This window comes from Campylobacter gracilis, assembly GCF_018374135.1.
Classification (GTDB): Bacteria; Campylobacterota; Campylobacteria; order Campylobacterales; family Campylobacteraceae; genus Campylobacter_B; species Campylobacter_B gracilis_A.
Window position 1 is genome coordinate 1 of record NZ_JAHAFS010000009.1, and the last position, 54,295, is coordinate 54,295.

At 47.0% G+C, this 54,295-nt stretch carries 69 protein-coding genes, 2 tRNA genes and 1 pseudogene (1 of these 72 cut by a window edge); 45 read left to right on the plus strand and 27 right to left on the minus strand.

Going from position 1 to position 54,295, the window contains the following annotated elements:
* The first annotated feature begins 307 nt into the window (after positions 1-307).
* The 3 genes from KH703_RS05240 to ybaK are packed head-to-tail and all read left to right on the plus strand — an operon-like array spanning position 308 to position 2,533.
* Complete coding sequence (locus KH703_RS05240) at positions 308-1,270, plus strand: SIS domain-containing protein (RefSeq protein ID WP_304294731.1); 963 nt, start codon at positions 308-310, stop codon at positions 1,268-1,270.
* 8 nt (positions 1,271-1,278) lie between these two features.
* Positions 1,279-2,040 (plus strand): pseudouridine synthase, encoded by a 762-nt coding sequence (locus KH703_RS05245; RefSeq protein WP_304294874.1) that lies wholly within the window; start codon positions 1,279-1,281, stop codon positions 2,038-2,040.
* A gap of 19 nt (positions 2,041-2,059) precedes the next feature.
* Positions 2,060-2,533: a Cys-tRNA(Pro) deacylase gene (gene ybaK, locus KH703_RS05250; RefSeq protein WP_304294732.1), complete on the plus strand. Its 474-nt coding sequence runs from the start codon at positions 2,060-2,062 to the stop codon at positions 2,531-2,533.
* A 365-nt stretch (positions 2,534-2,898) separates the two neighbouring features.
* On the opposite strand, the gene KH703_RS05255 is transcribed toward ybaK, so the two are convergent.
* The gene (locus KH703_RS05255; protein WP_304294733.1) at positions 2,899-3,462 is read right to left on the minus strand and encodes a LemA family protein; all 564 of its coding nucleotides are present in this window, start codon (positions 3,460-3,462) and stop codon (positions 2,899-2,901) included.
* A 70-nt stretch (positions 3,463-3,532) separates the two neighbouring features.
* On the opposite strand from KH703_RS05255, the gene KH703_RS05260 reads away from it, so the two are divergent.
* The 3 genes from KH703_RS05260 to KH703_RS05270 all read left to right on the plus strand — a co-directional run bounded on the left by KH703_RS05260 (position 3,533) and on the right by KH703_RS05270 (position 5,695).
* A tRNA-Met gene (locus tag KH703_RS05260) sits at positions 3,533-3,609 on the plus strand.
* A gap of 351 nt (positions 3,610-3,960) precedes the next feature.
* Complete coding sequence (locus KH703_RS05265; RefSeq protein WP_304294735.1) at positions 3,961-4,674, plus strand: rhodanese-like domain-containing protein; 714 nt, start codon at positions 3,961-3,963, stop codon at positions 4,672-4,674.
* 427 nt (positions 4,675-5,101) lie between these two features.
* Positions 5,102-5,695, plus strand: a complete 594-nt coding sequence (locus KH703_RS05270; protein WP_304294737.1) for an effector protein — start codon at positions 5,102-5,104, stop codon at positions 5,693-5,695.
* Positions 5,696-5,783: 88 nt separating this feature from the next.
* Here KH703_RS05270 and KH703_RS05275 read toward each other — a convergent pair whose 3' ends face one another.
* Positions 5,784-6,935, minus strand: coding sequence for a hypothetical protein (locus tag KH703_RS05275; RefSeq protein WP_304294739.1), 1,152 nt, complete (start codon positions 6,933-6,935; stop codon positions 5,784-5,786).
* Positions 6,936-7,249: 314 nt separating this feature from the next.
* On the opposite strand from KH703_RS05275, the gene KH703_RS05280 reads away from it, so the two are divergent.
* From KH703_RS05280 to KH703_RS05320, 9 genes are all read left to right on the plus strand, one after another.
* Positions 7,250-7,417, plus strand: a complete 168-nt coding sequence (locus tag KH703_RS05280) for a hypothetical protein (RefSeq protein WP_304294741.1) — start codon at positions 7,250-7,252, stop codon at positions 7,415-7,417.
* Positions 7,418-7,426: 9 nt separating this feature from the next.
* The gene (locus tag KH703_RS05285) at positions 7,427-8,140 is read left to right on the plus strand and encodes a disulfide bond formation protein B (RefSeq protein WP_304294743.1); all 714 of its coding nucleotides are present in this window, start codon (positions 7,427-7,429) and stop codon (positions 8,138-8,140) included.
* A gap of 11 nt (positions 8,141-8,151) precedes the next feature.
* Positions 8,152-9,048: a hypothetical protein gene (locus KH703_RS05290; protein ID WP_304294745.1), complete on the plus strand. Its 897-nt coding sequence runs from the start codon at positions 8,152-8,154 to the stop codon at positions 9,046-9,048.
* A gap of 22 nt (positions 9,049-9,070) precedes the next feature.
* A complete protein-coding gene (locus tag KH703_RS05295) occupies positions 9,071-11,362 on the plus strand; it encodes a molybdopterin-dependent oxidoreductase (protein WP_304294747.1) in 2,292 nt (763 codons plus the stop codon).
* A 1-nt stretch (position 11,363) separates the two neighbouring features.
* Complete coding sequence (locus KH703_RS05300) at positions 11,364-11,915, plus strand: 4Fe-4S dicluster domain-containing protein (RefSeq protein ID WP_297882056.1); 552 nt, start codon at positions 11,364-11,366, stop codon at positions 11,913-11,915.
* A 10-nt stretch (positions 11,916-11,925) separates the two neighbouring features.
* The gene (locus KH703_RS05305; RefSeq protein WP_304294750.1) at positions 11,926-12,573 is read left to right on the plus strand and encodes a molecular chaperone; all 648 of its coding nucleotides are present in this window, start codon (positions 11,926-11,928) and stop codon (positions 12,571-12,573) included.
* 2 nt (positions 12,574-12,575) lie between these two features.
* Positions 12,576-13,463: an NrfD/PsrC family molybdoenzyme membrane anchor subunit gene (gene nrfD / locus KH703_RS05310; protein ID WP_304294752.1), complete on the plus strand. Its 888-nt coding sequence runs from the start codon at positions 12,576-12,578 to the stop codon at positions 13,461-13,463.
* A gap of 411 nt (positions 13,464-13,874) precedes the next feature.
* Entirely contained in the window at positions 13,875-15,020 is a 1,146-nt protein-coding gene (locus KH703_RS05315) for an iron-containing alcohol dehydrogenase (RefSeq protein ID WP_304294754.1), read from the plus strand.
* A 416-nt stretch (positions 15,021-15,436) separates the two neighbouring features.
* The gene (locus tag KH703_RS05320; protein ID WP_304294756.1) at positions 15,437-15,616 is read left to right on the plus strand and encodes a hypothetical protein; all 180 of its coding nucleotides are present in this window, start codon (positions 15,437-15,439) and stop codon (positions 15,614-15,616) included.
* Positions 15,617-15,885: 269 nt separating this feature from the next.
* On the opposite strand, the gene purM is transcribed toward KH703_RS05320, so the two are convergent.
* Positions 15,886-16,869 carry a phosphoribosylformylglycinamidine cyclo-ligase gene (gene purM / locus KH703_RS05325; protein ID WP_304294758.1) on the minus strand — a complete coding sequence of 328 codons (984 nt, stop codon included), beginning with the start codon at positions 16,867-16,869 and terminating at the stop codon, positions 15,886-15,888.
* Positions 16,870-16,942: 73 nt separating this feature from the next.
* Between purM and coaE the strand changes: the two genes are divergently transcribed.
* From coaE to dapF, 3 genes are all read left to right on the plus strand, one after another.
* A complete protein-coding gene (gene coaE, locus KH703_RS05330) occupies positions 16,943-17,617 on the plus strand; it encodes a dephospho-CoA kinase (protein ID WP_304294761.1) in 675 nt (224 codons plus the stop codon).
* A 67-nt stretch (positions 17,618-17,684) separates the two neighbouring features.
* Positions 17,685-18,605, plus strand: a complete 921-nt coding sequence (locus KH703_RS05335; RefSeq protein ID WP_304294763.1) for a tetratricopeptide repeat protein — start codon at positions 17,685-17,687, stop codon at positions 18,603-18,605.
* Between the two features lie 177 nt (positions 18,606-18,782).
* Positions 18,783-19,661: a diaminopimelate epimerase gene (dapF, locus tag KH703_RS05340; RefSeq protein ID WP_297897678.1), complete on the plus strand. Its 879-nt coding sequence runs from the start codon at positions 18,783-18,785 to the stop codon at positions 19,659-19,661.
* Between the two features lie 1,119 nt (positions 19,662-20,780).
* Here dapF and KH703_RS05345 read toward each other — a convergent pair.
* Complete coding sequence (locus tag KH703_RS05345; RefSeq protein WP_304294767.1) at positions 20,781-21,116, minus strand: hypothetical protein; 336 nt, start codon at positions 21,114-21,116, stop codon at positions 20,781-20,783.
* Between the two features lie 83 nt (positions 21,117-21,199).
* A complete protein-coding gene (locus KH703_RS05350; RefSeq protein WP_304294768.1) occupies positions 21,200-22,531 on the minus strand; it encodes a hypothetical protein in 1,332 nt (443 codons plus the stop codon).
* Positions 22,532-22,809: 278 nt separating this feature from the next.
* On the opposite strand from KH703_RS05350, the gene rpsJ reads away from it, so the two are divergent.
* From rpsJ to KH703_RS05465, 23 genes and pseudogenes are all read left to right on the plus strand, one after another.
* Positions 22,810-23,121: a 30S ribosomal protein S10 gene (gene rpsJ / locus KH703_RS05355; RefSeq protein ID WP_304294769.1), complete on the plus strand. Its 312-nt coding sequence runs from the start codon at positions 22,810-22,812 to the stop codon at positions 23,119-23,121.
* An 11-nt stretch (positions 23,122-23,132) separates the two neighbouring features.
* On the plus strand, positions 23,133-23,711 hold the full coding sequence (gene rplC / locus KH703_RS05360) for a 50S ribosomal protein L3 (RefSeq protein ID WP_304294770.1): 579 nt from the start codon (positions 23,133-23,135) through the stop codon (positions 23,709-23,711).
* Positions 23,708-24,322 (plus strand): 50S ribosomal protein L4, encoded by a 615-nt coding sequence (rplD, locus tag KH703_RS05365; RefSeq protein ID WP_304294771.1) that lies wholly within the window; start codon positions 23,708-23,710, stop codon positions 24,320-24,322. Before rplC ends, rplD begins: the two co-directional genes overlap by 4 nt.
* A gap of 1 nt (position 24,323) precedes the next feature.
* Positions 24,324-24,605 carry a 50S ribosomal protein L23 gene (locus tag KH703_RS05370; RefSeq protein WP_297960294.1) on the plus strand — a complete coding sequence of 94 codons (282 nt, stop codon included), beginning with the start codon at positions 24,324-24,326 and terminating at the stop codon, positions 24,603-24,605.
* A gap of 1 nt (position 24,606) precedes the next feature.
* Positions 24,607-25,437, plus strand: coding sequence for a 50S ribosomal protein L2 (gene rplB / locus KH703_RS05375; RefSeq protein ID WP_304294772.1), 831 nt, complete (start codon positions 24,607-24,609; stop codon positions 25,435-25,437).
* Positions 25,438-25,439: 2 nt separating this feature from the next.
* Positions 25,440-25,721, plus strand: a complete 282-nt coding sequence (gene rpsS / locus KH703_RS05380; RefSeq protein ID WP_005869002.1) for a 30S ribosomal protein S19 — start codon at positions 25,440-25,442, stop codon at positions 25,719-25,721.
* A 9-nt stretch (positions 25,722-25,730) separates the two neighbouring features.
* Positions 25,731-26,042: pseudogene (gene rplV / locus KH703_RS05385) on the plus strand (50S ribosomal protein L22); the annotation flags it as partial.
* A 21-nt stretch (positions 26,043-26,063) separates the two neighbouring features.
* The gene (gene rpsC / locus KH703_RS05390) at positions 26,064-26,759 is read left to right on the plus strand and encodes a 30S ribosomal protein S3 (protein WP_005868997.1); all 696 of its coding nucleotides are present in this window, start codon (positions 26,064-26,066) and stop codon (positions 26,757-26,759) included.
* 2 nt (positions 26,760-26,761) lie between these two features.
* Positions 26,762-27,187, plus strand: a complete 426-nt coding sequence (gene rplP, locus KH703_RS05395; RefSeq protein ID WP_005868996.1) for a 50S ribosomal protein L16 — start codon at positions 26,762-26,764, stop codon at positions 27,185-27,187.
* Positions 27,174-27,356, plus strand: coding sequence for a 50S ribosomal protein L29 (gene rpmC / locus KH703_RS05400; protein ID WP_304294773.1), 183 nt, complete (start codon positions 27,174-27,176; stop codon positions 27,354-27,356). Before rplP ends, rpmC begins: the two co-directional genes overlap by 14 nt.
* 9 nt (positions 27,357-27,365) lie before the next feature.
* Positions 27,366-27,617: a 30S ribosomal protein S17 gene (gene rpsQ / locus KH703_RS05405; RefSeq protein WP_295150651.1), complete on the plus strand. Its 252-nt coding sequence runs from the start codon at positions 27,366-27,368 to the stop codon at positions 27,615-27,617.
* Positions 27,617-27,985: a 50S ribosomal protein L14 gene (rplN, locus tag KH703_RS05410; RefSeq protein ID WP_005868993.1), complete on the plus strand. Its 369-nt coding sequence runs from the start codon at positions 27,617-27,619 to the stop codon at positions 27,983-27,985. The genes rpsQ and rplN overlap by 1 nt, the downstream gene beginning before the upstream one ends.
* Complete coding sequence (rplX, locus tag KH703_RS05415; RefSeq protein ID WP_005868992.1) at positions 27,985-28,218, plus strand: 50S ribosomal protein L24; 234 nt, start codon at positions 27,985-27,987, stop codon at positions 28,216-28,218. The genes rplN and rplX overlap by 1 nt, the downstream gene beginning before the upstream one ends.
* 2 nt (positions 28,219-28,220) lie before the next feature.
* On the plus strand, positions 28,221-28,766 hold the full coding sequence (gene rplE / locus KH703_RS05420; RefSeq protein ID WP_291938590.1) for a 50S ribosomal protein L5: 546 nt from the start codon (positions 28,221-28,223) through the stop codon (positions 28,764-28,766).
* A 1-nt stretch (position 28,767) separates the two neighbouring features.
* Entirely contained in the window at positions 28,768-28,953 is a 186-nt protein-coding gene (locus KH703_RS05425) for a type Z 30S ribosomal protein S14 (RefSeq protein WP_005868990.1), read from the plus strand.
* Between the two features lie 9 nt (positions 28,954-28,962).
* Entirely contained in the window at positions 28,963-29,358 is a 396-nt protein-coding gene (gene rpsH / locus KH703_RS05430) for a 30S ribosomal protein S8 (RefSeq protein ID WP_005868989.1), read from the plus strand.
* Between the two features lie 77 nt (positions 29,359-29,435).
* Entirely contained in the window at positions 29,436-29,972 is a 537-nt protein-coding gene (gene rplF / locus KH703_RS05435; protein WP_304294774.1) for a 50S ribosomal protein L6, read from the plus strand.
* A gap of 10 nt (positions 29,973-29,982) precedes the next feature.
* A complete protein-coding gene (gene rplR, locus KH703_RS05440; RefSeq protein WP_005868987.1) occupies positions 29,983-30,339 on the plus strand; it encodes a 50S ribosomal protein L18 in 357 nt (118 codons plus the stop codon).
* A 15-nt stretch (positions 30,340-30,354) separates the two neighbouring features.
* Positions 30,355-30,798, plus strand: coding sequence for a 30S ribosomal protein S5 (rpsE, locus tag KH703_RS05445; RefSeq protein WP_005868986.1), 444 nt, complete (start codon positions 30,355-30,357; stop codon positions 30,796-30,798).
* A gap of 12 nt (positions 30,799-30,810) precedes the next feature.
* Positions 30,811-31,212: a 50S ribosomal protein L15 gene (gene rplO / locus KH703_RS05450; RefSeq protein WP_297923263.1), complete on the plus strand. Its 402-nt coding sequence runs from the start codon at positions 30,811-30,813 to the stop codon at positions 31,210-31,212.
* Positions 31,212-32,477 carry a preprotein translocase subunit SecY gene (gene secY / locus KH703_RS05455; protein WP_297944103.1) on the plus strand — a complete coding sequence of 422 codons (1,266 nt, stop codon included), beginning with the start codon at positions 31,212-31,214 and terminating at the stop codon, positions 32,475-32,477. The genes rplO and secY overlap by 1 nt, the downstream gene beginning before the upstream one ends.
* Positions 32,478-33,236: a type I methionyl aminopeptidase gene (gene map, locus KH703_RS05460; protein WP_005868981.1), complete on the plus strand. Its 759-nt coding sequence runs from the start codon at positions 32,478-32,480 to the stop codon at positions 33,234-33,236.
* A 505-nt stretch (positions 33,237-33,741) separates the two neighbouring features.
* Positions 33,742-35,781, plus strand: a complete 2,040-nt coding sequence (locus KH703_RS05465; protein WP_304294775.1) for a sulfatase-like hydrolase/transferase — start codon at positions 33,742-33,744, stop codon at positions 35,779-35,781.
* A gap of 174 nt (positions 35,782-35,955) precedes the next feature.
* Here the strand turns inward: KH703_RS05465 and KH703_RS05470 are convergent, their stop codons facing one another.
* The gene (locus KH703_RS05470) at positions 35,956-36,672 is read right to left on the minus strand and encodes a transcriptional regulator (RefSeq protein WP_304294776.1); all 717 of its coding nucleotides are present in this window, start codon (positions 36,670-36,672) and stop codon (positions 35,956-35,958) included.
* 142 nt (positions 36,673-36,814) lie between these two features.
* Here KH703_RS05470 and KH703_RS05475 point away from each other — a divergent pair, with 142 nt between their 5' ends.
* On the plus strand, positions 36,815-37,201 hold the full coding sequence (locus tag KH703_RS05475; RefSeq protein WP_304294778.1) for a RidA family protein: 387 nt from the start codon (positions 36,815-36,817) through the stop codon (positions 37,199-37,201).
* Between the two features lie 8 nt (positions 37,202-37,209).
* A complete protein-coding gene (locus tag KH703_RS05480) occupies positions 37,210-38,295 on the plus strand; it encodes a threonine synthase (protein ID WP_304294780.1) in 1,086 nt (361 codons plus the stop codon).
* 411 nt (positions 38,296-38,706) lie between these two features.
* On the opposite strand, the gene KH703_RS05485 is transcribed toward KH703_RS05480, so the two are convergent.
* The 18 genes from KH703_RS05485 to infA all read right to left on the minus strand — a co-directional run bounded on the left by KH703_RS05485 (position 38,707) and on the right by infA (position 50,685).
* Complete coding sequence (locus KH703_RS05485) at positions 38,707-39,255, minus strand: GrpB family protein (RefSeq protein ID WP_304294782.1); 549 nt, start codon at positions 39,253-39,255, stop codon at positions 38,707-38,709.
* 35 nt (positions 39,256-39,290) lie between these two features.
* A tRNA-Ser gene (locus tag KH703_RS05490) sits at positions 39,291-39,378 on the minus strand.
* A gap of 286 nt (positions 39,379-39,664) precedes the next feature.
* Positions 39,665-40,075 (minus strand): GyrI-like domain-containing protein, encoded by a 411-nt coding sequence (locus KH703_RS05495; protein ID WP_304294875.1) that lies wholly within the window; start codon positions 40,073-40,075, stop codon positions 39,665-39,667.
* A gap of 28 nt (positions 40,076-40,103) precedes the next feature.
* Positions 40,104-42,032, minus strand: a complete 1,929-nt coding sequence (gene tkt / locus KH703_RS05500; protein ID WP_304294783.1) for a transketolase — start codon at positions 42,030-42,032, stop codon at positions 40,104-40,106.
* 3 nt (positions 42,033-42,035) lie between these two features.
* Entirely contained in the window at positions 42,036-42,887 is an 852-nt protein-coding gene (locus KH703_RS05505; RefSeq protein WP_304294784.1) for a polyprenyl synthetase family protein, read from the minus strand.
* A gap of 587 nt (positions 42,888-43,474) precedes the next feature.
* Positions 43,475-43,804 (minus strand): YbaB/EbfC family nucleoid-associated protein, encoded by a 330-nt coding sequence (locus tag KH703_RS05510; RefSeq protein ID WP_304294785.1) that lies wholly within the window; start codon positions 43,802-43,804, stop codon positions 43,475-43,477.
* A 2-nt stretch (positions 43,805-43,806) separates the two neighbouring features.
* Positions 43,807-44,154: an aspartate 1-decarboxylase gene (gene panD / locus KH703_RS05515; RefSeq protein ID WP_304294787.1), complete on the minus strand. Its 348-nt coding sequence runs from the start codon at positions 44,152-44,154 to the stop codon at positions 43,807-43,809.
* 17 nt (positions 44,155-44,171) lie between these two features.
* On the minus strand, positions 44,172-45,482 hold the full coding sequence (locus KH703_RS05520) for a UDP-N-acetylmuramoyl-L-alanyl-D-glutamate--2,6-diaminopimelate ligase (RefSeq protein WP_304294788.1): 1,311 nt from the start codon (positions 45,480-45,482) through the stop codon (positions 44,172-44,174).
* On the minus strand, positions 45,460-46,008 hold the full coding sequence (locus tag KH703_RS05525) for a histidine kinase (RefSeq protein WP_298026507.1): 549 nt from the start codon (positions 46,006-46,008) through the stop codon (positions 45,460-45,462). The genes KH703_RS05520 and KH703_RS05525 overlap by 23 nt, the downstream gene beginning before the upstream one ends.
* Positions 45,998-46,264 carry a NifU family protein gene (locus KH703_RS05530; protein ID WP_304294791.1) on the minus strand — a complete coding sequence of 89 codons (267 nt, stop codon included), beginning with the start codon at positions 46,262-46,264 and terminating at the stop codon, positions 45,998-46,000. Before KH703_RS05530 ends, KH703_RS05525 begins: the two co-directional genes overlap by 11 nt.
* A gap of 511 nt (positions 46,265-46,775) precedes the next feature.
* Positions 46,776-47,336 (minus strand): murein L,D-transpeptidase family protein, encoded by a 561-nt coding sequence (locus KH703_RS05535; protein WP_304294792.1) that lies wholly within the window; start codon positions 47,334-47,336, stop codon positions 46,776-46,778.
* A 30-nt stretch (positions 47,337-47,366) separates the two neighbouring features.
* Positions 47,367-47,723: a 50S ribosomal protein L17 gene (gene rplQ / locus KH703_RS05540; RefSeq protein WP_005869862.1), complete on the minus strand. Its 357-nt coding sequence runs from the start codon at positions 47,721-47,723 to the stop codon at positions 47,367-47,369.
* Positions 47,724-48,749, minus strand: coding sequence for a DNA-directed RNA polymerase subunit alpha (locus KH703_RS05545; protein WP_304294794.1), 1,026 nt, complete (start codon positions 48,747-48,749; stop codon positions 47,724-47,726). It abuts the gene before it with no gap.
* Positions 48,750-48,760: 11 nt separating this feature from the next.
* Positions 48,761-49,387 (minus strand): 30S ribosomal protein S4, encoded by a 627-nt coding sequence (rpsD, locus tag KH703_RS05550; protein WP_005869858.1) that lies wholly within the window; start codon positions 49,385-49,387, stop codon positions 48,761-48,763.
* 18 nt (positions 49,388-49,405) lie between these two features.
* Positions 49,406-49,798 (minus strand): 30S ribosomal protein S11, encoded by a 393-nt coding sequence (gene rpsK / locus KH703_RS05555; RefSeq protein WP_177387174.1) that lies wholly within the window; start codon positions 49,796-49,798, stop codon positions 49,406-49,408.
* Positions 49,799-49,808: 10 nt separating this feature from the next.
* Positions 49,809-50,177, minus strand: a complete 369-nt coding sequence (rpsM, locus tag KH703_RS05560; RefSeq protein ID WP_005869856.1) for a 30S ribosomal protein S13 — start codon at positions 50,175-50,177, stop codon at positions 49,809-49,811.
* Between the two features lie 3 nt (positions 50,178-50,180).
* Positions 50,181-50,294, minus strand: coding sequence for a 50S ribosomal protein L36 (rpmJ, locus tag KH703_RS05565; protein WP_005869855.1), 114 nt, complete (start codon positions 50,292-50,294; stop codon positions 50,181-50,183).
* A 172-nt stretch (positions 50,295-50,466) separates the two neighbouring features.
* Positions 50,467-50,685, minus strand: coding sequence for a translation initiation factor IF-1 (gene infA, locus KH703_RS05570; protein WP_005869854.1), 219 nt, complete (start codon positions 50,683-50,685; stop codon positions 50,467-50,469).
* 190 nt (positions 50,686-50,875) lie between these two features.
* Here infA and KH703_RS05575 point away from each other — a divergent pair, with 190 nt between their 5' ends.
* Positions 50,876-51,748 carry a neutral zinc metallopeptidase gene (locus KH703_RS05575; RefSeq protein ID WP_304294806.1) on the plus strand — a complete coding sequence of 291 codons (873 nt, stop codon included), beginning with the start codon at positions 50,876-50,878 and terminating at the stop codon, positions 51,746-51,748.
* 216 nt (positions 51,749-51,964) lie between these two features.
* The gene (locus KH703_RS05580) at positions 51,965-52,393 is read left to right on the plus strand and encodes a VOC family protein (RefSeq protein ID WP_304294808.1); all 429 of its coding nucleotides are present in this window, start codon (positions 51,965-51,967) and stop codon (positions 52,391-52,393) included.
* 279 nt (positions 52,394-52,672) lie between these two features.
* Here KH703_RS05580 and KH703_RS05585 read toward each other — a convergent pair whose 3' ends face one another.
* From KH703_RS05585 to KH703_RS05595, 3 genes are all read right to left on the minus strand, one after another.
* Positions 52,673-53,200, minus strand: coding sequence for a hypothetical protein (locus tag KH703_RS05585; RefSeq protein WP_304294810.1), 528 nt, complete (start codon positions 53,198-53,200; stop codon positions 52,673-52,675).
* Between the two features lie 133 nt (positions 53,201-53,333).
* The gene (locus KH703_RS05590; RefSeq protein WP_304294812.1) at positions 53,334-53,777 is read right to left on the minus strand and encodes a hypothetical protein; all 444 of its coding nucleotides are present in this window, start codon (positions 53,775-53,777) and stop codon (positions 53,334-53,336) included.
* A gap of 283 nt (positions 53,778-54,060) precedes the next feature.
* Positions 54,061-54,295, minus strand: partial view of an NTF2 fold immunity protein gene (locus tag KH703_RS05595; protein WP_304294814.1) — the final stretch only. The gene runs 662 nt beyond the window's last position; the window shows 235 of its 897 coding nt (coding positions 663-897); its start codon lies off the right edge, out of view — the gene reads right to left on this strand; it ends in the stop codon at positions 54,061-54,063.

The window sequence follows — 54,295 nt, forward strand, 5'->3', positions numbered from 1 at the left end:
CAATGAGGCTTTGATCCGTGACGGACAAGTGAAATTTTATGCCGCGAGTGAGCTTTCGGGCGTGAAATTTTGCAGTGTGCGCTGGTTTTGCGGCGTGAAATTTTAAAGTGAAGAGTAAAATTTCGACATAAAGTAAAATTTAAAAAAGCGTCTAACAAGCCCGCAGCGAGCAGGTAGGGCGGCGCGTGATTTTGTAGGTTAGAATTTTTTATGGCGCAAATTTTAAGGTGCGAAATTTCGGCTAGCGCAAATTTAGGCACGGCGCAAAGAGGCGCAAAATGAAAGTAAATTTTAAAAAGAAGGTTTAATGAGTGAAATTTTAGATACGGCACGAGAGGTGCTGAGGCTCGAAGGAGCGGAGCTTTTGCGGCATGCGGATCTTATCGGCGGCGAAATTGAGCGAGCCGTAAACTTGATCCTTGCTTGCAAAGGTAAAGTAATCGTCACAGGCGTGGGCAAGAGCGGTCACATAGGCGTTAAGATCGCTGCGACGCTTGCCAGTACCGGCACGCCGTCGTTTTTCGTCCATCCTACCGAGGCACTGCACGGCGATTTGGGCATGATCGGCAAGGACGATATGGTGCTTGCAATCAGCTTTAGCGGCGATAGCGAGGAGCTGGTTAGAATTCTGCCTCACCTCAAACGCTTCGGCGTGAAGATCATCGCGATGGCGCGCGATAAAAACAGCTCGCTCGGCAAGGTTTGCGATGAGTTCATAAGCCTAAATATCGTCAAAGAGGCCTGCCCGCTAGGTGCCGCGCCTACGGTTTCTACGACGCTAACACTTGCGTTAGGAGACGCGTTAGCGATCTGTTTGATGAGACAGCGCAGATTCGGCAAAGAGGATTTTGCAAATTTTCATCCTGGCGGCAGCTTGGGCAAGCGACTTTTCGTCAAAGTAAAAGATGTGATGCAAAGTAAAAATTTGCCCGTAGCAAGCCGTAACGCCAGCCTAAAACAAGCTATCGATGTTATGACGCACGGAAAGCTCGGCACCGTTTTGCTAGTGAACGAAAAAGGCGCGCTCGAGGCGATCTTAAGCGACGGTGATCTGCGCCGCGCGCTGATGCGAGAGGATTTTGACATCAATGACGGCGCGCTAAAATATGCCACCAAAAATCCTAAAATGATGGACGATAAAAATATGCTCGCAATAGACGCGTTAAATTTGATCGAGCAATTTAAAATTCAAGTCCTGCCCGTAGTCGAAAATGGCGTACCCGCGGGGATCTTACACATTCACGACCTAACGAGCTTGGGGCTAAAATAATGCAAAAGATGCGTCTGAATAAATTTATCTCCCACAACACCGGCTACTCACGCCGTGAGGCGGACGAACTGATCAAGCAGGGCAAGGTTAGTATTAACGGCCGCGTCGTTAGCGATTTTATAGAGGTTAGCGGCGAGGAGAAGATCCGCATAGGCTCGCGCCTTATCAAGCCTAAGACGGAATTTACGATGATCGTTTATAACAAACGTAAAGGCGAGTTAGTTACTAAAAAGGACGATCGCGGCAGGCGGACGATTTACGATAGCCTACCGGAGGGATTTAGTAGATTTGTTAGCGTAGGGCGTTTGGATTTTGCAAGCGAGGGGCTTTTGCTGCTAACCGATGCGCCGGCGATCGCTACGGCGCTGATGAACAGCGACATCGAGCGAGAGTACTATCTAAAGGTAAAAGGCGAGGTGGGGGATGAGGTGGTAACGGCGATCCGCGAGGGTTTTTTTGCCGCAGACGCAAGCAAGGGCGCGCACGCCAAAAGCAAGATCAAATCGATGGAATTTAAACCCTTTTTAGGCTACCGCATAATGCCTAGCAGCGGCGGCTATACGAAGATAAAAACGATCATTAACGAGGGGCAAAACCGCGAGCTGCGTAGATTTTTTGGCTATTTCGATCTGGACGTCGTGGAGCTTAAGCGCACGGCATTCGGCAGAATGACCCTCGGGATGCTAAAGCCCGGCAAATGGCGCTATTTCGATCAGAGCGAATACGAAGATCTGCGCGATTTTTTGAAAGAAAACAAAATCCGCTATTAAATTTAAGAAAAGAGGCGAAATGAGCTCAAAAACAAACGCCGCGCGTGTACTGGACGGTCTGAAAATCCCTTACGAGATCAAAGAATATACGGTTGATCCTTTAAATTTAGACGCGGTGCACGTGGCAAACAGCGTGAACGAGCCGATCGAACGGGTCTATAAAACGATAGTTTGCACGGCGGATCACGAATATGTCGTAGCCTGCCTGCAAGGCGATCTAAATCTCGATCTAAAGGCGCTCGCGCACATCTGCGGCGCGAAGCGTTGCGAACTGATGGATTTGAAGGATTTACAAAAGGTCACGGGCTACGTCAGGGGCGGCTGCTCGCCGCTTGGGATGAAAAAGCACTTCCGCACCTTCATCGACGAGCGAGCGCTAACGCAGGAGAAAATTTACGTTAGCGCAGGCGTGCGCGGAAAACAGATCGCTCTTGCGCCGAAGGACCTCGCAGTCGCAACCGAAGCGCAAATTTGCAAAATTACTCACGACTAACGCGGCGTTGCTTTTGCTGCCGCTTCCGTAAGTAACTCTGGCGGCAAACTAGTCAAAATTTGCACTGCGAAATTTTGACTTTTAAAATTTGGCGTTGCGCCGTTTGTTAAAAAAAGCTCCTGCGCGGTAAGAAAATACAAATCAAATTAATTCCATAAAATTTTATTATTGAAATTCTAAGTACCGCGCGTCGCAAAATATCTCAAACGAGATGACGAGTACGTGGGGAACTAAGCAAGCCTATTTTAAAAGTGCATGCTTTATGTGCGATCTGTTTTATTTACTATAAATTTAGACTCACGGGCGTTTGGAGTCATTTACGATGAAATTTTAAAATTTCATCGTAAATTTTCTACGTCTCGCGCCTATTTTTTGAAAAGCTCAGAGACGTTCGGGGCTTGCTTTTCTTGCTCGTTGGCGGCGAAAAATTCCGCTTTAGCGAAGTTGAAAACGCTGGCGATGATGTTAGTGGGAAACATTTCGCAAGCGTTATTATAAACCGTAACGGCGCCGTTATAAGCGCGGCGTGCGGCACTGATCTGCTCCTCGCACTCGCCTAACGCGTTTTGTAGCTTGGCAAACGATTCGTTAGCCTTGAGGTTTGGATACGCCTCTACCGCAACGCGGATCTGTCCTAAAAGAGCCGAAATTTCGCTATTTAGTCTAAATTTATCGGCGTTAGAGCTTGCGCTGATCGCTTGTGAGCGAAGCTCGCTAACGCGCGTTAGCACGGAGTTTTCGTGGCTCATATATTCTCGCGTGGCGCTAACTAAATTTGGGATGAGGTCATAACGCTTTTTAAGCTGTGTATCGACGGTGGAAGCGATGTTTCGCACCTGGTTGCGCTTGGCGATGAACGAGTTATAAGCGCCTACTAACGCCAAAACTAACAAAACTATGACGACTAATAAAATCAAAGCCGCATTCATTTTCTCTCCTTTTAAAGTGTTTCAATTAAAAATAAGAATATTTAGCTATACTTGCCATTTCTTTTCGCGTGTCAAGGTAGCTCAGCTGGTTAGAGCGCTGGTCTCATAAGCCGGAGGTCGAGAGTTCAAGTCTCTCTCTTGACACCATCTTCAAATTACCTTTAAGAGTGCAACGGTGCCTCAAAAAAGTTCGAGATTATATCTTACTTATACTTGAAAAATAATGAAAATTGGCAAAAGTATAAAATTTACTTTCGGGCAAATGTGAGTTTTTTTTGAATTTGTTGCTCCGTCTCTAAAAGATAAATTTACGCAAAGTATCTTTACCTACGAGCCTTTAAGATATTTTGGCAAAAGTTTTTTATTCGAGTCTCTTTCGCGTTTTCACATCGGTAATCCGTATCAGCATAACCTATCACATTCCGCACAAATTCACACTATTTAGCTAAAATTTTGATATAATCTCCCGCTTTAAAAGCTAAAATTCAAAGGAAACATATGAAATTTATTTCTCACAAAATTTTAAAAAGCGCGGTTTTGCTGGCGGCATTGGGATCTTTTGCGACTTGCGGCGCCGAGATGCAACAGCCTAACGGCTACGCCATAAGCGGCGCGGCACTATCAGCGATAGAGGAGGACAATAGAGCAAAAGAAAATTATCTAGTCATTGACGTTAGAAGTGCAGATGAGTACACCGCGGGCCACGTGAAGCACGCGATCAACATCCCGCTTGGAGAGCTTGAAAGCAGGCTGGACGAGATAAGCGCCTACAAGGATAAAAACGTCGTGCTTTATTGCAATACGGGCAACCGCAGCGGCAAGGCGCTTGATCTGCTTAAACAAAAGGGCTTTAGTGTACTTATGAATGCGCCCGGCGTGAAGCAATACGACTACAAGTTGTATAAGGTCGGCAGCATAAACGCGGAGGGGTTTTTGAAAATAGCAAATGATCCAAACGTGCTGATCATCGACGCTAGGCAGAAGCAGGACTACGACGCGGGGCATATGAAAGGCGCGATAAATATCCCATACGGCGAGCCTTTAGAAAACTACAAGGACGTGCTTGAGGCCAATAAAGACAAAAAGATGATCACGCACTGCTACAGCGGCAACCGCAGCGCCAAGCTTGCCAAAGCCCTCAACGAGCGAGGCTACAACGTCACGAATTTACTCGACGGCACGAAAGAGTATAATTACGAGTTGGTGAAATAGAATTTTATGATTTATTTCGCAGCATGAAATGCAAAATTTAACTTCGTGTGCGGCGCGTAAATTTAGGCGCCGCAAATCCGCAAGATTTCGGTTTCAACGGAGCTTTTGTGCCATATTTGGTGAGGCTTTATCGCGAGCAAAGTTCTGCACCAAAATCCTATGCGCAGAATTTTACTTTGGAATGCCAATCTTGGAATTTTGCGGTGCGAAATTCCAAGCGGCGGAATTTCTTCAAGATATTTCAAATGTCATTAAATTTTACTATCTAGCATGCGCAAACACTGCCCAAAATATGGCAATAAGCTTTAGTCGGAATTTGGGCTGCGAATTCTTGATTAAATTTATTCGGATTAATAAAAATAAATCCCGCAAAATGATAAAATACCATTTTGAGTAAATTTGAAACGGTATTTTACGGGAGAAAGATATGAAATTTAAAGATTTTAAAGCTGCAAACTGTTCTAACTACGACTTTTTCACCGCCGAAGAGCTAAGCTATAAAGAATTTATCAGACTTAGTTTCGGCGAGTTTGCCTGCAAAAATCCAAACTCGAGCTGGGCGCTTAGCATTGACGATAGGAGCTTCGATTCATTTCCGAATTTTACTCAAAAACATCCAATTTGCTTATCCGATCTAAATTTTAAAGATAGCGTCTTTCAGTTTAGGATCTGCTCCGAAAACAGCGTCCAAAGCCTAGGACACCGCATTTTCACCTGCCTAGACGGCATCCACAAAGACTTCGTCGCAAGCGAGATCAAGCAAACCGACGAAGTGATGATGAAGCTAAAGATGGGCGTTTTGAAGGACTTTACCTGCGTCTCGAAGTGCGGCTGGTGGATAACCGACATCTGGCGCGATATGTATCCGGTGATGGATGAGAGCGAGAGCGAAAATTTCGTCGCGGATATGCTTGATAGCGAGTTTTCGGCGCAAATGCGGCTCATAAACGAGCGACTTTTGAGCGCGCAAAATAGCGGCGAGCTTGACGGGCTCATCGCCGAGCTAAGGACGCAGGAGTAAATTTTAAAATTTGCCCGCGCTTTGTCCTTGATACAGCGGGTGTACTCCCGTATTTTACGGATAAATTTTAAAATTTACCGCCTTAAATTTATCCTAGCTTGCCGTTTGTCGCACAGCTATTTACGGGATACGGCGTGAGTCCATAGTCTGCGGATTCGACATTCCAAAAGTCCAAATTCGCGCTGCGCGAGACGATATACTCAAAGCCCTTTTGATTCAGCTCGATCAAAATTTCAAATTCATTGCCGTTTTTGCAGACGATACTTTCGAAAAAGTGCGAAAAGCAGGCGATTTTCGCGTTTTCTTTCTGCATCGATTGATTTAGCATGAGCTCCATATTGCTTAGAATTTTAAATACCGTCTGGCTCGTCTCAAACCTGCCGAAGCGCGCGTAATACTTCGCTAAATTTTGCTCATTTAGCGTAACGGCTTTGGTGCAGTTTTGCGTTATCTGCTCGTATATCGCGCGGAAAAGCTCAATCGACGCGTTTTGATTATCTATCGCTTTGTTTTCATGGTTTTCGATGACGACAAAGCCGTCTTTTATGCAAAATTTTTCGTTTTTGTAGTAAAATCTCACCCTCGCGATCTCTTGTTCGAAGCGCTTTTTATAAGTGAAGGGCAGATACGTCGTAACACCCATTTTATCGATGATCGCAGAGCTTTTGACGCCGCCGTCCAGCTCGTGCTGCATAAAGTAACGGATGAAGCTGCCCTGCTCAATATCAAAGCTATTTAAATACTCGATCTTATCCAGATACGCGCAGCGGTAGAGCCGCACGAACTCGGAATTTAGCGAGATATTTATCTCATCGGGGATATCGCCGTATTTTTCGCTCTGCGGCGCGTCGATGCGCTCTATGATATTCATCTGTTTTTCGACTTTGTCTTTTACGAAAATAGTGATTTTGACCTGCTGCATCTCATAAAAGCGTTTTATCGTCTCGGTCGCGCTTTTGGTGATGTCAGTCTTAAATTTTTTCGCGAGCTCCGATTTTTTGAGCGTCAGCGAAAAATCGCCGTTTTTTAGCTTGTTCTGCGAATACAGAAGATAAAGCAGCTCCTCATAAATCATCAAATGCGAGTAGGTCAAAAATGTATTATCCACGACTATGACATAATAACAGCGCGTTACGGAGTATCTTTTGTTGTCTCTTAAAAAGTCGTTGTAAATTTTTAGCTTGCTCGCATTTTTCGATACCTTAAATACGTCGTAAGATTCTAAAAATATATTTTCCATATTTCGCCTTAGGTCAAGATACTTTTGAAATATTACACCATATTTGTTTTAAGTTGTTTTAAATTTTATCTTAAGGATAAAAAATATCAGCGAGTAAAATAATTTATAAAATTTCAATCATATTTTTAACGTCAGCTTAAATATAATAAAATAATTTATAAAAATAGATTTTTATAGTAAAATTTTATATAAAAAATTTTAATATGAATAGAAAAATCTATTTTTTAAACTAAAATTAATAAATAAAGTTATATTATTTATTTAAGAATTAGGCATGCTTAGGATTAAATTTTATTAGGAAAGGACGGTTTGAAATGGAATTTCTTATTTTGACGCTATTTTTGATCAGCGGGCTTATATTATATTTTAAGCCGCAGAGGAAAAATTTAGCTACGGGCTGTGCGGCAGTCGGTTGCGTAATATTGATCGCGCTGGAGCTTTACGTAAATTTATGGGTCGTCGTGCCGATAGGCAACTTTTAGGAGGACGATATGCAAAATTTAGAACAAAATCAAATTCCCGCCGTCGAGCGAGGATTTTTTAACCTAATGTCGCTAGCCATCATCGCCCTCGTGGCGCTTCCGGTCGGTATAGCCTGTTTGGTACTGGGCTTTGGTATGGGAGATAGTCCGTGCGTGATGTGCTGGGCGGAGAGGATCACGATGATCGCTATCAGCCTTATCGCGCTTTTTATCCTTAGGTACGGCCTAAGACCCAGCTACGTCGCAGCGCTTTTACTGATGGCTTGTTGGGGGATGTTCAACGGCTTTATCCATTATAGCCTTGACGGTACGTTCGGCGGCTACCTCGACATAAAACAGGGCTTCGGACTTGAAATTTTAGGTGCACACACGCAGCTCTGGGTCATCGTCGTAGATTTTTGCGTGATCGCATTTTTAGCGGTCATATTTTTATGTAGCAAAAATTTGGGCGAGATAATGAAAAAGAGCGCGAGCGGCGAATACGGCGAGTTTTTGCGCTATCTGCCTCTGGGCAAGATTGCAAATTTAATCTTCATCGTCATCATCGCCGCAAACTGCGCGCAGGCTTTCATCGTCTCGGGCCCGCCGCCGTATCTGGGCTCTAGTACGCCGGCTAGACTAAGTCTTGATCCCGCCAAATGGTTCTGGGAGAAAGATCACTGGCAAAGCGCGCTTGATTTTAGATTCGATTGGAATCCGGAGCTACCGGATCTGCCAAACTAAGGAGCAAAAAGATGAAAAAGCTGATGATTTTTACGGCGCTAGCGGCTCTGGCGTTTGGGTTTGAGTTTAATCTTGATAGCAAAGCGGGCGCGCTTGAGGGCGTGAAAGAGCTCGGTACGCCGAGTGCAGAAGTGAGCTTAAGCTTACAAAACGATGCGCCCATTACGGGAGCGGACTACGACGCAGATAAAAAGCAGTTTGCGCTAGTTTCGAAAAATAACGAATTTTACGTTGCGGATGAAAATTTAAAGCCGCTTAGATACGGTAAGCACGATCGCCACTTTATAATGGAGATGGAGGCGACCGTGGGCGCGACGTGGTATAAAAACGAGCTTGGCATGATAAGCTTTAATAAAACCTTTGTATTTTATGAACCTGCGGACGGGCTGGGCGCAGAAGAGCAAAACAGCCAGTGGAGGCACTTGACCGAGGGCTGGGACAAATGGAAGCTAAACGATCTTGGCAACAAAGGGCGCTTCTCGACGCTTCGGGCGAAGCAGCAATATACCCTCGGCTGGGATTACGACGCGGCTGCGAATAAATTTATCGTTGCGTCCGTGCCTAACGACGTGAGGGATTATTGGAGCGTAGCGGTGTTTGACGGCGACGATAAGATGATTTTGGAGGAGTTTATTCCGCAAATCGGCTCAAATTTAAAGCTAAAAGATAACAGAAGCCTAGGTGAATACTACGTCACGGGCATCGACGCTCAGCCCGACGCCGTTTATCTTTTGAGTAAAAATTTCTCAACCATTTTAAAGCTAAATTTGCAAACTCATAAGATTGAGGATGCATATAGCTTTAGCGGAGCGGCAAACGCAAGGGCGCTTGCTGTGAAGGACGGCAAATTTTATGTTTTTTCGCGCGAAGGTAAAGAAAATAAAGTTTTCATATATGATATGAAATAAAGCCCACATTTAAGGAGAAGAGATGCAAAGACGTTCTTTCTTAAAAGGCGCGGGAGCGGCTCTGGCTACGGCGGGAGCCTCTCCAAGCCTATTTGGTATGGAGCAGTTTGAGGTGGATTTTAAACCGAAATCCTATAAAAACGAGCAGGGCGTAGAGTATCACTATCTCACCTGTCCTAGAAACTGCCGCGATGCCTGTTCGATGATCGCAGAGATCAAAGACGGCAAGATGGTTAGCATCAAGGGCGATCCGAAGCACCCTCTAACGCAAGGTACGGTCTGCGTCAAGGGGCATACCTACGCGATGCATCTATACAACGCCGATCGCATAATGTATCCGATGAAGCGCGTCGGTAAAAAATGCGAGGGCAAATGGGAGCGCATCAGCTGGGATCAAGCGCTAAAAGAGATAGCTGCAAAGCTAACCGAAATCAAGGCAAAATACGGCGGCGAGGCGCTGACGGAATTTGTCTATTCGGGCAACGAAGGGCATATCTCAAAGACGATCGCGCCGGGAAATTTCTTTGAAAAATACGGCGCTACGAGGCTTGTGCGCAATCCATGCGACTGGCCGCGCTATGCGGGCACGCCGAGCGTCATCGGCACGGACTTTTCAAAAGACGCGCTGGAAGTAGATGAGAGCGATATGTATATCAGCTGGGGCTCAAACGAAGCCTATACGGCGGTGCACTGGATTAGATTTGCCCATCGCGTCAAAAAGCGAGGCGGCAAGATCATCGTCATAAATACGATCAGAATTCCGCTCGCAAACCAAGCCGATATGTTTATCCAGCTAAAGCCTTCAAGCGATCCAGCATTTTGTCTAGCGGTGTGTAAGGTGCTGATCGAAGAAGATCTATATAATCACGAGTTCGTAGAAAAATATACGATGGGCTTTGACGAGCTCGTTCATGAGTGCTCGCTCTATACCTACGGCGAGCTAAGCGATATGTGCGGCGCAAGCGTCGATCAGATCAAGGTTTTCGCGCGAGAATACGCCCATGCCAAAGCGCCTGCCATTATGCACGGCGACGGCGGACAAAGGCACTTTAACGGCGCAAGGCTGGTGCGCGCGGTTACTTTCTTGCCGGTACTTACGGGCTGTCTTACAAAACTTGGCGGCGGATTATTCTGGGCTTATGTGCACGTAAAGGGCTGCTTTAACTTCGATAACTGCATGCCTGATCTTTCGCCGAAAGACGCGGAAGGCAAAAAGATAGAGCGCCAGCAAATAAGCTATATAGAATTTGGTAAAGGTATCCAAAAGGAAAATCCGACCTATCTAGGTAAGCCGATAAATACGGTAATTCGAGCCTGTATCAACTATAACTCAAATTTGATGGTAACGGCGCCGAATACGAATTTAATCAAAAAACGCGTGATAGATGACGACTTTTTCCTAGTAGTCATAGATCCTTATGATACCGACACCTGCGATTACGCTGACTACGTATTGCCGGGCGTTACTTTTATGGAGAGTGAGGACATTCAAAACGATCAAATTTCGGGCTACGTCTGCTACAACGCCCAAAGCGTCAAGCCACTGGGCGAAGCCAAGACGAATTTGGAATTTTTTAACGCTCTAGCCAAGGCGATGGGATATACCGAGGAGTGCTTCGACTGGGATAGCGAGACGGTTTGCAGGCGGTTTTTGGATACGGAATTTGCCAAAAAGCAAAATATCACCTACGAAAAGCTAAAGAGCGTAGGCTGGATTAAGCCGTTTAGAACGCCTGAGACGATGAAAGATCAGTTCCCTTACTACCCTTATGCGCCGAAGGACAAGCTAGTATTCGGCACTAAAAGCGGCAAGTGCGAGCTCTACTCCGAAGCTTTCAAGGACGCAGGCTATCACCCGGTGATCGATCTTGACGACGATTGGGATTACTACGAAAGGCATAAAAATTTCGGCAAAAATTACTTGAAAAAGTATCCGCTTTATTTCATGACGCCGGGTACGCAGCTTCAGGATAACTCAAACTGGGGCAATATGCCTTACATCCTAAAACGCGTCATCGTAAAGGGCAACGCCGAGCTATTTATGACGCGCGAGGATATGCTGGCGCGCGGTATCAAAGAGGGCGATACGGTCGAAGCTACGAATGAAAAGGGCACGGCGATATTTACGGCGGTCGAGACCAATCAGATGCAGCCTGGCATCGTCTATGCATGGAATAATATCTGGGTCAAAGTCACTAAATCTCGCACGGGAGCAAATATCCTTTGCTCGGACGGAGTGAGCGATTTGGGCAACGGATCGACCTATACCGCAAGCTTTTGTGAAGTAAAAAAAGCTGCAAAACAGGAGGCATAAAATGAAACGAAAACAAGGATTTTTATTTGATTACAACTTTTGCATAGGTTGTAAGGCGTGTGAAATTTCATGTCAGGTCTATCATAACCAAGACCCCGACATCAACTGGCGCCACGTCGATATGATGCTCATCCATGAAGATGAGATTGAAAAAGAAATTTTCATCTCGCATTCGTGCCACCATTGCGAAGAGCCTGCATGTATGGACGTTTGTCCCGTAGGAGCTTACATTAAGCTCGAAAACGGCGTCGTTCAGCCGCTGCACGATAAATGCATCGGTTGCGGATACTGCATCGTAGCCTGTCCTTACGGATCGATAACCAAAGGCAAAGACGGCAAAGCGCAAAAGTGCAACCTCTGCGCTGAGAAGCTCGAGCGCGGCGAGGAGCCTGCGTGCGTAGCGGGCTGTCCTTGCGATGTGCTAAAACTAGTCGATAGCGACGTGAGCGATAGCGCAGGGATGGAGAAGGAGATGCCAGGCTTTAAACGCTTTTTTACGAAGCCGAACATTCGCTTCTATCCTCGCATGAAGCGCAACGAGTTTATCCACTAAGGATAAAAAGATGCGTAATTTAAAGCAGAGTCTTTGCGTCGAGGACTTTTTGAGGCAGGTATTTTTGGTGCCTCTTACCAGTGAAAATTTGGACGAGCTTTTAAATTTGACGCAGGATTTTACGCCCAAGCTTAAAGAGCATAAATTTATTCTCGAATTTGCCGAATGCAAAAGCGAGCCAAGCTTAATCGATGAAATTCGCTACGAATTCAATAGGCTCTTCGTAGGTCCTAAGCGCCCTAAAGCCGAGCCTTACGAGTCGGTGTATTTCGACTATCAAACGATGTTTGGGGCAAAGACGATGCAGGTGCGAAGCTTTTATGAAAGCTCAGGGCTAAAGCTCGAGGATGCGCAGCTTGATAAATTTCCCGACGATTTCATCGGGTACGAGTTGCAATATCTTTATTTTCTAAGTTTTAGCGCGCTAAAGGCGGAGGATGAAGCTAAATTTAACGAATTTTTGCGTAAAAAGGCGGAATTTATCGCCGCTCATCCGTCGCAGTGGTTTTGCAAATTTGCCGCTCGTTGCGATGAGCACGCAAATTTAGACGTTTGGAAGAACTTCGGGAGCTTTTTAAATCTCTATCTAAATAGTGAGATGGATGCGCTGAAAAGGGCACTAAAAGATCCTGAAATTTTTAAAAATTTAAAGGAATGACGATGGTACAGACGACTTGGGGATGGCTCATAGTCATCTATCTATTTTTGGGCGGTTTAGGCGCCGGGGCGTTTTTGTGCTCGGCTTTGGCTTACAAAGGCTTTTTGGGCTCATTAAACGAGAGGTTTTATAAGTTCGGCTTCCTGCTAGCACCCGTTGCGGTGATAATAGGAACTGCGCTTTTGCTATTTGACTTGGCGCCGAGTGCTGCGATAAATCCTCTTAAAATTTTACAGCTCTACACGCGCCCGGTTTCAATGATGAGCATAGGTACTTATCTGCTTACGTTTTTCATCGTAGTTAGCATTTTGGTGCTTTTGCAGATCAAAAAGAGCGGTAAAATTTGCGATATGATGCTCACGCTCGGAGCTATTTTGGCGCTTGGAGTGATGGGATATACGGGGCTACTGCTTTACGTCGTAAAGGCGATCCCGCTTTGGGCTAGCGTGTGGCTGCCGATTTTATTTACGATCTCCGCGATCTCCACGGGGCTTAGCGCAAACGCCGCCGCTACATTAAATGCCGGGCACGGGCTAAGCCACTGCGCGCATAAATTTCACGTCGTGTTAGTCGCGCTTGAGATTGTTGCGGTGCTAGCGCTGTTTGCGAGCGTGAGAAGCGAGGCTGCGGGTATGGCGAGCGTAACCAAGATAGTCAGCGGCTCGCTTGCGCCGATGTTTTGGATAGGCTTTGTTGTTTTGGGGCTTATTATGCCGCTGCTTGGCGGAAGTAAATTTATGCTTCGCAGTTGCAGCGTAAATGCGGACGGTAGCGTCTGCGCGTACGGCGGCGAGGAAATAAAAAGCTGTGTTTATAACGAATACGGCGTACTTGTGGGCGGCTTTTGCCTAAGAGCGTTTATCGTACTCGGCGCAGTTTATATATTTTAACTCCTCCTTTCTGATACTGGTCGGGCGCCCGCCCGACCTATTATTTACTTAAATTCTAATCTAAAATTTCATAATACTTATAATCCATTTGCCCTAAATTCCACTATTTTACCGCCACGCAGGCACAAGCACACGCTATGCTTATAGATCGTCGCGATTAAGTCTGGGGGTTTTGACGGTAGAAGCTAAGCGCCTCTATAGGCGTCTGAACTGCCAGTAGGCGGGATATAGCTCGTCCGCGATCTTTGCGGCGTCTTTTAAAATTTTATCTACTTCGTCCATGCCCGCTCCTTCAAATTTATGCAGATTACACTTACATTTGCACGATTAGACAAGGAATTTGGACTATCATGTTACCGCAAAATTTTAAAAAAGGCTATAATTTAGCCAACTTTATTTAAAGGAGAGAAGATGACAAATTTTAGTTTTTGTAACCCCGTGAGGATAGAATTCGGCAAGGATAAAGAAAAACATATCGGGCAGTACATGAAGGAAGTGGGTGCGAGAAAGGCTCTCGTGTTGTACGGCAGCGAGCGCGTGCGAAAGAGCGGTCTGATGGACGTCGTGGAGAGCAGCTTAAAGGCAAACGGTATAGAATTTGCGCAGCTTGGCGGCATAAAATCAAATCCTGTGCTAAGCAAGGTAAACGAAGCGATCAAGCTCGCCAAAGAATTTGGCGCAGATAGCGTGCTTGCTGTAGGTGGCGGAAGCGTACTGGACTCCGCAAAAGCCGTAGCCGCGGGCGCCTGCTACGAGGGCGACGTGTGGGATTTTTTCACCGGTAAAAGTCCGAGCGTTGCGTTTAAAATTTTTGACATCATCACCCTTGCCGCAACGGGCTCGGAGATGAACTGCGGCGGCGTAGTGACCAAGGAGCAGACCAAACAAAAATACGCGATCAGCGCGCCGTGTCTATACCCGAAGGTCTCGGTCATAAATCCGCAGCTGCAAGTAACCGTCAGCCGCGAGTATCTCGTATATAGCGCGAGCGACATCATCGCGCACAGCATCGAGGGATATTTTACCGCTAGCGTCCATCCGGACATCGTACGAGCCTATATCGAAGCCAATATCAAAACCGTCATCCGTACGACCGAAGCTTTGCTTGCAGATCCGAACGATTACGACGCGCGCGCCGAGTTTGCGTGGGCTGCGACGATGGCGCTAAACGGACTAACTTACGTGGGCGTGGGCGGCTTCGGCTATCCGAATCATATGATCGAGCATGCGATGAGCGCGGTCGTGGACTGCGCGCACGGAGCCGGTCTTAGCGTGGTAATGCCTGCGTGGATGAGGTGGTATAAGGATAGGAATTTAAGCGCGTTTGAGCGTTTTGCTCGTGAAATTTTTAACCTTAAAAGCGCGAATGAAGGCACCCTGGCACTTAAAGCATGGTTTGATAAGATCGGCACGCCTACTAGCCTCGCGCAGCTAGGCATCGAAGGCAAGGTGCTAGATGAGGTCATAGACGTAGCCGCGACAAACGCTAAAGCGTGGAATATGGCGGAGCTCTACAGCCGCGAAAATATCGCTAAAATTTTAGATTTTGCAAAATAGGGCGCGAGCTCATAGATAAAATTTAAACCGAAGGGGCGAGCGATCACCATTTTCCGAAAAAGCAGGCGGCAGTGTGGGCGCGCTAGAGATTCCCTTTCTAAAAAAACAAGCGGCTGCGCGGATAGCGAGATGATCGTTTTGCATCTCTTAAGTCCGCGGGGCTCGCTGTAAGAGGGCAGAGGCGATAGTGGCGCGTCTAAATTTAAAGCGCAGACGACTGCGGATCGAGCGTGAAATTTAGCTATGTTTGGAAGGGTAAATTTTGCCACATAATACTTGCGCCGAATTTGATGCGCAAATCTCGCAATAAATTTTACTCCGGCGAGAAGTTTTATCGCGTTTAATGGCTTTGTTTAAATGCTCTTATCCCACGCTATCTAAAATTCGCTCGTTAAATTTTAATCTCGGCTTTATATTTGCGATTGCGAAATTTGCTTTTGCGTGCCGCTGCGCATTTAAATTTACCCCTCGATGCTAAGCAGATCGCCGAAAATTTCTTTACAATACTGAATGAAGCGCTTGGGAATTTTGACGCCGCAGATATCCACGGCGATGACGCTGTCTTGGACTTCAAAAACGATAAGCTCGCTAAGTGATTTTTACTGCTTTGCAGCCGTTATAGCATACGTCGCCTACAACTTGGCGTATAAGCCGTTATGCGGTGCGTCTGCGTCCTCATATCGCCCGAGTCTGATTGGTCTTTGGAAAAGCAGATAGTTCTTATAGTCTTACTTGTCGTCCGCAAGGCCTATCATATAATAATTCTCGGCGCTGTTTTTGGAAGCGGTAGCAATACCTGCTTTAAAATTTAGTCTAAACATAAATTCTGCTTTGGCAAAAAGGGGCAAATTTTACCGCTTCAAATTTACACGAGCTGCACGCCCCCACCTTTTACGACCTCGCCGATAACGTAACCGTCGGTATTTGCCAGTACGAAGTCCGCATTTTCTTTTGGAGCCACTATGATCATACCAACGCCCATATTAAACGTTCTCATCATCTCTGCGGGCTCCACCTTTTGCGCGATGATTTTAAATATCTCTGGCGTGCGGATCGCGGCGTGCTTGATCTTCGCACCCAGCCCCTCGGGGAATACGCGCGGCAGATTTTCCACGATGCCTCCGCCCGTGATGTGCGCAAGCGCGTGGATCTTGTCTTTTAAATTTAAAAAGTCGCCGACGTAAATTCTTGTAGGCTCCAAAAGTACGTCGATGAGCGCGCGACCGCCGATTTTCTCGTCAAATTTCAGCCCTAGCTCGGCGATCACTTTGCGCGCGAGCGAGAAGCCGTTTGAGTGCAGTCCGCTGCTAGGAATCGCGATGAGTACGTCGCCCTCGCGGACAAATTTGGAGCGGTCGGTCTCGTCCTCCTCGGCGATACCCACAGCAAAGCCCGCGAGGTCGAAGTCGCCCTTTTCATACATCGAGGGCATCTCCGCCGTCTCACCGCCGATAAGCGCGCAGCGCGCGAGTTTGCAGCCCTCGGCGATGCTTTTTACGACCTCTTTGGCATCCGCGATCTCGAGTTTCGCCGTCGCGTAGTAGTCGAGGAAAAATAGCGGCTCGGCGAAGTTGCAGATGAGATCATTCACGCACATCGCGACGAGATCCTGTCCCACGCCGTCAAATTTGCGCGCGTCGATCGCAAGTCGCAGCTTTGTGCCCACGCCGTCGGTAGCGCCTAGGATAGCTGGCTTTTTGTAGCCTGCGGGCAGACTTACCGCACCCGAAAATGAGCCGATACCGCCCAAAACGTGCGGAGTTTGCGTCGCTTTAACGAACGGTTTTATCGCGTTTACGAAGTCATTTCCCGCGTCTATATCGACGCCCGCGTCTTTGTAGCTTATCAAATTTTATCCTCCAAGATGGTATAATTTCGCAGATTTTAGCTAAAATCGAATAAAAACGCTATAAAGGCTCACCTTGAAATTTAAACACGCCGTCGTCATTACAGGCAGCATCGGTAGCGGTAAGAGCGCGGTTTGCGAGCTGCTTCGTGATCGCAGATTTGAGATCATCGATGCCGATAAGATTTCGCACTGCGTCCTTGATCACTGTGCTGCACAGGTAGCTGAAATTTTCGGCGTGCAATATGTCGTGCAAAAAGACGCGCAGGCTGAAAATTTGAGTTCACATGCGGAATTTGACGTCAATCCTGGAGAGGAAATTTTATCCACCCCCTGCGCTTCAGTGGATCGCAAAAAACTAGGCGAGCTAGTGTTTAAAGATCCCGCGGAGCTTGCAAAGCTCGAAGCGCTACTGCATCCAAAGATAACGGCTGAAATTTTATCGCAGGCGCAGGCTTTGGAGACAAAAGGAAAGCTTTTTTTTGTAGATATTCCGCTGTTTTTTGAGGGCAAGAGGTATGAGTTTTTTGATAAAGTAGCGGTCGTTTATGCGCCTAAAGATACGCTAATCGCGCGCGTGATGAGGCGAAACGGGCTGGATCATGCCGCCGCAAAGCACCGCGTGGAGCTGCAGATGGATATAGAGCAAAAGCGCGCCATGGCGGATTTTGTGATAGATAATAGAGGCGATCTTGCCGCGCTTAAGGCCGCAGTGGAGAGATTTTTAAAAGAGTTAAAAGATAAAATTTAGCCCTTTGCGCGAGAGCTCGTAAAATTTCTACGCGAATTAAGATGAGACTAAAAATAAAGGAGAGATGATGGGGATCGGTAGCCGCGTCCAAAAGGGCGCTAAATTTCAAAATTTTAAAAGCACGCCGTTTAAAGAGCGGTTGAAATTTACGGCGCGAGCGGTTTTGCTATCCGCGCTGTTTGCGACGGGCGCTGCGGCGGAGATCGACGATCTAAGAAAGGGCTGCGCCGCGGGGAGCGAGATGGATTGTAAAAAACTAAACCGCGTGATAAATGAGCTGCGGCGCAACTGCGACGCGGGCGGCGAGGAAAATGCACTGGATTGTGCAAATTTAGGCTATGCATACGACTCAAATAGAAGCTTCAGGCAGGCCGCGCGCTATTACGACAGGGCGTGCAAGCTCGGCGAGCAGAAGGGCTGCGTCTATTTAGGGCTGCTCTACAACGACGGGCAGGGGGTGGCGCAGGATCGCAAGAGGGCGAATGAGCTTTTTAGCGATGCTTGCAAGAAAAACAGCAGCGAGGGGTGCGCTAGCCTCGCATACAACTATAAAAAGGGGCTCGGCGTCTATCCCGACGTGAAAAAGGCGATCGAGCTTTTGATCAAGGCTTGCAAGATGGGGCAGGTAGAGGCGTGCCATAACCTAGGGCTTAGCTATGTTCTCGGCGAAGGCGTGAAAAAGGACGCGGACAGGGCTAGGACATTTTTTACGAGGGCTTGCGAGCAAGGACATGTGGATTCGTGCGTAAATTTAGGCGTTACGTATTTTAAAGGCGACGGCGGGCAAAAGGATCATGCGCTTGCTGCGAGGTATTTTAGCGAGGCGTGCGAGAAAAGCGACGAGCCGCTAGCCTGCTCAAATTTAGCGTATCAATACGAAAAGGGCTGGGGCGTAGCGAAAGATAAAAAGAGGGCGCGCGAGCTTTATGAAAAGGCTTGCAAGCTCGGAAAATTTGATGCTTGTGAGCATTTAGAGACTATGAGGTAGGCCCTAACATCCATTATGAAAAACGCATAACAAAATGGGCTCACGAAAGAAGATACGTTAGTAAATTGAGTCTTAGTAAAGCCTAGGAATAAGCGATACGTTTAAATTTAGATATAAGTAAAATTTTAATAAAGCGTTAGTGAGCGTTAGTAATTTTAAAAATTTGCGAGGTAGATAATGAAAATTTCAAAATATAATGCGAGCGGAAATGATTTCGTAATATTTACGGATTCAGTTAAGGCGGATAGATCCAAGCTAGCGCGCGAGCTATGTGATAGGCGCGATGGAGTAGGCGCCGACGGGCTCATCGTCGTGCTACCGAAATTTAACGGTATCGAGGGGATAAATTTCGAGTGGGAATTTTACAATAGCGACGGCAGTAGCGCCGATATGTGCGGCAACGGCTCGCGCGCGGTATGCATGTATGCGTATGAGAATTTTTTGGCCGCGCAGAGCATGAAATTCCTAAGCGGCGCAGGCGTAATTAGCGGCGAAATTTTCGGTATTTTCGGCGGAAATTTGAGCGAGAGCATGCGCGGTGAGCTACGCAATGTAAGCTTTGGCGAGATTTTCAATCTTCGCCCTAACGCTCACGCGTTAGTAGCTAATGTCGAGGTAATGTTAACTCATCCTAAGCGCCTTGGCGAGAGCTTTGAGGAGGCAGGGCTAACGTGGTATTTTTATAACACAGGAGTGCCGCATTTGGTAACTTTTGTTAGTGATTTAAATGAGTTCGACGCCGCGCTGGCCCGCGACCTGCGCGAAAAGTATAATGCTAACGTTAATTATGCGTTAGTTCAAAGTCGCCTCGCAAGCAAAATTTTAAAGGTGCGCACCTTTGAGCGTGGCGTAGAGGCAGAAACTCTCGCATGCGGTACGGGGATGGCAGCATGCTTCATCGCAGGCGTCGAAAATATGGGGCTAGCTCCCGACATCCGCGTGATACCTGCAAGCGGCGAAATGCTAAATTTGCGCTTAGGAGATGGAGGTAAAATTTACTTTCGCGGCGACGTTAGACATACTTTCGATGGCGAATTTATCGGATACGTGGAGTAAGCAGGGCGGAATTTCGAGCCGGTTTGCGCGAGAATCCGTAAAATTTTTGAGTGCGATTTATACAAAATTTCGCTTTTCGCTACGTTTGATAAAATAATATATTTGCAATACAGCATTGGAATTTTAAAATTTTATGATGATGAAATTTTAAAATTTACAGGGCATGGTTTGCGTGATAATTTTAGTTTTGAGGTAAAATTTGGCGCTTCACTGCAAAATTTAATTCCAAATTTCGGAATTTTATGAAATAAAATTTTAAGATTTTAGCATGCGGAATTTTGCTACTAAATTTAAAATTTTTGCTTGAATTTCATATTTGTATCGCATTAATTTGGACTTTTGTGGAATTTAGCATTATAAATTTACGCTCTAGCCCGCTCATTCGGTTTATAATTTTTGCTGCCGCCGCAAAAATTCCGTCGTGTTCGCACGAGTGAAATTCTGTCGTATTTGCACGAGCTAAATCCGCCACTAATAGCAGAAAGTGCGACATCAAGTGCAAATCCTCGGCGCGGATAAAATCTATCATTGACGATAAAGGCTGGATTTGTAGATGCGGCAATTCTTGAAGCGCGGTAGAATTCACTAATGACGATAAAAGCATAGTGTAGTTACGGCGAAATTTAAAATTTGCGCCCGCCGAATTTCGCCGCGCCGTCATTTTGTCGTTTAAATTTTAAATTCCATCCGCGTCGGTTTCGTCGAAACTAGGCATAAAGCCTGATGATTAACTCTCTGGCGAGCGCTAAAATCACGACGAAGATTGTAAATTTTAATAAAGATTTTTGTCGCATCGTGGCGAGCATAGCGATGCCGAATAAAACGAGCGCAATATCTAAAAATGTATCTTTCATACGCTTAATTGAAATTTAATCAAAATGCTAAGTATGATAAGAAGTATTATAAAGCGCAAGATTGAGCGCATGGAGGATAGATCACCAAATTCTTTGTCATATTCCTTTTTTACCTCCCACTCAGCTTTCCATGCGAACATTTTTACTATAAAATCTAGCATTTTCATCTCCTTTTTAAGGCTAGTCGCATAAAAACGAAATTTTGTCGCTCCACGTGAAATTAAAGAATTCTATCTAATTGGCGCTTAAAATTTTTAATTTTGAACTATTTGTCGGCGTTTTGGACGAGCGCTTTTTCGTATTTTTCGATAAAGCTTCGCCCCTTATCGCAGAGGTGGTAGATGAAAATTTTCGACGCCTTGCCTGCATCAAGCCCCGTATCCTTAATGCTTTCGCGCTGCAGATAGCCCCAGTTTTTATGAATTATGTCAAGAGTCGATTTGATCGAGGTGTAGTTGCGCCCACTCGCAGCTGCGAATTCGTTCACGGGCCTCATAAACTCCGCATCGCTTTGCTTATTGCGACATAAAAGCCCATCTTCGCCTTGCGATTCGACCAGTTTTAGCGTTTCATAAATGAGTTTATCTTTTAATTTGATCATCGGCTTTCCCTTATGTAATTGATATGGGTTTACCAAAATTATATCATAAAATTTGTATTTTTATGATATGAGATGTCAATAAATCAGAAACTAAGCGCGAATTCATGAAACGGCACTACATCGCAGCGGATACCCTCAATCTCGAGCCTACCGGAGTTTGCCATAGAAACGACTTTTAAGCTCGTGATACCGAGTCTCTTGAGCGCGCTTAAGATTTTGCGGAATTTTAAAAAGATGATGTCTGCGTCGCTGAAAGGAATGACGAGAACCCCCATCTTTAGAGCAGGTAGGTAAAAATCCAGCTCTTTTGTGTAAAAAATCGGCGTATTTAGCCCCAAAAGCTCGCAAAAAAGGACGTTGGCAAATTTTTTCGAGAAGTCCTTTTTGCTTGTTAAAATTTCGCGCATGTTAAAATGCGAAAAATATAGTTTTTTTGCGCGCGCGGGCTCGCCAGCTTTGCTTAAAAATCTGATGAAATTTTCCCGCTCAAGTTTGGCGATAGTGCCGTATACGGCATCTTTGGAGATCTTAATGCGCGGCTTTAGCGCGGTGTAAATTTTATTTGCGCTAAATGCGGTGTGGACGAAGCTTAGGCACTCTTTGAGGATTAAAATTTCCGTTCGGCTAAAGTTTGCCGTAAGCAGCCTCTGCTCGAATTCTAAAATTTCGGCAGGCGCTATGAAGGGATTTTTTGCGCCGCCACCTTGGGTTAAAAACGCCGAAATCATCGAGTTTATCTCGTTGTGGCGCTTGTCGAAGGCGATAAATTCTTCAAACGAAAGCGGCAAAAGCTCAAGCCGCTCAAAGCCCGGCAGGATCAACTCTTTATCGCGCGTAGAGATGATGAAACGCTTTAAATTTAGCTCCCCAGCAAAGCTTTGAAGCGATGAAATTTCAAAATCGGCGCTACTAAAATTATCTAAAAAAAGCGATGAAATTTGCTCGTTGGTTGCCAAAAATTCCTTGATCTCGCGGAAGAAATTCTCGCTCCTGCTTTTTGCGCCATCGGACTCCATATTTCTTGCGTTGTTTGAGCTGCCTGCGCTTGCGTTTTTTGTATCTGTATTTTTTATAGCGGTGCGGTAAAATTCGCCCGTACCCGAAATTTCCGCGTCTAATATAGCTCCTCTACTTATTTCATACTCATTTGCTTCGCTAATCTTTGTATCGCCTGCGCTATTTCTAGCTGCAAAAATTGCATCACTCGCTACCGCCTCTTCAAGGCGTAGATCGGCTAAATTTAGGTACAAAATTTCATCTTTTTTAAGTTCTGAAATTTCATTTTTCAGCACGGCGCTTTTGCCGGAATTTAACACTCCATAGATTATGGCTCTAGGCGAGCCGATACCTCTTTTGCGCGGAATAAAGCCCATAAATTCCGGCGGGTTTTCGTAAAAAAATTTTAGATCATTCATATCAAGTATTTTAAAATTTTCCTTATTAAAAGGAAATAAATCTGAAAAATATTATGAGATTTTTATATCCATTTTAAATTTGTCCAAAATTTTTATATTGGAAATTTTCGCCAACCTGGAAATTCCAAAATTTTACATATTTTTCCTTATGAAAAGGAAATATTTCCATAAAATTTGACTATTTTCTTGACAAAGCCGGAGCACTTTTATATAATGTGCGTCTTTTGTTTGAAACAAAGGGTCGCGCGTTGCGACAAGTTCTTTATTAAGGAAAAGTGATGCAAAAAATTAGGTTAAAACTCAAGGCTTATGACCATCGAGTTTTAGATCGCACAGTTTCGGCTATCGTTGAAGCCGTAAAAAGAACGGGTGCGGACGTCAGAGGTCCCGTGCCGATGCCTACGAAGATTAAGCGCTACACCGTTTTAAGATCTCCGCACGTAAATAAAGACTCCAGAGAGCAGTTTGAGATGAAAATTCACGCTCGTATGCTAGACATCGTAGCGGCTACGTCAGATACGGTTGATTCGCTAACTAAGCTTGATTTGGCTCCGGAAGTCAACGTCGAAGTTCACGCGATGGGCAAATAAGGGGTAAAAAGATGGAATATATTGTAGAAAAAATAGGTATGAGTAGGACGATCGACACGAGCAGCACGCCCGTGACGCTTTTGCGACTTATCAATACCAAAATTTGCGAAGTTTGCGATGAGAAAAAAGCTATCGTAGCCTATGCAGAGGGCAAAGCGTATAATAAAGCTATCGCCGGCATTCAAAAGAAATATAGCCTAAGCAAGGAATTTAATAAATTTGCGACGCTAAGCTTAGAAAATGCTGAACTCGGCGATCAAAATTTAGATGTTTTGAGCGAAGCCAAGATCGTCAAAGTAAGCTTTAAATCCAAGGGTAAAGGCTATCAGGGCGTTATTAAGCGCCATGGCTTTGCGGGCGGTCCTACGGCGCATGGTAGCCGCTTTCACCGAAGACCGGGCTCGATCGGCAACTGCGAGTGGCCAGGTCGCGTTCAGCCTGGTATGAGGATGGCGGGACACACTGGAAATGAAACGATCACCGCTAAAAACGAAGTCGTAAGCTTTGATGCCGAGAATAAAATTTTGGTGCTTAAAGGCTCGGTTCCTGGATTTAACGGCGCAATGGGCAGAATAAGGATAGTAAAATGAGTAAAGTAAGCGTGCTTAACGAAAAACTGGAAAAAGCAAGCGAAATTGAAATCCCTGCGAAATTTTCGGAAGTCAATTCGCACAATCTATATTTATACGTCAAATCTTACCTTGCTTCGCTTCGCGCAAACACGGCTAACGCTAAAACTCGTGCCGAGGTTAGTGGCGGCGGCAAAAAACCATGGCGACAAAAGGGTCGCGGTGGCGCACGTGCGGGCTCAACCAGAACCAATGTCTGGGTGGGCGGCGCGGTCGCATTCGGTCCAACTAACGAGCGAAATTACGAGCAGAAAGTCAATAAAAAGCAAAAACGCCTTGCGCTAGAATTTGCTATCAATGAGAAAGCAAACGAGAGTAAAATTTTTATCTTCGACGATTTGGAGCTAAAAAGCGGCAAGACTAAAGACGCGGCAAATTTTATTAAGAAACTGGGCGTTAGAGATGCGCTAATCGTTAAAAACGAGCTGGATGCACAAACTCTTTTGGCCTATAGAAATCTAAAAAATTGCTATGTCATCGATGCAAGCGAGGTCAATGCTTACCTAATCGCAGTTTACGGCTCGGTCGTATTCGAAAAAGCGGCATTTGAATCAATAGTGAAAGAGGACTAAAATGGCAGATATAACAGATATCAAAACGATCCTTTATACGGAAAAGTCTCTCGGTCTTCAAGAAAACGGCGTGGTCGTTATCCAAACTAGCCCGTCGGTTACGAAAAACGGACTAAAGAGCGTTTTGAAGAACTATTTCGGGATCACTCCGCTAAAGATAAATTCTTTAAGACAAGACGGCAAAGTAAAAAGATTTAAAGGCAGAACTGGTGCTAGAAATGATGTGAAAAAATTCTACGTCAAACTACCTGAGGGCGCAAGCCTAGAAAGCGTGGAGGCGTAAAATGGCGATTAAAACTTATAAACCGTATACTCCAAGTAGAAGATTTATGACAGGGCTTAGCAGCGAGGATATCACTGCAAAAGCTAGCGTTAGAGGCTTGCTTGTTAAAATTCCTGCCGCAGCCGGAAGAAACAACAACGGCCGCATTACCAGTCGCCATAAACAAGCCGGAGCAGCTAAACTTTATAGAATTATCGATTTTAAGCGAAATAAATTCGGCATTCCTGGCAAGGTCGAGGCGATCGAATACGATCCGAATCGCAACTGCCGTATCGCATTGATCTCATACGCAGACGGCGAGAAGCGCTACATTATCAAGCCTAACGATCTTAAAGTAGGTGACGTAGTAGCCGCTGCCGAGGGCGGGTTAGATATTAAACCCGGCAATGCTATGAAGATGAAAAACATCCCTGTGGGAACTATCCTGCACAATATTGAGTTAAAACCTGGCAAAGGTGCTCAAATGGCACGTAGCGCAGGAGGCTATGCTCAGCTTATGGGTAAAGAGGAAAAATACGTCATTTTACGTCTGCCTAGCGGCGAGATGAGAAGAGTGCTTGCAGAGTGCATGGCCAGTATCGGCGTAGTGGGTAACGAAGAGTGGGCAAACGTCGTCATCGGTAAAGCCGGACGCAACCGCCACAGAGGTATCCGCCCTCAAACCAGAGGTTCTGCGATGAACCCGGTCGATCACCCGCACGGCGGTGGCGAGGGTAAGAAAAACTCCGGTCGCCATCCAGTAACTCCGTGGGGCAAACCGACAAAGGGCTATAAAACTCGCCATAAAAAAGCGAGCGATAAGCTTATAATTTCAAGAAGGAAAGGAAAATAAAAATGGCTAGATCGCTAAAAAAAGGTCCTTTCGTAGATGATCACGTAATGAAAAAAGTCGTTGCGGCAAAGAAAGCCGGCGATAACAAACCGATCAAGACTTGGTCGAGACGAAGCACGATCGTGCCTGAGATGATCGGACTTACGTTTAACGTTCATAACGGAAAGAATTTTATTCCAGTTTACGTCACCGAGCATCATATCGGTTATAAATTAGGCGAGTTCGCTCCTACGCGCACTTTCAAGGGCCACAAAGGCTCCGTGCAGAAAAAGATCGGCAAGTAAGGATAGAATATGAGTAAATCAACTATTAAATTTGTTCGTCTTTCGCCGACAAAAGCAAGACTTATCGCGAAGCAAATTCAAGGCATGAATGCGGAATTTGCCCTTGCTACTTTAGAATTTACGCCTAATCGCGGCGCGAAATATATCGCTACGGCGATTTCAAGCGCGGTCGCAAACGGCGGCTTTGAGCCTGAAGAGGTCGTAGTTACCAGCTGCCGAGTGGATGCGGGTCCCGTACTTAAGAGATTTCGTCCGCGCGCCAGAGGTACGGCTAGCCGTATCCGCAAGCCTACTTCGCACATCATCGTCGAAGTAGCAAAACCAAGTAAGAAGGAAGCGTAAATGGGACAGAAAGTAAATCCGATCGGTTTAAGATTAGGAATTAATCGAAATTGGGAGTCTAGATGGTTCCCTTCTAAAGCGACGCTTTCCGAGAGTATCGGCGAGGATTACAAGATTCGCAAATTTTTAAAAGCCAAGCTTTACTATGCGGGAATTAGTCAAATTCTTATCGAAAGAACGGCTAAGAAAATTCGCGTAACGATCGTAGCCGCAAGACCGGGTATTATCATCGGCAAAAAAGGCGGCGAGGTCGAAAATTTAAGAAGCGAAGTCGTTAAGCTAGTCAATAAAGACATAGCCATTAATATCAAAGAGGAGCGCAAAGTAGGCTCGAACGCACTTTTGGCTGCAGAAAACGTAGCCATGCAGCTAGAGCGCCGCGTTGCATTCCGCCGCGCTATGAAGAAGGTCATCCAAGGCGCTCAAAAAGCAGGTGCAAAGGGAATTAAAATTTGCGTCGCAGGTCGCTTGGGCGGTGCGGAGATGGCTAGAACTGAATGGTATTTGGAGGGACGCGTTCCGCTTCATACTCTAAGGGCTAGGATCGATTATGGCTTTGCCGAAGCGCATACGACCTACGGTAATATCGGCATTAAGGTTTGGATCTTTAAGGGTGAAATTTTACAAAAAGGCATCCAGGCTGAAAAAACCGACGATGCGCCTAAAAAAACACGCAGACCAAGAAGAGGTAAATAGTTATGTTGATGCCAAAAAGAACAAAATACCGTAAGATGATGAAAGGTCGCAATCGCGGCTACGCGACGAGAGGAAATTCCTTGACGTTCGGCGATTTCGGTATCAAAGCGGTAGAGGCGGGTAGGGTAAATTCTCGCCAGATCGAAGCGGCTCGTGTCGCGATGACGCGCTTCGTAAATCGTCAAGCTAAAATTTGGATTAAGGTATTCCCAGACAAGCCGCTTACCAAAAAGCCTCTACAAACTCGTATGGGTAAAGGTAAGAGCGGCGTAGAAGAGTGGGTAATGAATATAAAACCGGGCAGGATCATTTTCGAGATGACCGGCGTTAGCGAAGAGGTTGCTAAAGAGGCGCTTATGCTTTCAATTCATAAACTACCTTTTAAAACGAAAATCGTAAGTAGGGAAAGCGAAAATGAAATATACTGATTTGAAAGATAAAGATTTAGCTGAGCTAAATTCTATGTTGAAACAAAATAAGTTGCTTTTATTTACGGCTAGACAAAAGCTAAAAACTATGCAGCTAAGCAATCCTAACGAGATTCGCGCTATCAAAAAAGATATCGCTAGAATCAACACCGCTATTAAAGCGAAATAAGGATAGGTTATGGCATTTAAAAGAGAAATTCAAGGCGTAGTCGTAAAGAAGGCAGGCGATAAAACAGCTACCGTTTTGGTAGAGCGAAGGGTTATGCACCCTAGATATAGAAAGATCGTAAAAAGATTTAAAAAATATCTGATCCACGATGAAAACAACATCGTAAAGATTGGTGACACCATATCTGCGATCGAGTGCAGACCGCTAAGCGCTAGAAAGTCGTTTCGCTTAAAAGCGGTTTTGAAAACAGGAGTTGAATAATGATACAGAGTTTTACCAGACTTGCGGTAGCTGATAATAGCGGCGCAAAAGAACTTATGTGTATTAAAGTTTTGGGCGGCAGCAAAAGAAGATACGCTACAATCGGCGATATCATCGTTTGCTCTGTAAAAAAAGCGCTCCCTAACGGCAAGATTAAGCGCGGTCAAGTAGTAAAAGCCGTAGTCGTTCGTACGACTAAAGAGTTGCACAGAGGCAACGGCTCACTAATTAGATTCGATGAGAACGCAGCCGTTATTTTGGATTCAAAAAAAGAGCCGATCGGCACTCGTATTTTCGGTCCTATCGGTAGAGAGGTCAGATACGGCGGTTTTATGAAGATCGTTTCGCTGGCTCCGGAGGTTTTATAATGGCAGTAAAATTTAAGATTAAAAAGGGCGATCAAGTAAAGATCATCGCAGGTGACGATAAGGGCAAAACAGGCACTGTTAAGGCCGTCTTTCCTAAAAAAGCTCAAGTTATCGTCGAGGGTTGTAAAATGGCTAAAAAGGCTATCAAACCAACCGAGCAAAATCCGCAAGGCGGCTTTACAAGCAAAGAGATGCCTATGGATATTTCAAACGTTGCGTTGGTAGAGGGTTGATTATGAGCAGACTAAAAGATAAATACGCTAATTCCATCAGAGCTGCTTTGCAGAAAGAATTTGATATAAAAAATCCTATGCTTATCCCGGCGCTTGAAAAGATCGTTATCAGCGTAGGAACGGGCGAATCGAGCAAAGATCAAAAAGTGCTTCAAAATATGGCCGATACTATCTCGCTGATCGCAGGCCAAAAAGCGCTTATCGTCAATGCAAAAAAATCGGTTGCCGGCTTTAAAGTGCGCGAAGGTTTCCCGGTAGGCATAATGGTTACGTTACGAAAAGAGCAGATGTTTGCCTTCCTAGACAAACTGATCTCTATCGCGCTTCCTAGAGTTAAGGATTTCCGAGGACTACCTAGAACGGGCTTTGACGGACGCGGCAATTATAACTTCGGTTTGCAAGAGCAGCTGATGTTCCCAGAGGTCGAATACGATCAAATTTTAAGAACTCACGGTATGAATATAACCGTTGTAACGACTACAAATAACGATAAAGAGGCATTTAAATTGCTAGAGCTATTCGGCATGCCTTTTGCAAAAGGAAAATGATATGGCAAAAAAATCAATGGTAGCCAAGGCGAAACGCCCCGCTAAATTTAGCACTCGCGCATATACTAGATGTCAAATTTGCGGTCGTCCGCACTCCGTTTATAAGGATTTTGGAATTTGTCGCGTTTGCCTTCGCAAGATGGCAAACGAGGGCTTAATCCCGGGTCTAAAAAAAGCAAGCTGGTAAGGAGAAGAGATGATTAACGATCTTATTTCAGATGGACTAACTCGCATTAGAAATGCTGCGATGCGAAGGCTGGATACGACTAAGCTTTTTCACTCAAACGTCGTTGAGGCTATGCTTAAAATTTTAGCCGAGAAGGGCTATATCGAGAGCTACAACGTAGTGGAGGAAAACAATAAAAAGATCATCAACGTAGTGCTTAAATACGACGAAAAGGGCAGGAGCGTGATAAACGAAGTTAAAAGAATTTCGACTCCGGGTCGCCGCGTATATCAAGGCAAAGACGAGATCAAGCGCTTCAAAAACGGCTACGGAACCGTCGTCGTTAGCACAAGCAAAGGCGTTATGAGCGGTATCGACGCGCACAAAGCGGGCGTCGGCGGCGAAGTGCTTTGCACGATCTGGTAAGAAGTTTCTACTTTTTATGGCATTGTGGTATCCATTCGTAAAAGTAGACATACCCTAGACAAATAAAAAGGAAAATTATGTCAAGAATTGGTAAAAAACCGATCTCTATTCCGAGCGGAGTTGAGGTCAAGATTGACGGCTCGTCGTTAAAATTTAAAAAATCGAATAACGAAAAAGAGCTTGATTTAAAAGGTCATGTCGATGTAAAAATCGAAGACGGAAAGATAGAATTCTCACCTAAGGGCGAGGATAGACAGAGTAGGGCGTATTGGGGAACATACCGCGCTTTAGCCAACAATATCGTCCTTGGTCTTACCGAGGGCTTTTCAAAACAGCTTGAAATCAACGGCGTCGGCTACAGGGCTGCGATGAAGGGCAGGGTACTTGAGTTAAATTTGGGCTTTTCGCATCCGATAAATTTTGAATCTCCAAAAGGAATCGAAATTTCCGTAGATAAAAACGTCGTAACCATCAAAGGCGACGACAAGCAGCAAGTAGGTCAAGTGGCAGCCGAGATCAGAGGATTCAGACCGCCTGAGCCGTATAAGGGTAAAGGCATCAAGTATCTTGAAGAGCATATCATCCGCAAAGCCGGAAAAACAGCTAAGAAATAAGGGTTGAGAAATGACACAGAACGTATTAAAAAGAAAGATCTCTTTACGAATCAAGAGAAAAAGAAGAATTCGCGCTAAAATTTCAGGCGTCGCATCTTGCCCTAGAATTTCTATTTTCAAATCCAATAGGACAGTTTACGCTCAGGCTATTGACGACGCGGCGAGCGCGACTTTGTGCGCCAGCAGCGGTAAGGTTTTAAATTTAAAGGCGAACAAAGAGGGTGCGGCTAGCTTAGCTAAAGATTTAGCCTCTAAGTTGAAAGATAAAGGCATCTCTGAAGCGATTTTCGATCGCAATGGCTATTTGTATCACGGCGTAATCGCAAGTTTTGCCGAGTCGCTACGCCAAAACGGCATCAAACTATAACCCAAAGGAATGATTGTGGAAAAGTATAATAGAGAAGAATTCGAAGAGGTAATCGTCAATATTGGTAGGGTTACGAAGGTCGTTAAAGGCGGTAGAAGGTTTAGGTTTACGGCTCTTATCGTAGTAGGCAATAGAAACGGCTTGGTAGGCTTTGGCTTTGGTAAGTCCAAAGAGGTTCCCGACGCGATCAAAAAAGCGGTAGACGATGCGTTTAAAAATATCATCAAGGTAAATTTAAACGGCTCTACCATCACTCACGATATCGAAGTTAAATACAATGCGAGCAAAATTTTACTTAAGCCGGCGAGCGAAGGTACCGGCGTTATCGCTGGCGGTTCAGTCCGCCCGGTTTTAGAGCTTGCGGGTGTTAAAGATATCCTCACCAAATCGCTAGGTTCGAACAACTCCTCAAATGTCGTAAGAGCTACGATGAAAGCTCTTAGTATGTTAAAACACTAACAAGGATAAAAGATGGGATTAGAAAATCTTAAAAAGGCCCCAGGCTCGACTCACGCTACTAAGCGCTTGGGTCGTGGTCAAGGAAGCGGCCTGGGTAAAACTGCTGGTCGCGGTGGCAAAGGTCAGACCGCGCGCACCGGCTCTCATGAAAAAAGAGGCTTCGAGGGCGGTCAGCAGCCGATTCAGCGAAGGCTTCCAAAGGTAGGTTTTACTTCTAAATTTGAAAAGCCTTACGTGATCAATGTCGATAAAATCGAAGCTATCAAAGATCTTGGCGAGATCACGATCGAAAGCATCAAATCCGTTCATAAAATTTCAAATTCCGTTAAAAAGATCAAGCTGATCGGCGTAGGCGCAAAGGCGCTCGCTAGCAAGATCAAAGACGAGAACGTAAAATTTAGCGGACAAAAATAATGAATAAATCGCTACGCAACAAAATTCTCATTACTTTGGGCTTTCTTTTTGCCTATAGGTTGCTAGCTTACGTGCCGGTTCCGGGAGTGGACGTTGAGGTTATAAAGCAATTTTTTCAAAGCAATAGCAACAACGCTTTTGGAATGTTTAATATGTTTAGCGGTAACGCGGCGGAGCGATTCAGCGTTATCTCGCTAGGCATTATGCCTTATATTACCGCTTCGATCATTATGGAGCTGCTCGCCGCGACCTTCCCAAATTTAGGCAAGCTCAAAAAAGAGCGCGACGGCATGCAGAAATATATGCAGATCATCAGATACGCTACCATCGCAATCGCTATGGTTCAATCCATCGGCGTTAGCATTGGCTTGCAGGGCATTCACGGACAGACCGGAGCGCCTGCGATAATGGCCGAAAATACCAACGAGTTTGTTTTCATCTCGTGCATTTCGATGCTTGCAGGCACCATGCTTTTGATGTGGATCGGCGAGCAGATTACGCAGCGCGGCGTCGGCAACGGCACCAGCCTTATCATCTTTGCAGGTATCGTAAGCGCTATCCCTAGAGCGATCGGAAGTACCGTAAATTTAGTAAATACCGGCGAGATGAACGTTTTAAAGCTAATCGCGATCGTGCTAATCATCCTGGCTACTATCGGAGCAATTTTATATGTGGAGCTAGGTGAACGTAGAATTCCGGTATCGTTCTCGCGCAAGGTATTGATGGCAAATCAAAATAAGCGCATTATGAATTACGTGCCGATCAAGCTAAATTTAAGCGGCGTCATTCCGCCTATTTTTGCAAGCGCGATTTTGATGTTTCCGACTACAATTTTACAAGCAAGCACCAATCCGATCATCCAAAAGATCCACGATTTCCTTAGCCCCAGCAATTACTTCTTTAACTTTTTGACCTTTGTGTTGGTTATATTTTTTGCGTATTTTTACGCATCGATAGCGTTTAATTCAAAAGATATAAGCGAAAATTTAAAGAAGCAGGGCGGATTTATCCCGGGCATTCGTCCGGGCGAGGGAACGGCGAGCTTTTTAAACGAAGTTGCTAGCCGCCTTACGTTTTGGGGATCGATCTATCTCGGCCTCGTGACCGTCATCCCGTGGCTGCTCGTTAAATTTATGGGCGTGCCGTTTTATTTCGGCGGCACCAGCGTGCTGATCGTCGTCTCCGTCGCTCTTGATACGATGAGACGCATCGAAGCGCAGATCTATATGAATAAATATCAGACCCTAAGCGCGGTCGGGCTATAAATGGCGATTTTGCTTAAAACAAAAAAAGATTTAGAGGGGCTTCGTGCAGCGAACAAGATCGTTGCGCAGGCCCTTGATTACGCAGCTTCTTTCATAAAGCCGGGTCTTAGCCTGCTCGAAGTCGATAAGAAGATCGATGATTTCATCACATCCAAGGGTGCGTATCCTGCCTTTAAAGGGCTATACGGCTTTCCAAACGCCGCCTGCCTCTCGTTAAACGAAGTCATCATCCACGGCATCCCAGACGAAACGATCTTGCAAGAGGGCGATATCTTAGGCGTCGATTTGGGCTCGAAGCTGAACGGATATTTCGGCGACAGCGCACGCACTCTGCCCGTCGGTAAAATTTCAAAAGCCGACGAAGATCTCATCGCATGCAGTAAGGACACGCTGGAGTTTGCCATCAAAACGATCAGGGTAGGGATGCACTTCAAAGAGCTAAGCTTCGAGATCGAGAAATTTATTCGTGCGCGCGGCTTCGTGCCGCTATACGGCTTCTGCGGCCACGGCATCGGCAAGCACCCGCACGAAGAGCCTGAGATCCCAAACTATCTGGAGGGCAACAATCCAAAATCAGGCCCCAAAATCAAAAATGGCATGGTCTTTTGCATCGAGCCGATGATCTGCCAAAAGGATGGCACGCCGGTCATCGCCGAGGATAAATGGAGCACGAGAAGCAAGGATGGGCTCCGCACTAGCCACTATGAGCACTGCATGGCGGTTTTCGACGACAAGGTCGAAGTGCTAAGCGTCGCATAGAATTTCGCGCAAAAGCTGGCTCAGCCTAGTTAAAATTTTTTCACTTTGTCGGTGCGAAATTTTGCCTGCGATCGGTCTTTGACAATTTTACATCGCTCGCGTCTTGGAATTTTACCTCAGCCGCTTCATGCATAAATTTTATCCAAAGGAAACCTATCGCGCTAGAAATTTTAAAATCTATCGCGACGGTTTGTAGCCTAGCCGCAAAATTTTAAAAGCCGAAATTTTTAGCTCATACTTTCTGTTTTTTAAAGCCTCGTTTTGTAGCTTCGCTCTTAGATCCGCTTTCAATTAAAATTTAGCCTCAAAATTCCGTCATCCAATTCTAACTCCCGCCCGTATCTTTAAAATTTAGCCGTAAAATTTGAAGCGTAAAGGCGCGCAAGTAAGCAAGCTCAAAGCTTTAAGCGGCTAAGATTGCGCCTTGATTTTAAAGCGAAAACATGTCGCGCTACGTAGAAGTGCGCGTCGTCGCGTCTCTTCGTACAAGGCAGGGAAATATAAAATGAGAGAAAAATTTTATGTAGCGCTAGCAAATATAGGCTGGCTTATGGCACGGACGAAAGTGGGCGGGCTCGTGGCGCACTTGCTTATGAAAATTGACCGCGGCTTTTTTGCCGCACTGCGCGAACGTCCCGTATGGAGGGTGTTTTGGCTCAGCACGGCGCTATGCCTGCTCGCATGCTGGGCTAAGATACATTATCAGATTAACGGACCCATCTTTGCCTACATCGCCGAGAGCTTTCCGGTGGTATTTATCATAAATTTGCTCATCTTTCACCTCTGCTACTTGCTTAGCGGGCGATTTTTCAAGCTCGTTTCATTGGTGCTACTGGTGCTAATTGTGCTGATTGCGAGCGCGGCTTTGTTTTTGATCGTAAATTTCGACTCAAGCTTCAATGTCGTGGCGATCGATGCGCTTGTGCATACCGACGCAGCCGAGACGCGCGAGTTCGTTTCGCAGTTTCTTAGCCCTGCGACGATTTTATATTTAGCGATGTTGCTTGGCTGCATCTTTGCAGCGCTAAGAGCGGGGCGGAGAAAGGAGGAGCAAACGCATAGCGGTCTAAGATTGCTGTTAGCGGCGATTTATCTCATTTACGGAACGATCTTTTGCGCGGATATCGCCGCTAAAGCTTTCCAGGGCAAGCAGGGCTATATAACCAAGCTATCGCAATACGTCCCGCTGGAGTTTGCCTTTACGATAAAAGACTATCTAAGCGATAAGAATTTCATTACCGATATGCGCGAAGTGCAGCTCGGATACGATGAGGCCAAGCGCGCGAACGAGGCTGTTTTAAAAGGCGGCGCAAATTCAGATCCGCAAAGCTCCGCCCTGGATTCCGCGTCTGAAAATTCCACGTCCGCATCAAGCGCTCAGGCGCAAAATTACGGCGCAAATTTAAATTCTACGTTCGCTTCAGGCAATGAGCTGCAAAGCTCAGGCAAGACTTTAAATTCTACGCCGCAAAGCCCCAGCGCGATTTCAAATTCTAAAAACCCTGAGGCCGCTACAAACCCTGCCTTGCAAAAGTCTCGTGTCAAAAATATCATCCTAATAATCGGCGAGAGCTTGCAGCGCGGGCATATGTCGCTCTACGGCTACGGCGTTAAAAATACGCCGCTTTTAGAGAAGCTCGAAGCAAGCGGCAATCTGATAAAATTTAGCGATACAATCTCACCTTACGGCACGACTAATCAGGTGCTGATGCGGCTTTTAAATTTCAGCGATTACGAAAGCGAGCGCAAAAGGGCTTGGTTTCGCAACCTTAGCATTATCGATATGTTTAAGCTAAGCGGCTACCGCACCTTTTGGATCAGCAATCAAGAGGCTTTTGGCGCACATGCGTTAAGCGCTAAAAGCGCTGCCGATCGCGCGGATTCAGAATCCTTCCTCTCAAAGAGTAATCTTTATGAAACCGTCCGCATCAAGCCTGACGGAGTGCTGCTTCCACTCATAAATCAGGCGAAAGAGGGGCAGAGCGAGCGAAATTTCTACGTGATCCATCTCATCGGCAGCCATATGGATTACAGCCTGCGCTATCCCGAGGGATTTGGCAAGTTTAGCGCGGCGGACGTAAAGGCAAAACTTACTTCCAAGCAGAAAGATGTCGTCGCATATTACGACAACAGCGTGCTTTACAACGATTTCGTCATAAATGAAATTTTTAAAATTTTCTCTGGCGATGACAGTCTCATCGTCTATCTTAGCGATCACGGCGAAAATTTATACGAAAATGGACGCCTTGGGCACGGTATGGAGAGCCGCTTTACTTATGAAATCCCGCTGCTTTTTATAGCCTCGCGTGAGTTTTTGAGCGATCATGCTAAGCTATGGCAGAGGCTAGCTGCGGCGAAAGATAAGCCTTTTATGAGCGATGATTTGGCGCATTTGCTAGCAGATATCATCGGTGTCGTGCCACTTGAGTTTGACGAGCACAAAAGCCCGATACGAACGGATTTTAATGTTTCGCGCAAGCGAATTGCTAACGGAGTCGATTACGATGAGAAATTAAAAAGCGCGAAGGGCTACGAGCTCGAGTAATAGATGAGTTTTGCTTTTATCCCGTTACATGCTGTATAAACGAGGAATCGGCGCATCCCGTCTTTTTTTGATCGGTTCATCAAATTCAGATTAAATTCGCGCCACTCCAATGGCTACGCTGATAAAAAGACGCGCAACGTTTGTTAAATTTGAGATCAAATTTATGCGTCGCGGTTAGCTCTCCTTTTTTACCTCATCCATATACGAGTAAATCGTGACTTTCTGCGTCCTAAGCGCCTTTGCGACGAGCTCTACGGCGCCTTTTACCTCAAAAATTCCTTTTTGCGCGAGGAATTTTACGATACGCTTTCGATCCTCTTTCTTCATCCTCTCCACATTTAGATCGTGCGTAGCCGATGCGATAAGGTCTTGGACGATGTCAAGGATATTTTGCTGCGAATCGTTAGAGTTTTGCGTTTCTAAATTTACGTCGTCATTGAAGCTCGCCCCGTCTAATGCCGCGCTATTGCAGCTTCCGTCGGTAAAATTTGCGCCCTGCAACTCCTTGCTATCGAGCTTTGCGTTCGGTAGAAGATTTTTTATTACTTTGTATGCGGCCATGGCGCTTGAAGTATCGATATTTACGCATAGCGCGCCTACTACTTTGCCGTCTGCGCCGCGGATCAGCGAAGTCGAGGAGCGTATGAGCTTGCCGTTTTGCGCGGTGAAGTAGTAGTTTGCGGTGCAGTCGTTTTCAAAATTTTTGCTTAGTAACACGTCCTTTACCAGATGATCGAAGCTTTGACCGATCCTTCTGCCCGTTACGTCGCCGAGGACGAAAACGACGGAGTTTTGCGGCGTGCTCATATCGTGGATGACCACCTCGCAATCGCCGATCGTATTTTTAATAAGGTGCGCGGTCGGTATAAAGGCTTGCAAAAGTTGATTCATTTCGGGCTCCTGAAATTTTATATAAAAAAATCTATAAATTTAGATTAAATTTTAAAATTTTTGCAAATTTATAGAAATACTTATATATTTTTAATAAATTTAGAGTAAAATTATATAAAATTTTATATGCAAAGGAGCTTAAATGAAAAAAATTTATCCAAGCGGTTTCGCGCCGAAAAAGGCGCATTATGCGCCGGGCATCCTAGACGACGATGGAATGCTCTACGTCTCGGGGCAGCTAAGCGTGGATCCGCGCACGGGGGCCATCGCGGAGGGTCTTGCTGCGCAGACCGCGCAGGCTCTAAGCAACGTTGCGGCAGTCCTGGCCGCCGCGGGCGCGGATAAAAGCGACGTGCGGATGTGCCGCGTCTATACGCCTGACGTCGCGAACTGGGACGTGATCGACGAGCAGTACGCGCTATTTTTCGGCGCGCACAAGCCCGCTCGCGTCGTGGTACCGACTACGGCTCTACACTTCGGCTGCCTCGTAGAGATCGAGGCCGTCGCAAAAATCAAAGAGAAAAAGTAGGAGCGAAAATGAGCGATTTCATCTGCACGGGCTGCGGTAAGCACGCGCCCATCGATACTTTGAGTTATAAATGCGACTGCGGCGGGCTGTATAAACTAAACTCCGATGCGCCTAAATTTAACCCCGCGCTCGTAGATAAAAGCGAGTTTAGCATCTTTAGATACCGCAGGTTTATAGGTATCGACACAGCTAAATTTAGAGAAATTTCGATGGGCGAGGGGCTTACGGCGAGCGTGAAATTCGGCGAAAATCTCTATCTCAAGCTCGATTACGCGATGCCTACGCTTTCGTTTAAAGACCGCGGTGCGGCGGTTTTGGTATTACATGCCAAAAATATCGGCGTGAAAAAGGTGCTGCAAGACTCCAGCGGCAACGCGGGCAACGCCGTGGCGGCGTACTGTGCTCGCGCGGGCATCGAGTGTGAAATTTACGTCCCGAAGGGCACGTCGCCTAAAAAGATCGATATGATCAAAAGCCACGGCGCGCACGTCACGGTGTTTGACGGCAGCCGCGACGAAACGGCGGACGCGTGCCGCAAAAAGGCCGCGCAGGAGCAGATATATTACGCCAATCACGTTTATAATCCGATCTTTTACGAGGGCACGAAGAGCTACATTTATGAGATCTACGAGCAGCTGGGCAGGGTGCCGCGCAATATCTTCATCCCCGTGGGCAACGGCACGCTGCTGCTGGGCGCTCAAGCGGCGCTAGGCGAGCTATATGAGGGCGGTCTTATCGAGACGCTGCCGAAAATTTTCATCGTTCAGGGCGAGCGTTGCGCTCCGCTTTTTGACGCTAAAGATGCGGCGCGCGAGATTAAGCCGCAGCCGACGCTAGCGGAGGGCATCGCGATCGCAAGACCGATGCGCGCGGCCGAAATTCTCGGCTCTAGCTACGCGGGCGAGCGCGAGGTGATTTTGGCGAGAGAGAGCGACATACTGCCTGCCAGAGCGGCTCTTGCGCGCGGAGGATTTTACGTCGAGCACACGACCGCGGCTACCTACGCGGCGTATCTGCGCTACAAAGAAAGCCGCGATCTGCAAGGAGATAGCATCATCCCGCTTTGCGGCGCGGGGCTAAAGAGCGATCATTAAATTTAAGCGCTCGGCGCGGAATTTATGCGGCTAGCTGGCGTCGAGGAATTTTAAAATTTTGCAGCTTTAAATTTAGTAGATTTATGAGCCCATGTTTTAGCGGGATGTTTAAAATTTGCGGCTCATAGGCTTTTAAATTTAAACTTGTATCGAGGCGCTAAGACGAGTCTCTGTTTTGTTCGATGCGGTTATATGGGCGCATTTTTATGGGCGACTTTGCTGCTAGCTGGATTTGTAAAATTGTATCTGCGATAGCTGGGTGGTCGCTCTTTAAATTTGAAATTACGGTCAAAATTTTATAAAAATAAGCTCACGGGATGCGGCGCAAGCCCTCCGTTTTGTTTGTGAAATTTAGTCTTTTTTATCGCTTTTAGCTAGCGAGCCTCTATGCAGAGGATCAAATTCGCGCGGCTATTTCGAGTTTTCTTTAGCGATGTGCGTAAATTTAAGCACAAATTCGCTTTTTGCCGCAGTGTAGGTGTCGCGGTCGAACTCGAACCGCTTGCAAAGTTCTAATTTAAGCGCCTCGTACCGCTCGGCGATATCCGCATTCGCTCGCAAAAAATCTCTAAAAAATATCTCGTCCGCATCGCCGAAATTTCGCAAATGCACGTGAAAAACGCGCTCGGCAAATCCCGCTTCGGTGTAGCCCTTATTTAGGCTGCAGCGGCTCTCGCTTTCGCTCATTAGCAGATAGTCCGCGTCTATCAGGCGCTGTTTGGCTGCGGTAATATCCAAGCACTCGATCAAAATATCTACGATCGGCTTCGCCCAGATCCCGCTTACTGCGGTGCTGCCGATATGGTGGATCTTGATCTCGCCAGAGTCTCGCAGCAGCCCGCGCAGAATTTCGCGCTCCTGTCTAAACCAAACGCCCCAGCGCAGATCGTGCGGCACGAGACGTATCGGAAAGAGCCGCCACAGCTCCTGCAGGCTCATCGAAAGGAGTTTATTGCTCATCTTAACTCCAAAGTATTGGGTGAAATTTGAATGGATGGCGGGTAGATAGGGATTCGAACCCTAGAAGGCTGACGCCTTACGCGCTTTCGAGGCGCGCTCCTTCGACCGCTCGGACATCTACCCGAATGAAAATGTAATTTAAGCCAAAAATGGCTTAATAACAGATTTAAAAATGAAATTCCGCGTGAAATTTCGCCTGATTTGCGGGCGGAGGTTGAAATTTAACGGCGCAAATTTAGATTTCATTTTAAATCCACGGCTTAAGGTACGGCGCGCTTTCGGCATAAAATTTATTTCGTGCGTAGTTTTGGGCACGGAATTTTACCGCTTTATGGATGAAATTTTACGCAAAAGCTCATCGTCGCGGCGGCGAAAAATCACTCGCCGTTTATAAATTTCATGCGCCGCCCTACAAAACCGAGATGAAAATTTTGACCTCGTCTCTGCCGTAAAACTCAAAATCCGTTCCAAACGCTCTTTTTAGTTCGCCGGCTTCAAAAAAGCTCCAAATTTTGCCCCAAAACTTTGCTACGTTTTGCGGCTCATTTGGGAAACTAAAAACGGCGTATTTGCCGCTTTTGATCTCCAAGGCTTCGTCGCTGCGGGGCGCTTTAGCGCCGATAAAGATATTGTAAAGCCCGTCGGCGCCGTCTTCATAATCATAATAGACGCCGTAAATCTCGCTCTGCCCGTCATAGCACTCTTTCATAAATTTCGCCCACAGCGCAGGAATTTTACCGCTCCCGCCCAGCTCGTCCGCGTTTTTCGTGCGGGCTTTTAACCCATAAATTTTAAATCCGTCTAAATATGAAATTTTGATTTTTTCGCTCAAATTTCGTCCTTTGCCGTTACTGCTCTAAAAGCTCTTTGGCCTGCTTTGCGATCGCGACGTCGGTGAAGCCGAAAAGCTTAAATAGCTCGCTCGCGTTGCCGCTCTCGCCGAAGCTTCGCATGCCGTGTACCGCGTCTGCAAATTTATACCACTCAAGCGCGCTTGCGGCTTCGACGGCTAAAATTTTAGTTTGCGCCTGCAGGATTTGCGCCAGATAATCAGCGTTCTGTTCGCACAAAAGCTCGAAGCACGGCGCGCTGACGACGTTTGCGCCGATGCCTTGCTCTTGCAATATCGCCGCCGCTTTTAGGCAGAGCGAGACTTCGCTGCCGCTTGCGATGAGCGTGATTTGCGCCTCTTTGCTCTGCCTTAGCAGATACGCGCCGTTTTGCACGTCGCCCAAAACCGCCTTAGGTAGCGGCTCAAGTCCCTGACGCGAGCAGACGAACGCCGCAGGGGCATTCAGAGCAAGCGCCGTGCGCCAGCATTTTACGTTTTCGTTGCCGTCTGCGGGGCGGAAAGTGTAGAAGTCTGGCATTGCGCGGAAGGTGCTAAGCTGCTCGATAGGCTCGTGTGTAGGTCCATCCTCGCCTACGCCGATGCTGTCGTGCGTGAAGACGAAATAGTGGCGCAAACCCATTAGCGCCGCAAGTCTAGTGCCCGTTTTGAGATAGTCGCTGAAGATAAAAAACGTCGCGCTAAACGGGATGAAAAGCCCGTATCTCGCAAAGGCGTTGCCGATCGCCGCCATCGCGTGCTCGCGGATGCCGAAGTGTAAATTTTTGCCGCACGGAAAGTCGCCGCCGCCTTTTAGCTCGGTCTTATTCGACGCCGCCAAATCGGCGCTTCCGCCCAAAAAGCCGGGCACTGCGTTTGCGATGGCGTTTAAAATTTTACCGTTGCTATCGCGCGTGGCGACCTTAAGCCCGCTAAAATCGGGAAATTCTATCTTGCTAAAATCGGGATTTAAAAGCTCGTTTAGAAGCGCTTTTTTTTCATCGCTTAGCTTCGCAAGCTTCTCCTTCCAAAGCCGCTCTTCTAAATCACCCCTCTCAACCGCGGCGCGCGTTTCAAAAAGCACGTCCTCGCTTACGACGAAGCTTTGAGCGGGATCAAAGCCCAGACTTTGCTTGGCGCGTGCAAGCAGCTCCTCTCCAAGCGGAGCGCCGTGCGTCTTGGCTGTGCTCTCAAGCTCGAGCGCGCCCTTACCGATCGTGGTATTTGCGATGATGAGGTAGGGTTTGGTTTTGTTTTTGACCTCGTCAAGGACGAATTCTATCTGATCGAAATTATGCCCGTCGATGCGCGCGACCTCAAAGCCCTGCGCTTCAAATCGCACCTTCACGTCCTCAAACCAGGCGATATCGGTGCTGCCGTCGATCGTGATGCCATTAGAATCATAGATTATCGTGAGATTATCGAGGTTGTGTCTGCCTGCAAGCGCGCACGCTTCGTAGCTGATGCCCTCCTGTAGATCGCCGTCGCCGCAGAAGCAATAGACTCGGTGATCGATGATCTCGTTTCCTTCCTCGTTTAGCAGATGCGCGGCGTATTTCGCGGCCATCGCAAATCCGACTGCGTTTGCGACGCCCTGTCCGAGCGGCCCGGTAGCGATCTCGACGCCTGGGGTAGTGATCTCCGGGTGGCCCGGGGTTTTGGAGTGCAGGCGCCTGAAGCTTTTCAGATCGTCCATGCTCAAATCATATCCGCTAAGATAGAGGTAGCTATACACGAGCGCGCTTGCGTGTCCGCCCGAGAATACGACGCGGTCGCGGTTCAGCCACGCGGGATTTTTGGGGTTGTGGCAGACCTTGCTCATAAAGACGCTCATTACGTCGCTTAGCCCCATCGGCGTGCCGGGATGGCCTGAGTTAGCGCTTTGGATCATATCCGCGCTTAGAAATTTGATCGTGTTTGAAATTTTACTTAGCTGCTCGCTCGACATTTTTCATCCTTTCAGGTATTTTTCTATCAAATTTAAAACCAAATCGCGCAGGCTTTCGTCATAGCCCGCCATCGCGCCGCTTACCTCGTCTATTAGGCGCTGCTTGTAGCTCCTCGCGCCCGCAAGACCTAGTAAATTTACAAAGGAATTTTTCGCGCCGTCCGCCCCTACGGGTTTGCCTGCGCTTGCCTCGTCACTCGTGGCGTCGATGATATCATCCTCGATCTGAAATATGAGACCTAGCTTCAGTCCGATTTTATAAAGCTCATGCGCAAGCTCGTCCTTTAACCCGCCGATTATGGCGCCTAGCTCAAACGCCGCTGCGATGAGCGCGCCCGTTTTATGCAGATGCAAAAACTCAAGTTCGTTTTGCTTTAACGGGCTGTTTTCAAAACGGCAATCGATCGCCTGACCGAGCACCATGCCGCCGCTGCCTGCATTTCGCGCTAGAGTTTTAATGCATTTTATCTTGATTTCGTCGCTTAGGTTCGCGCTCGCGGCGATCAAAAACGCGTCGGTATTTAGCGCGTCGCCCACCAAAATCGCCGTGACCTCGTCGTATTTTTTATGCAGGCTCGGCCGTCCGCGGCGCAGATCCGCATCGTCCATCGCGGGCAGATCATCGTGTATGAGCGAGTAGGTGTGGATCATCTCAAGCGCCATCGCGATCGCCAGCGCGCCCTCAAAGCGCCGCTCATCCACCGCCGAGACGACGCCTAGTAGCAGCTGCGCGCGAAAGTGCTTACCGCCCGCTTGCAGCATGTAATTGAGCGCCTCCTCGAAGTACGGATGAAAGCTCGGCGCCTTCAGCTCGTTGCGCTTCAAGTAATCTTTAAATTTTTCTAAAATATCCATCGATCCTACCTTGCGGTTTTGATTTGCTCTGCTTGGGCGCGCCCTTGACGAATGCAAATTCGCGCCCTTCAAATGCCTTTTTGTCGCGCAGCTTAGACTTTGTTGTCGTGAGCCGTTTGTACGCCGCGTAAAAGCAATCATGCCGCTTAAAATTTTAAATTTTAATTCCCTAGCTTTACGCAGTGCGTGCGGCGAAGGATGCTCCGCTTTTTTGAGCCGCATCTTAGCTAGATTTGCTCGCGGATGTCGCGCAATGGCTCGCCTGCTTTGCATTTAAGCCGTGCGGGCTAAATTTTACTTTGCGCCGCAGCGTAGCAGCTCGCCGAAATTTTAGAATTTGCCCTCGCGCCGCCCGTAAAATTTGACCGATTTGCTAAGGTTAAAATTTAATAACCTCGCGTCAAATCAAGCGAACTGTGCTTTATGCAAACCCTATCGCCACAGAATCTGAATTTAACGCCGCCTTATAAAATCGGGCTTTATTTAGTTCGCTACAGAAGCCGCTCGCCCCGTAAAATCCAAACCGTTCGCTAAGCAAAGCAGTCATCCTCTCTAAAAAGCCTGCTTTCAACGATTTTGAACTGCGCTTAACCCTTATCGCCGAGCAGATCGCCTAGGCCGCCGAGCCCTCCTAGCATGGACGCTGCGGCGCCTTTCTTTTCATTTTCGACGAGTTTTATCGCGTCGCCTATCGCCGAAATTAGCAGTATCTGCAAGCTCTCTTTGTCGTTAAAGAGGCTGTCGTCGATGCTTAGATCAAGCACCTCGCCCGCACCGTTTAGCTTGATGGCGACCATGCCCGCGCCAGATTTTACGGTAAATTCCTTGCGCGCATTCTCCTCCTCGATCTGCTTAGCCTTGGCCCGCATCTGATCGAGCATCTGCCCCATTTTCGAAAAATCCATTCCTTCGAACATTTTTACTCCGTTATTTGGTTTTTTTCGTTTACCTGCACGATTTTTGGTTCAAAATTTTTCGATTTTTTGGCACTCATCTGCGCGTAAGCTACGATGATGACGATGTCGCCGACGCAGACTTTGCGCGCGGCTGCGCCGTTTAGGCAGATCTCGCCCTTTTTCTCGCCGCGAATCACGTATGTGGCGAAGCGCTCGCCGTTATTGACGTTTAGGATCTCGACTTTTTGGTACTCGCAAAGCCCTGCAGCCTCGATGAGCTCGGGTCCGATAGTGACCGAGCCTACGTAGTTGAGGTTGGCGTCCGTCACGCGCGCGCGGTGGATTTTGCTTGATAAAATTTCGATTTTCATCGGCCGTCCTTTAAAATTTAGTCTAAATTTGACTCGCCTCGCGCCGCGACGAGCTCGCTCACGACCTGCTTATCGCTGAAGGGGTGCTTCACACCCTTGAGCTCCTGGTAAGTTTCGTCGCCCTTGCCCAAAATAGCGATCATCTCGCCGTTTTTGGCAAGATCTAGCGCGCGCGCGATAGCCTCTTTGCGATCCGCGATCTTTAAAATTTTATCTTTTCGGCGCATACCGGCGCAAATTTGTTCGATGATCTCGTCTGGATCCTCGCTGCGCGGGTTATCGCTCGTAACGATACAGATTTTAGCAAAGTGCTCCGCGATGGCGCCCATTTTCGGACGCTTGCCGTGGTCGCGATCGCCGCCCGCGCCGAAAACCGCGATAATCTCGCCGCTTGCGCGTAGCGCGTTTAGCACCTTTTCGATGCCGTCCGGGGTATGAGCGAAATCGACGATTACAAGCGGGTTTTTATTTACGATCTGCACGCGACCCTCGACGCCGCCGAAGTTTGCCATAGCTTTTGCGATCTCCTCGTTCGGCAGCTTGGTTAGAATTTTAACCGCCGCAAACGCCGCGGTAAGGTTGTAGAGATTAAACTCGCCGATAAGATCGCTTTGAAGCTGCGCATTATCGCCGTTTGGAGTACGCACGAGCGCGTCGATGCCGCCCTTTAGCCCGTATCCGCTCACGGCGAAGCTTGCGGCGTTTTTGATACCGTAGGTAAGGGCGTTTGCGGGGTTAAATTTAATATGTCCGTCGTCGGCATTTATGAGCTTTGGCGCGTCGTCTGCGAAAAACGAGCTCTTGACCGCGGCGTATTCTTGCATGCTGCCGTGATAATCGAGATGATCTTGACTTAAATTCGTAAAAATTTTAAGCGCAAAATTTAGCCCTTCGATGCGATTTTGCGCGATTGCGTGCGAGCTAACCTCCATGACGAAATACTCGCAGCCCTGCTTGCTGGCTTCGTAAAGATAGCTCATCGTCTTAAAAACCGAGCTCGTCGTAAGCCCCTTTTCGTCAATCCTGTGCTCGTTTATAAAGGCGCCGCGCGTGCCGCTTAGACCGCAGCTAAAGCCCAGATCCAGCAGCGTCGAATAGATCGCCGCCGCGGTCGTCGTTTTGCCGTTCGTGCCCGTAATGCCTACGATTTTGATGCGCGGATCAATCTTTAAAAGCTCCTTTGCTTGTGCGATAGAGATGATCTGCGCACCTTTTTGCGCCGCTTCAGCTTGAAATTTAGCGTTCGCGCTCGTGCGCATAAAAAAGTAGCCCGCCTCGCATTCGGCGGAGTTGTCGGTGATAAAGCTATTTTCGAGTCGTATTTTCATGATTTTTGATTTTTTGCATCAGCGCTTCAAAGCGTTCATCGCCTGCATACGCGGCAGCCGAGCTCTCGACGTAATTAAGCCCCATTTCGTAGTAGCCGTTTTCTATCAAATTTTCTAAAAATTCTATCATCTCGGTTTTATCCGAAATGGCGATTTTGGATGAAAAAATGATCGATTCGAAGGCGTCTTTAAAGCCTCTTTGGCCTACCGCGCGCATAAAATCGGCATAAGCAATGACTGCAATCTCATCCTCGGCGCCGGGTTCGGAGGCCGCTTCGTTCGCGATCTTTTCGTTGATGGAGTTTAAAATTTTAAAAAGCTCCGCGGTTTGAGTTTTGGGGCTGAGGTTGTAAAAATCAAAGAGCATAAGCGCCTCTTCGCGGTCTGCCAGCGCGGTCTGGCAAAGTTCTAGCAAAAATAGAATTTCTTCCTCGCCGCTTTTTTCGTATGCGAGCGAAAAATATAGCTTAGCGAGCTCGAATTCTCCGCGCGAAAAGGCCTTTAGCCCTAGTTTTTTATAGTTCAAACTCTTCACCTTCGGGGATGTTTACGACGCTAAGCTCTGGATGGATATCCATGCGAAGCTGGCGCTCGACGCCGTATTTTAGGGTCTGCGCACTTGCGGCGCAGCCGTGGCAATGCCCGGTAAGGCGGACATAGACGACGCCGTTTTTTATGCCTAAAAGCTGTATATCGCCGCCGTCGTTTTGCAGCATCGGTCGGATTAGCTCTAAGCTATCTTGTACCGGGGCTAGAAGCTCTTCATCTGTAAATGGTATCATTAAAATTCCTTGTTTTTATTTTGGCGAATTATATCCAAAAGCGATAAAAAAAGGCTTATCGGGGATGAAATTTAATCTTAAATTTTGCGCGAGGACGCCGATTTTGTGCCATAGATCGCAAAGAATTTTATACGGCGCGGGCGGCCGGAACTATGATTTTAAAATTTTATCGATTCAGCAAGGACGAAACTCGCAAATCATCAGGCTTGCATATATTTAAATTTAGACTATTTGCGCTATAAATTTGGGATGAAATTTCAACCCAGCTGACGGCTAAATTCGGGATGAATTTTGCTTGAGCGGTAGGTAAAATTTAAGGCGGAACTATCTAAATTTAATTAGGACAAGCGCCGATACGATTAAATTTTTTAGAAAAACAATCCTGCTTTTAATGTAAATTTTGCGACTACAAAAGCCCGGGCGGCGAATATTGTTTTGAAGCTCGCAGATGAAATTTACGCTACGTTTTATATCGATCGCGGCTGTGAAATTTTAGCGCAGGCACGTGCAATCACGGCAAAATTTCTATCGGCGTGCCGATTTTTACATGCTTAAAAAGCTCGTCCATATCGTCATTGACGAGTGCTATGCAGCCCTCCGTCCAGTCGCCGAACGCCGCGATACTCTGCCCTAGGTAGCTAAATTTATTCGGTAGCCCGTGGATTTTGATATCGCCGCCTGCGCTCTTGCCGAGGGATTTTGCGTGGGCTACGTCGGCTTTGTTCGGATAGGAGATGCCTAAATTTAGATGATACGCCGAGTTTGGATTTTTGCCGTTTATGGTGTAGTTGCCCTCCGGGGTTTTGCCGTCGCCTTGAACCTCTTTATGTCCTTCAGGCTCGCGTCCGAGGGCGATTTTGTAGCTTTTCGCGACGCCTTTTGAGGTCAAAATTTCAAGAATTCGTTTGGATTTATAGACGCGGATTTTAGAGATTTGCTCGCCGTCCAATGCCTGCTTTAGCGGAATTTCAGAGTTGATCGTTTCGATATTTTTATAGCTAAGATAATTGTCCAATGCCCACGCCAAGCCCGCAGCGACGATAACAAGCGGAAGTAAAATTTTAAATTTCATAGAAGAAATTTCGGGAGTGATCCCGAAATTTTATTTGCTGATTAGCTCGATATAAGCCATCTCAGCAGCGTCGCCCTTGCGAAGGCGAGTTTTGATGATGCGAGTGTAGCCGCCGTTTACGCCTGCGTATTTTGGAGCGATCTCGGTGACTAGCTTATTTGTGGCAGCTTTATCCTGAAGCGCCGCGAAAACAAATCTATGCGCCTCACTGTCGCCCTTACGCGCGCGAGTGATCAGCTTCTCGGCGTAGCTTCTTAGCTCTTTTGCCTTAGGAAGCGTAGTTTCGATCTTGCCGCTAGTAACTAAAGCGATGGTTAAATTTTTAAGCAGGGCGGCACGGTGAGACGAAGTGCGCCCTAGCTTCCTATATCCGTGATTATGTCTCATTTATTGTCCTTCATTCTTTTGTCTTTGGGCCTTCAGCTCGTCAAGCTTGCGTTTTAGCTGCTCTTTTTTATCGCCGAGCTCTTGGTTGCCGATAGGATAACCGATCTCCTCCATTACGGCTTTGATCTCCTCAAGCGATTTTTTGCCTAAATTTTTAAGGTCTTTAAGCTCGCTCTCCTCCATAATTGCTAGCTCACCGATAAATCTAATATCCGCGCGATCCAGGCAGTTAAAGCTTCGTGCGCTTAAGCTTAGATTGCTAACGCTCTCAAAAAGCTTTGCAAACTCGGAATTTGCGGGGATCGCTCTACCGAAAGTATCCGCAGCACTGATATTTACGATACCTTTGAAAACCGCCAGCTGCTGATACATCGCTTCAAGCGCGTTTTTAAACGCATCTATCGCGCTGATCTGACCGTCGGTAGTGATCGTAAAGACTACTTTCTCGTAGTCGGGATTATCCTCTACAAAGACATTTTCGATGTCGTAAACAGCCTTAGTTACCGGGGTAAAAAACGCATCCAGCGCGATGAAATCAGCGTCTAAATTTTCTCTGATCTCTTCGCTTGGGACGTAGCCGATACCCTTTTCGATGATGAGCGTAAATTTAAGATCGGCATCCTCGTTTATCGTAGCTAGATAAGCGCTTGGATTTACGATCTCTACGGCGTCGTTATTTAGGTCGCTGCCGTAAATTTCTTTAGGTCCTTTAAAGCTGTATTCTACGATCTCGCGCAGGGAATCGCCCTTGATTTTAAATCTTAAGCCCTTTAAATTTATGATAAAAGCCGCCATATCCTCGAGCATACCGCGCATGCTGTCGAATTCGTGGCTTACGCCTTCGATTTTAACCGCAGTCGGCGCGAAACCGACCGTGCTCGTATAAAGTAACCTTCGTAAAGGATGAGCTAGAGTGACGGCATATCCCGTTTCAAAGGGATATGCTATGATTTTAGCAACATTTTCGCTGACATTCTCAACCTTTATTTCAGTTGGCATATGAGCTGATGTTGTGATTTTTCTCATATTAGCACCTACTATTTCGAGTAAAGCTCTACGATAAATCTTTCCTCTACAGGAATAACAACTTCTTCTCTCTCCGGAACTCTAGAAAAAATTCCGTATCTTTTCTCTTTTTCTACGTCTACCCACGCTACGATGCCGGTTTGTGCCGTAAGATCCAGCGCTCTTGAAATTTGCGGGTTATTTTTGCTTTTTTCGATCACTTCGATCTTTTGTCCTGCGCGGACGGAGTACGAAGGGATATCGACGCGCTTGCCGTCTACTAAGATATGTCCGTGCGTAACGAGCTGGCGCGCAAATCGTCTAGTCGTAGCAAAGCCCATGCGGTAAACTACGTTATCTAGCCTCTGCTCTAAAAGCTGAACCAAAATCGCTCCGGTGTTACCCTCTCTGCGAGCCGCTTCGGCAAATAGCCTGCGGAACTGCTTCTCGCTTACGCCGTACATAAATTTAGCCTTTTGTTTCTCGCGAAGCTGTGAGCCGTATTCGCTTAGTTTGGCGCGTCTTTGTCCGTGCTGACCCGGAGCGTAAGGGCGTTTTAAAAGCGCGCTCTTGCCCGCAAGCCTTCTCTCGCCTTTCATAAATAGATCGACGCCGAGCCTTCTTTCTAATTTTTCAACCGGTCCTGTATATCTAGCCATAAATTTCTCCTTTTATAATTACACGCGACGTCGTTTAGGCGGTCTGCAACCGTTGTGCGCAAGAGGAGTGATATCTTTGAAATATGTAACTTTAATCCCTTCTACGCTACCTACGCTTTTAACGGCGGTCTCGCGTCCGCTTCCCGGACCCTGAACCTTAACGCCTACCTCTTTAATGCCGTGTTCTTTGGCTTTGTTTAGCGCGTCCTCGACGGCTTGCTGCGCCGCATAAGGGGTGGATTTTTTGCTGCCTTTAAAATTTAAAGCGCCTGCACTGCTCCACGCGATCGCGTTACCCATCTCGTCCGTTACGGTTATCATAGTGTTGTTAAACGTAGCGGAGATGTAAACTATGCCTTTGGCGATATTTTTTCTGACGGTTTTTTTCTTAACTACTTTTTTTTGTGCCATATCTCAATCCTTATTTAGCTGCCGCGCCGACGGTTTTGCGTTTGCCTTTTCTGGTTCTGGCGTTCGTTTTTGTTTTTTGACCGCGAACCGGAAGGCCCTTTCTGTGTCTTAAGCCGCGATAGCCGCCCAAGTCCATAAGCGCTTTTATATCCATAGCCACTTGTTTGCGAAGATCGCCTTCGACCATATAGTGCTCCTGGATCTCTTTTCTGATAGCGGCGGCTTCGTCTTCGCTCAGATCGGCGACTCTTTTATCGTAAGAAATTCCTGCCGCATCGAGAATTTTTCTCGACGTAAATAAACCTATACCGTAGATATAAGTTAGTCCGTATTCAATCCTTTTTTTCTTTGGTAGATCTACACCTGCGATACGAGCCATAACTTATCCTTGTCTTTGTTTATGTTTTGGATTTTCACAAATAACGTGAACAACACCTTTGCGCTTGACAATTTTGCATTTGTCGCACATTTTCTTAACGGATGGACGAACCTTCATTCCACTCTCCTAAAATTTTCTCCACTTTAAATGCAAACTGCACCTAGGTTTAATGAAATTTCAAAAGCGAAAGTATCAAACCAACTGTTTTCAAAATAGTGGGGATTTTGAAAACACTTCTTCCTACAGTTTAGTCGCAAAATCGCGAGTATATCTAAATTTAACTTTATCCTTACTTATAGCGGTATGTTATCCTGCCTTTATCGAGGCTGTAAGGAGTCAGCTCGACTTTTACGCGATCGCCCGGCATTATCTTGATGTAGTGCATCCGCATCTTGCCCGCGATATGGCATAAAATCACGTGTTTGTTGTCCAGCTCGACCTTAAAAGTCGCGTTCGGCAGCGCTTCTATGACGTTGCCGTCGATCTCTATGACGTCGTCTTTTGCCACAAATTCTCCTTTCTTTATAAATTTAAAAAGGGCGATTATATAGAATTTAAAATTTTAAACAGCTTAAAAGAAATTTAAAATAAGCAAAATTTCAGATTTATTTCGCTACGCGCGCACTGTTTTTGCAAAAGTAAGACGGCGCTCTTTTTAAAATTTTAGTATAATGGCTCAAAAATTTTAAAGGAAAAACATGAAATGGCAAGACGGCAGACGAAGCTCAAATATAGAGGATGACCGCGCAAGCAGCATGCGCACGAGCTCGGGCTCGCTTGGGATGCTGATTCCGATCATTAGGTTTTTGCTCGGCTCAAAGATCGGGCGCATAGTGCTCGTAATCGGCGTGGTGGCGTATTTTATGGGCTACAACCCTTTAGCGCTTTTAGACGGAGGCGCCAGCACGCAAAGAGAGCCGACCGATAGCCCGCAGGAGCAAGAAAAGCTCGCCTTCGTCTCGGCGGTGCTGGCCCAAACCGAAGACGTTTGGGGCGAGATATTTAAAAGTGCGGGCGCGCGCTACGAGGAGCCCGGGCTTCGGCTTTTCCGCGATCAGATAGCAAGCGGCTGCGGCTTTGCGAGCGCGCAGACGGGGCCTTTTTATTGCCCGAGAGATCGTAAAATTTATCTCGATCTTAGCTTTTTCGACGAGCTTGCGAACAAATACAAAGCAGGCGGCGACTTCGCGCAGGCCTACGTCATCGCGCATGAAGTGGGGCATCACGTCCAAAATTTAGTCGGCACGCTGGAGCAGGTCGCCACTCTAAAAAGGCGCGCTCGCAGCGAAGCCGAGCAAAACGCGCTTCAGGTCAAAGTCGAGCTACAGGCGGACTGCTACGCTGGGGTCTGGGCGCACTATCTCGCAAAAACAGGGCGCGTGCTGGAGGCGGGCGACATCGACGAGGCGCTAAATGCCGCCAGCGCGATCGGCGACGATACGTTGCAGCGCAAATTTAGCGGCCGCGTCGTGCCTGATTCCTTCACGCACGGCACCTCGGCGCAGCGCAAAGAGTGGTTTAAAAAGGGCTTAGCGGGCGGAAACCTAAAGGCTTGCTCGTTTGAGTCGTAAGGTGCGGGCTTTGAGTTAGCTTGTGGGCTAGAAAAGGGCGGTTTAAATTTTAAAATTTAACGCCGAGCTTGGAAGCGAAATTTTAGAATTTTAATGATCGGCGATTAAAAAGTTCGAACGGCGCGCTCGGTTAGCGCGGCGACGGCTTGTTTGAGCGCAGGCTTGAATACGGCACAAGAAACCAAAATAGATACGTTAAAATTTATGGAGGCAAAAATGAATAAAATAACCTGCATCTGCCTAGGCGTGCGAAGCATGCAAAGGGCGCTGAAATTTTACAGAGACGGCCTAGGATTTAAGACGGATTGCAAAGACGACGACCCGCCGGTATGTTTTTTCAAAACGCCCGGAACCAAATTTGAGCTCTATCCCTTGGGCGCGCTGGCACGAGATATCAACGAAAACGATCCGCCCAGAGGCAGCGGATTTGGCGGCATCACGCTAGCCTATAACGTAAAAAACAAAGAGGACGTAGCTAGCGTCATAGAGCTAGTAAAAAAGGCGGGCGGCACCATCGTCAAGGAGCCCCAAGATGCGTTTTGGGGCGGATACCACGCGTATTTTGCCGATCCGGACGGATACTACTGGGAGGTGGTTTGGGGGCCCGGTTTTAAATTTGACGAGGACGGGCTGCTTAAATTTTAGATCAAAATTTCTGCGGCCGAGGCTTGTTTGGAGGCGCCGAAGCCTTTGGCCTAAGCGTGTAAAATTTAAACTCAAAATTTATTACAAATCATCGGGCGGGTTTTTGGCTCGTATAATTTGCGGCGCCGTTTTTCCCCGCGCTTTGCTCTAAACATCGAGCGAAATTTTACTCTCCGATATGATCTGCGGCACAGATTTTGCGCGAGGCTAAAATTTACTCGCACCCCGCCCGCTGTTTTACTCGCGCTCGCAGTACCGCTTTGTTCGTATTGCATGCTGCTACGCAAAACAAGAAAGCGGATATTTCGCGGCGCTTTTGTCCGTGAGCGCGGCGAGGAAAAGAGCGATAAATTCCTCGAAGTTTTGCGCAATGACCAGGGCATCCTCATAGATCGGTTCTGCGCCGAATACGATCTTGCCCGCGTCCGCGCCTTTCGTGAGGATGCCCGCGAAGCAGCGCTCGCCTCTGACCGAAAACAAAAACGGCAAGCACCCGCTCCAAAACGCGCTCACGGCGGCTCTTTGCTCATCGTTAGCCGCGCACTCTAAGCTGTCTTTTTCAAAATCTTCGTAACAAAATTCCGCCTCATCCGCGCCTGACGACGCATAATCCCAGGCAGACACGAACCAAACGGCGTCCGCAGCGTCATGCAAAGTCTCAAAAGAGCAAACGAAGCGGTAAAAATCTTCGCTTAAATTTTTAAATCTGCCGCCCAAAAATTCGCTTTGCGGCGGGCAAATTTCATCCCTGCGCCGCATCTGCCAGCCGTTTTGCGCCAGCGCATCCATAAGTTCGTCAAAAACCATCTCGCCTCCCGTAATTTGGCGCCGATTATAGCATTTTACTCGGCGCAGCGACTAAATGCGACTAAATTTATAAAATTTTGCCTACCCGCCGCGCATAAAAAGAGAAATTTTGCGCGAAATTTTAAAAATTCGGCTAAAAATAAAATGACGTTTCCAAATCGCCGCTAAATTTAGGCTCGGCAGAAGGCGTAAGCCGCAGATGAAAAACGGGCGTATCACTTAAGATAGGCGTATCGTCGCGGGAGGCGGGCGAGCCGCTAAAATTTGCGCTTCGGTATCCGCCTAAAATTTCCAAGCGGTACCGACCGCACTTTAGCTTAAAGCTTAGGCTGTTTTGCTCGCTTATGCGGCTCATATCTTTAAAATAGCCGATGCCTACGATCTTTAGCGTGCCTGATGAGTGAAAAACCCAGCCACGAGAGATAATTTTCGCTTCGTTTTGATTAAAAATTTCCTCATCCACCTCGCCCACGGTAACCGCAAAATCGTAATAATCGCTGCAAACGCCCAATATCGGCACCGCAATACCCTCTCTTGTAACCGCGCCCCCCCGTGCTCGGTCTGCGAAAATAGGCAAGAACGTCCCCGTTCACAAGCCCGTGCTCATCCAGATAGCGCGCTAGCAGCGCGAGGACCCTTTATCACGAAGCCGCCCAGCTCGGAGAAAATTCGCCTTTTCATTCGCACCTTTCTTTGATCACCGTGCGCGTCGTACGCAGAAATTTTACCGCTCATTTGTCCTCTTTGTCTTTGTTTTGCAGCGCGCGGATAAAATTTTATCACTGCGCTTGCGCTGGGCTAAATTTTATCCCTACGATCGCGCCGAGAATGAAATTTGAGCCCCATTTCGCGCTCAAATTTTACAGCCCGCGGTTTTTCCAGCCGCCGCTCATACCTTGGCATCTGTCTACGAGCCAGCGCCCGTCCTTGCGCACGAGCAGGAAGCGGCGCGCAAAGCCGTGTTCGTCCTTGGCGTAGATGTAAATTTTATTTTTGCTCTCGCATTCGGCATCCGTTAGCTCGTATCCGCCGTAGGTGCCGCCCTCCATCATCGAAAATGAAATGCCCTCGGGGCGGAAGCCGCTACGCCTAACG

Coding starts and splice junctions, on each gene's coding strand:
- KH703_RS05345 (WP_304294767.1), bottom strand. CDS start 21,116: ATGATCAAATTAAAAGATAAACTCATTTATGAAACGCTAAAACTGGTC.
- rplX (WP_005868992.1), top strand. CDS start 27,985: ATGGCAGTAAAATTTAAGATTAAAAAGGGCGATCAAGTAAAGATCATC.
- rpmC (WP_304294773.1), top strand. CDS start 27,174: ATGAAATATACTGATTTGAAAGATAAAGATTTAGCTGAGCTAAATTCT.
- panD (WP_304294787.1), bottom strand. CDS start 44,154: ATGAAAATCGAAATTTTATCAAGCAAAATCCACCGCGCGCGCGTGACG.
- KH703_RS05470 (WP_304294776.1), bottom strand. CDS start 36,672: ATGAATCAACTTTTGCAAGCCTTTATACCGACCGCGCACCTTATTAAA.
- KH703_RS05485 (WP_304294782.1), bottom strand. CDS start 39,255: ATGAGCAATAAACTCCTTTCGATGAGCCTGCAGGAGCTGTGGCGGCTC.
- KH703_RS05305 (WP_304294750.1), top strand. CDS start 11,926: ATGCGTAATTTAAAGCAGAGTCTTTGCGTCGAGGACTTTTTGAGGCAG.
- ybaK (WP_304294732.1), top strand. CDS start 2,060: ATGAGCTCAAAAACAAACGCCGCGCGTGTACTGGACGGTCTGAAAATC.
- rplN (WP_005868993.1), top strand. CDS start 27,617: ATGATACAGAGTTTTACCAGACTTGCGGTAGCTGATAATAGCGGCGCA.
- KH703_RS05475 (WP_304294778.1), top strand. CDS start 36,815: ATGAAAAAAATTTATCCAAGCGGTTTCGCGCCGAAAAAGGCGCATTAT.
- KH703_RS05510 (WP_304294785.1), bottom strand. CDS start 43,804: ATGTTCGAAGGAATGGATTTTTCGAAAATGGGGCAGATGCTCGATCAG.
- KH703_RS05255 (WP_304294733.1), bottom strand. CDS start 3,462: ATGAATGCGGCTTTGATTTTATTAGTCGTCATAGTTTTGTTAGTTTTG.
- rpsH (WP_005868989.1), top strand. CDS start 28,963: ATGATTAACGATCTTATTTCAGATGGACTAACTCGCATTAGAAATGCT.
- KH703_RS05270 (WP_304294737.1), top strand. CDS start 5,102: ATGAAATTTAAAGATTTTAAAGCTGCAAACTGTTCTAACTACGACTTT.
- KH703_RS05465 (WP_304294775.1), top strand. CDS start 33,742: ATGAGAGAAAAATTTTATGTAGCGCTAGCAAATATAGGCTGGCTTATG.
- KH703_RS05315 (WP_304294754.1), top strand. CDS start 13,875: ATGACAAATTTTAGTTTTTGTAACCCCGTGAGGATAGAATTCGGCAAG.
- KH703_RS05580 (WP_304294808.1), top strand. CDS start 51,965: ATGAATAAAATAACCTGCATCTGCCTAGGCGTGCGAAGCATGCAAAGG.
- rplP (WP_005868996.1), top strand. CDS start 26,762: ATGTTGATGCCAAAAAGAACAAAATACCGTAAGATGATGAAAGGTCGC.
- rpsJ (WP_304294769.1), top strand. CDS start 22,810: ATGCAAAAAATTAGGTTAAAACTCAAGGCTTATGACCATCGAGTTTTA.
- KH703_RS05535 (WP_304294792.1), bottom strand. CDS start 47,336: ATGAAATTTAAAATTTTACTTCCGCTTGTTATCGTCGCTGCGGGCTTG.
- KH703_RS05520 (WP_304294788.1), bottom strand. CDS start 45,482: ATGAAAATACGACTCGAAAATAGCTTTATCACCGACAACTCCGCCGAA.
- KH703_RS05505 (WP_304294784.1), bottom strand. CDS start 42,887: ATGGATATTTTAGAAAAATTTAAAGATTACTTGAAGCGCAACGAGCTG.
- KH703_RS05295 (WP_304294747.1), top strand. CDS start 9,071: ATGCAAAGACGTTCTTTCTTAAAAGGCGCGGGAGCGGCTCTGGCTACG.
- KH703_RS05240 (WP_304294731.1), top strand. CDS start 308: ATGAGTGAAATTTTAGATACGGCACGAGAGGTGCTGAGGCTCGAAGGA.
- KH703_RS05280 (WP_304294741.1), top strand. CDS start 7,250: ATGGAATTTCTTATTTTGACGCTATTTTTGATCAGCGGGCTTATATTA.
- KH703_RS05480 (WP_304294780.1), top strand. CDS start 37,210: ATGAGCGATTTCATCTGCACGGGCTGCGGTAAGCACGCGCCCATCGAT.
- KH703_RS05370 (WP_297960294.1), top strand. CDS start 24,324: ATGGCAGATATAACAGATATCAAAACGATCCTTTATACGGAAAAGTCT.
- rplF (WP_304294774.1), top strand. CDS start 29,436: ATGTCAAGAATTGGTAAAAAACCGATCTCTATTCCGAGCGGAGTTGAG.
- KH703_RS05265 (WP_304294735.1), top strand. CDS start 3,961: ATGAAATTTATTTCTCACAAAATTTTAAAAAGCGCGGTTTTGCTGGCG.
- rpsS (WP_005869002.1), top strand. CDS start 25,440: ATGGCTAGATCGCTAAAAAAAGGTCCTTTCGTAGATGATCACGTAATG.
- rplC (WP_304294770.1), top strand. CDS start 23,133: ATGGAATATATTGTAGAAAAAATAGGTATGAGTAGGACGATCGACACG.
- rplQ (WP_005869862.1), bottom strand. CDS start 47,723: ATGAGACATAATCACGGATATAGGAAGCTAGGGCGCACTTCGTCTCAC.
- rpsM (WP_005869856.1), bottom strand. CDS start 50,177: ATGGCTCGTATCGCAGGTGTAGATCTACCAAAGAAAAAAAGGATTGAA.
- rplR (WP_005868987.1), top strand. CDS start 29,983: ATGACACAGAACGTATTAAAAAGAAAGATCTCTTTACGAATCAAGAGA.
- KH703_RS05545 (WP_304294794.1), bottom strand. CDS start 48,749: ATGAGAAAAATCACAACATCAGCTCATATGCCAACTGAAATAAAGGTT.
- KH703_RS05245 (WP_304294874.1), top strand. CDS start 1,279: ATGCGTCTGAATAAATTTATCTCCCACAACACCGGCTACTCACGCCGT.
- rpsC (WP_005868997.1), top strand. CDS start 26,064: ATGGGACAGAAAGTAAATCCGATCGGTTTAAGATTAGGAATTAATCGA.
- rplE (WP_291938590.1), top strand. CDS start 28,221: ATGAGCAGACTAAAAGATAAATACGCTAATTCCATCAGAGCTGCTTTG.
- rplD (WP_304294771.1), top strand. CDS start 23,708: ATGAGTAAAGTAAGCGTGCTTAACGAAAAACTGGAAAAAGCAAGCGAA.
- KH703_RS05275 (WP_304294739.1), bottom strand. CDS start 6,935: ATGGAAAATATATTTTTAGAATCTTACGACGTATTTAAGGTATCGAAA.
- KH703_RS05575 (WP_304294806.1), top strand. CDS start 50,876: ATGAAATGGCAAGACGGCAGACGAAGCTCAAATATAGAGGATGACCGC.
- KH703_RS05285 (WP_304294743.1), top strand. CDS start 7,427: ATGCAAAATTTAGAACAAAATCAAATTCCCGCCGTCGAGCGAGGATTT.
- KH703_RS05530 (WP_304294791.1), bottom strand. CDS start 46,264: ATGATACCATTTACAGATGAAGAGCTTCTAGCCCCGGTACAAGATAGC.
- rpsK (WP_177387174.1), bottom strand. CDS start 49,798: ATGGCACAAAAAAAAGTAGTTAAGAAAAAAACCGTCAGAAAAAATATC.
- secY (WP_297944103.1), top strand. CDS start 31,212: ATGAATAAATCGCTACGCAACAAAATTCTCATTACTTTGGGCTTTCTT.
- rpsD (WP_005869858.1), bottom strand. CDS start 49,387: ATGGCTAGATATACAGGACCGGTTGAAAAATTAGAAAGAAGGCTCGGC.
- KH703_RS05335 (WP_304294763.1), top strand. CDS start 17,685: ATGGGGATCGGTAGCCGCGTCCAAAAGGGCGCTAAATTTCAAAATTTT.
- nrfD (WP_304294752.1), top strand. CDS start 12,576: ATGGTACAGACGACTTGGGGATGGCTCATAGTCATCTATCTATTTTTG.
- KH703_RS05290 (WP_304294745.1), top strand. CDS start 8,152: ATGAAAAAGCTGATGATTTTTACGGCGCTAGCGGCTCTGGCGTTTGGG.
- rplB (WP_304294772.1), top strand. CDS start 24,607: ATGGCGATTAAAACTTATAAACCGTATACTCCAAGTAGAAGATTTATG.
- KH703_RS05350 (WP_304294768.1), bottom strand. CDS start 22,531: ATGAATGATCTAAAATTTTTTTACGAAAACCCGCCGGAATTTATGGGC.
- rpmJ (WP_005869855.1), bottom strand. CDS start 50,294: ATGAAGGTTCGTCCATCCGTTAAGAAAATGTGCGACAAATGCAAAATT.
- dapF (WP_297897678.1), top strand. CDS start 18,783: ATGAAAATTTCAAAATATAATGCGAGCGGAAATGATTTCGTAATATTT.
- rpsQ (WP_295150651.1), top strand. CDS start 27,366: ATGGCATTTAAAAGAGAAATTCAAGGCGTAGTCGTAAAGAAGGCAGGC.
- KH703_RS05425 (WP_005868990.1), top strand. CDS start 28,768: ATGGCAAAAAAATCAATGGTAGCCAAGGCGAAACGCCCCGCTAAATTT.
- map (WP_005868981.1), top strand. CDS start 32,478: ATGGCGATTTTGCTTAAAACAAAAAAAGATTTAGAGGGGCTTCGTGCA.
- KH703_RS05300 (WP_297882056.1), top strand. CDS start 11,364: ATGAAACGAAAACAAGGATTTTTATTTGATTACAACTTTTGCATAGGT.
- KH703_RS05585 (WP_304294810.1), bottom strand. CDS start 53,200: ATGGTTTTTGACGAACTTATGGATGCGCTGGCGCAAAACGGCTGGCAG.
- tkt (WP_304294783.1), bottom strand. CDS start 42,032: ATGTCGAGCGAGCAGCTAAGTAAAATTTCAAACACGATCAAATTTCTA.
- rplO (WP_297923263.1), top strand. CDS start 30,811: ATGGGATTAGAAAATCTTAAAAAGGCCCCAGGCTCGACTCACGCTACT.